Annotated in this window: 56 protein-coding genes and 1 tRNA gene (1 of these 57 cut by a window edge); 24 read left to right on the forward strand and 33 right to left on the reverse strand. The window is 72.6% G+C overall.

Annotated features, from left to right (window positions below; translation table 11 throughout):
* Positions 1-139: 139 nt before the first annotated feature.
* Entirely contained in the window at positions 140-286 is a 147-nt protein-coding gene (locus tag ACIO9K_RS06260; RefSeq protein ID WP_400327385.1) for a hypothetical protein, read from the reverse strand.
* Between the two features lie 956 nt (positions 287-1,242).
* Positions 1,243-1,521 carry a transposase gene (locus ACIO9K_RS06265; protein WP_400327387.1) on the reverse strand — a complete coding sequence of 93 codons (279 nt, stop codon included), beginning with the start codon at positions 1,519-1,521 and terminating at the stop codon, positions 1,243-1,245.
* A gap of 203 nt (positions 1,522-1,724) precedes the next feature.
* Here ACIO9K_RS06265 and ACIO9K_RS06270 point away from each other — a divergent pair, with 203 nt between their 5' ends.
* The 4 genes from ACIO9K_RS06270 (at position 1,725) to ACIO9K_RS06285 (ending at position 5,313) form a co-directional block, all read left to right on the forward strand.
* The gene (locus tag ACIO9K_RS06270; RefSeq protein WP_363581494.1) at positions 1,725-2,687 is read left to right on the forward strand and encodes an ABC transporter ATP-binding protein; all 963 of its coding nucleotides are present in this window, start codon (positions 1,725-1,727) and stop codon (positions 2,685-2,687) included.
* Positions 2,671-3,573: an ABC-2 transporter permease gene (locus tag ACIO9K_RS06275; protein WP_363581492.1), complete on the forward strand. Its 903-nt coding sequence runs from the start codon at positions 2,671-2,673 to the stop codon at positions 3,571-3,573. Before ACIO9K_RS06270 ends, ACIO9K_RS06275 begins: the two co-directional genes overlap by 17 nt.
* A 26-nt stretch (positions 3,574-3,599) precedes the next feature.
* Entirely contained in the window at positions 3,600-4,517 is a 918-nt protein-coding gene (locus ACIO9K_RS06280) for an ABC transporter ATP-binding protein (protein WP_363621121.1), read from the forward strand.
* Positions 4,518-4,593: 76 nt separating this feature from the next.
* The gene (locus ACIO9K_RS06285; RefSeq protein ID WP_063348377.1) at positions 4,594-5,313 is read left to right on the forward strand and encodes an ABC transporter permease; all 720 of its coding nucleotides are present in this window, start codon (positions 4,594-4,596) and stop codon (positions 5,311-5,313) included.
* Positions 5,314-5,400: 87 nt separating this feature from the next.
* On the opposite strand, the gene ACIO9K_RS06290 is transcribed toward ACIO9K_RS06285, so the two are convergent.
* The 11 genes from ACIO9K_RS06290 to ACIO9K_RS06340 form a co-directional block, all read right to left on the reverse strand.
* Positions 5,401-6,711, reverse strand: coding sequence for a CynX/NimT family MFS transporter (locus ACIO9K_RS06290; RefSeq protein ID WP_400327390.1), 1,311 nt, complete (start codon positions 6,709-6,711; stop codon positions 5,401-5,403).
* 66 nt (positions 6,712-6,777) lie between these two features.
* Positions 6,778-7,509, reverse strand: a complete 732-nt coding sequence (locus tag ACIO9K_RS06295; protein WP_063351236.1) for a FadR/GntR family transcriptional regulator — start codon at positions 7,507-7,509, stop codon at positions 6,778-6,780.
* Positions 7,510-7,649: 140 nt separating this feature from the next.
* A complete protein-coding gene (locus tag ACIO9K_RS06300) occupies positions 7,650-8,525 on the reverse strand; it encodes an HAD family hydrolase (RefSeq protein ID WP_363581484.1) in 876 nt (291 codons plus the stop codon).
* Positions 8,526-8,572: 47 nt separating this feature from the next.
* A complete protein-coding gene (serS, locus tag ACIO9K_RS06305; protein ID WP_400327393.1) occupies positions 8,573-9,847 on the reverse strand; it encodes a serine--tRNA ligase in 1,275 nt (424 codons plus the stop codon).
* 537 nt (positions 9,848-10,384) lie between these two features.
* Complete coding sequence (pheA, locus tag ACIO9K_RS06310) at positions 10,385-11,320, reverse strand: prephenate dehydratase (protein WP_363581480.1); 936 nt, start codon at positions 11,318-11,320, stop codon at positions 10,385-10,387.
* Positions 11,321-11,461: 141 nt separating this feature from the next.
* Positions 11,462-12,799, reverse strand: a complete 1,338-nt coding sequence (gene efeB / locus ACIO9K_RS06315; protein WP_400327395.1) for an iron uptake transporter deferrochelatase/peroxidase subunit — start codon at positions 12,797-12,799, stop codon at positions 11,462-11,464.
* 5 nt (positions 12,800-12,804) lie between these two features.
* Positions 12,805-14,838 carry a FixH family protein gene (locus ACIO9K_RS06320; RefSeq protein ID WP_400327397.1) on the reverse strand — a complete coding sequence of 678 codons (2,034 nt, stop codon included), beginning with the start codon at positions 14,836-14,838 and terminating at the stop codon, positions 12,805-12,807.
* A gap of 13 nt (positions 14,839-14,851) precedes the next feature.
* Positions 14,852-15,373 (reverse strand): copper chaperone PCu(A)C, encoded by a 522-nt coding sequence (locus tag ACIO9K_RS06325; protein ID WP_363581474.1) that lies wholly within the window; start codon positions 15,371-15,373, stop codon positions 14,852-14,854.
* Positions 15,370-16,038: an SCO family protein gene (locus ACIO9K_RS06330; RefSeq protein ID WP_363581472.1), complete on the reverse strand. Its 669-nt coding sequence runs from the start codon at positions 16,036-16,038 to the stop codon at positions 15,370-15,372. Before ACIO9K_RS06330 ends, ACIO9K_RS06325 begins: the two co-directional genes overlap by 4 nt.
* Positions 16,039-16,117: 79 nt before the next feature.
* Positions 16,118-16,873 carry a YcnI family protein gene (locus ACIO9K_RS06335; RefSeq protein ID WP_363581470.1) on the reverse strand — a complete coding sequence of 252 codons (756 nt, stop codon included), beginning with the start codon at positions 16,871-16,873 and terminating at the stop codon, positions 16,118-16,120.
* Between the two features lie 222 nt (positions 16,874-17,095).
* The gene (locus ACIO9K_RS06340; protein ID WP_400327400.1) at positions 17,096-17,926 is read right to left on the reverse strand and encodes a hypothetical protein; all 831 of its coding nucleotides are present in this window, start codon (positions 17,924-17,926) and stop codon (positions 17,096-17,098) included.
* Between the two features lie 229 nt (positions 17,927-18,155).
* On the opposite strand from ACIO9K_RS06340, the gene ACIO9K_RS06345 reads away from it, so the two are divergent.
* Complete coding sequence (locus ACIO9K_RS06345; RefSeq protein WP_363621130.1) at positions 18,156-18,794, forward strand: ATP-binding protein; 639 nt, start codon at positions 18,156-18,158, stop codon at positions 18,792-18,794.
* Between the two features lie 104 nt (positions 18,795-18,898).
* Here the strand turns inward: ACIO9K_RS06345 and ACIO9K_RS06350 are convergent, their stop codons facing one another.
* Positions 18,899-19,867, reverse strand: a complete 969-nt coding sequence (locus tag ACIO9K_RS06350) for an LAETG motif-containing sortase-dependent surface protein (RefSeq protein WP_363621175.1) — start codon at positions 19,865-19,867, stop codon at positions 18,899-18,901.
* Between the two features lie 208 nt (positions 19,868-20,075).
* Here ACIO9K_RS06350 and ACIO9K_RS06355 point away from each other — a divergent pair, with 208 nt between their 5' ends.
* Entirely contained in the window at positions 20,076-20,306 is a 231-nt protein-coding gene (locus ACIO9K_RS06355) for a hypothetical protein (protein ID WP_400327403.1), read from the forward strand.
* A 39-nt stretch (positions 20,307-20,345) separates the two neighbouring features.
* Positions 20,346-21,674: an amidase gene (locus ACIO9K_RS06360; RefSeq protein WP_363621177.1), complete on the forward strand. Its 1,329-nt coding sequence runs from the start codon at positions 20,346-20,348 to the stop codon at positions 21,672-21,674.
* Positions 21,675-21,681: 7 nt separating this feature from the next.
* On the opposite strand, the gene ACIO9K_RS06365 is transcribed toward ACIO9K_RS06360, so the two are convergent.
* Positions 21,682-22,323: a TetR/AcrR family transcriptional regulator gene (locus ACIO9K_RS06365; RefSeq protein WP_400327405.1), complete on the reverse strand. Its 642-nt coding sequence runs from the start codon at positions 22,321-22,323 to the stop codon at positions 21,682-21,684.
* A gap of 175 nt (positions 22,324-22,498) precedes the next feature.
* On the opposite strand from ACIO9K_RS06365, the gene ACIO9K_RS06370 reads away from it, so the two are divergent.
* The 3 genes from ACIO9K_RS06370 to ACIO9K_RS06380 all read left to right on the forward strand — a co-directional run bounded on the left by ACIO9K_RS06370 (position 22,499) and on the right by ACIO9K_RS06380 (position 25,160).
* Positions 22,499-23,365 (forward strand): alpha/beta hydrolase, encoded by an 867-nt coding sequence (locus ACIO9K_RS06370; protein ID WP_400327407.1) that lies wholly within the window; start codon positions 22,499-22,501, stop codon positions 23,363-23,365.
* The gene (locus ACIO9K_RS06375; protein WP_363581454.1) at positions 23,362-23,982 is read left to right on the forward strand and encodes a TIGR03086 family metal-binding protein; all 621 of its coding nucleotides are present in this window, start codon (positions 23,362-23,364) and stop codon (positions 23,980-23,982) included. Before ACIO9K_RS06370 ends, ACIO9K_RS06375 begins: the two co-directional genes overlap by 4 nt.
* A gap of 356 nt (positions 23,983-24,338) precedes the next feature.
* Positions 24,339-25,160, forward strand: coding sequence for an integrase (locus tag ACIO9K_RS06380; protein WP_363621181.1), 822 nt, complete (start codon positions 24,339-24,341; stop codon positions 25,158-25,160).
* A 104-nt stretch (positions 25,161-25,264) separates the two neighbouring features.
* Here ACIO9K_RS06380 and ACIO9K_RS06385 read toward each other — a convergent pair whose 3' ends face one another.
* Complete coding sequence (locus ACIO9K_RS06385; protein ID WP_400327410.1) at positions 25,265-26,215, reverse strand: pirin family protein; 951 nt, start codon at positions 26,213-26,215, stop codon at positions 25,265-25,267.
* 126 nt (positions 26,216-26,341) lie between these two features.
* Positions 26,342-26,845 carry an SseB family protein gene (locus ACIO9K_RS06390; protein WP_063348360.1) on the reverse strand — a complete coding sequence of 168 codons (504 nt, stop codon included), beginning with the start codon at positions 26,843-26,845 and terminating at the stop codon, positions 26,342-26,344.
* Positions 26,846-27,059: 214 nt separating this feature from the next.
* Between ACIO9K_RS06390 and ACIO9K_RS06395 the strand changes: the two genes are divergently transcribed.
* Positions 27,060-28,889 (forward strand): acyl-CoA dehydrogenase, encoded by a 1,830-nt coding sequence (locus ACIO9K_RS06395; protein WP_363621184.1) that lies wholly within the window; start codon positions 27,060-27,062, stop codon positions 28,887-28,889.
* Between the two features lie 399 nt (positions 28,890-29,288).
* On the forward strand, positions 29,289-30,599 hold the full coding sequence (locus ACIO9K_RS06400) for a M18 family aminopeptidase (protein ID WP_063348358.1): 1,311 nt from the start codon (positions 29,289-29,291) through the stop codon (positions 30,597-30,599).
* Positions 30,600-30,665: 66 nt separating this feature from the next.
* On the opposite strand, the gene ACIO9K_RS06405 is transcribed toward ACIO9K_RS06400, so the two are convergent.
* Entirely contained in the window at positions 30,666-32,495 is a 1,830-nt protein-coding gene (locus ACIO9K_RS06405) for an NHL domain-containing thioredoxin family protein (RefSeq protein ID WP_400327413.1), read from the reverse strand.
* Between the two features lie 123 nt (positions 32,496-32,618).
* Here ACIO9K_RS06405 and ACIO9K_RS06410 point away from each other — a divergent pair, with 123 nt between their 5' ends.
* Positions 32,619-32,873 (forward strand): hypothetical protein, encoded by a 255-nt coding sequence (locus ACIO9K_RS06410; RefSeq protein ID WP_363581442.1) that lies wholly within the window; start codon positions 32,619-32,621, stop codon positions 32,871-32,873.
* A 39-nt stretch (positions 32,874-32,912) separates the two neighbouring features.
* Here ACIO9K_RS06410 and ACIO9K_RS06415 read toward each other — a convergent pair whose 3' ends face one another.
* Positions 32,913-33,422: a GNAT family N-acetyltransferase gene (locus ACIO9K_RS06415; protein ID WP_363621203.1), complete on the reverse strand. Its 510-nt coding sequence runs from the start codon at positions 33,420-33,422 to the stop codon at positions 32,913-32,915.
* 91 nt (positions 33,423-33,513) lie between these two features.
* On the opposite strand from ACIO9K_RS06415, the gene ACIO9K_RS06420 reads away from it, so the two are divergent.
* The 3 genes from ACIO9K_RS06420 (at position 33,514) to ACIO9K_RS06430 (ending at position 35,254) form a co-directional block, all read left to right on the forward strand.
* A complete protein-coding gene (locus ACIO9K_RS06420) occupies positions 33,514-34,002 on the forward strand; it encodes an LURP-one-related family protein (RefSeq protein ID WP_363581438.1) in 489 nt (162 codons plus the stop codon).
* Between the two features lie 121 nt (positions 34,003-34,123).
* Positions 34,124-34,546, forward strand: coding sequence for a DUF350 domain-containing protein (locus ACIO9K_RS06425; protein ID WP_400327416.1), 423 nt, complete (start codon positions 34,124-34,126; stop codon positions 34,544-34,546).
* A 138-nt stretch (positions 34,547-34,684) separates the two neighbouring features.
* On the forward strand, positions 34,685-35,254 hold the full coding sequence (locus ACIO9K_RS06430; protein WP_363581434.1) for a GNAT family N-acetyltransferase: 570 nt from the start codon (positions 34,685-34,687) through the stop codon (positions 35,252-35,254).
* Positions 35,255-35,329: 75 nt separating this feature from the next.
* Here ACIO9K_RS06430 and ACIO9K_RS06435 read toward each other — a convergent pair whose 3' ends face one another.
* From ACIO9K_RS06435 to ACIO9K_RS06445, 3 genes are read right to left on the reverse strand one after another with little or no spacing between them, the layout of a single operon-like run.
* On the reverse strand, positions 35,330-35,734 hold the full coding sequence (locus ACIO9K_RS06435; RefSeq protein ID WP_400327418.1) for a PIN domain-containing protein: 405 nt from the start codon (positions 35,732-35,734) through the stop codon (positions 35,330-35,332).
* Positions 35,731-36,006 carry a PhdYeFM domain-containing protein gene (locus ACIO9K_RS06440; RefSeq protein WP_363621209.1) on the reverse strand — a complete coding sequence of 92 codons (276 nt, stop codon included), beginning with the start codon at positions 36,004-36,006 and terminating at the stop codon, positions 35,731-35,733. Before ACIO9K_RS06440 ends, ACIO9K_RS06435 begins: the two co-directional genes overlap by 4 nt.
* 59 nt (positions 36,007-36,065) lie before the next feature.
* Positions 36,066-37,121 (reverse strand): aldo/keto reductase, encoded by a 1,056-nt coding sequence (locus tag ACIO9K_RS06445; RefSeq protein WP_400327421.1) that lies wholly within the window; start codon positions 37,119-37,121, stop codon positions 36,066-36,068.
* Positions 37,122-37,345: 224 nt separating this feature from the next.
* Here ACIO9K_RS06445 and ACIO9K_RS06450 point away from each other — a divergent pair, with 224 nt between their 5' ends.
* Together ACIO9K_RS06450 and ACIO9K_RS06455 are read left to right on the forward strand one after the other, a co-directional pair.
* Positions 37,346-38,344 carry an NAD(P)/FAD-dependent oxidoreductase gene (locus tag ACIO9K_RS06450; protein WP_363621213.1) on the forward strand — a complete coding sequence of 333 codons (999 nt, stop codon included), beginning with the start codon at positions 37,346-37,348 and terminating at the stop codon, positions 38,342-38,344.
* Between the two features lie 129 nt (positions 38,345-38,473).
* Positions 38,474-39,382, forward strand: coding sequence for a class I SAM-dependent methyltransferase (locus tag ACIO9K_RS06455; protein ID WP_363621214.1), 909 nt, complete (start codon positions 38,474-38,476; stop codon positions 39,380-39,382).
* 59 nt (positions 39,383-39,441) lie between these two features.
* Here the strand turns inward: ACIO9K_RS06455 and ACIO9K_RS06460 are convergent, their stop codons facing one another.
* The 4 genes from ACIO9K_RS06460 to ACIO9K_RS06475 all read right to left on the reverse strand — a co-directional run bounded on the left by ACIO9K_RS06460 (position 39,442) and on the right by ACIO9K_RS06475 (position 42,905).
* On the reverse strand, positions 39,442-39,753 hold the full coding sequence (locus ACIO9K_RS06460; protein WP_063348348.1) for a helix-turn-helix transcriptional regulator: 312 nt from the start codon (positions 39,751-39,753) through the stop codon (positions 39,442-39,444).
* A gap of 183 nt (positions 39,754-39,936) precedes the next feature.
* A complete protein-coding gene (gene metG, locus ACIO9K_RS06465) occupies positions 39,937-41,670 on the reverse strand; it encodes a methionine--tRNA ligase (RefSeq protein WP_400327424.1) in 1,734 nt (577 codons plus the stop codon).
* A gap of 186 nt (positions 41,671-41,856) precedes the next feature.
* Entirely contained in the window at positions 41,857-42,057 is a 201-nt protein-coding gene (locus tag ACIO9K_RS06470; protein WP_063348346.1) for a DUF397 domain-containing protein, read from the reverse strand.
* Positions 42,054-42,905 carry a helix-turn-helix transcriptional regulator gene (locus tag ACIO9K_RS06475; protein WP_363581421.1) on the reverse strand — a complete coding sequence of 284 codons (852 nt, stop codon included), beginning with the start codon at positions 42,903-42,905 and terminating at the stop codon, positions 42,054-42,056. Before ACIO9K_RS06475 ends, ACIO9K_RS06470 begins: the two co-directional genes overlap by 4 nt.
* Positions 42,906-43,214: 309 nt before the next feature.
* Between ACIO9K_RS06475 and ACIO9K_RS06480 the strand changes: the two genes are divergently transcribed.
* A complete protein-coding gene (locus tag ACIO9K_RS06480; protein WP_350880619.1) occupies positions 43,215-43,373 on the forward strand; it encodes a hypothetical protein in 159 nt (52 codons plus the stop codon).
* 51 nt (positions 43,374-43,424) lie between these two features.
* On the opposite strand, the gene ACIO9K_RS06485 is transcribed toward ACIO9K_RS06480, so the two are convergent.
* The 3 genes from ACIO9K_RS06485 to ACIO9K_RS06495 form a co-directional block, all read right to left on the reverse strand.
* Positions 43,425-43,625 carry a DUF397 domain-containing protein gene (locus tag ACIO9K_RS06485; RefSeq protein ID WP_350880617.1) on the reverse strand — a complete coding sequence of 67 codons (201 nt, stop codon included), beginning with the start codon at positions 43,623-43,625 and terminating at the stop codon, positions 43,425-43,427.
* Between the two features lie 60 nt (positions 43,626-43,685).
* Positions 43,686-44,315 carry a GNAT family protein gene (locus ACIO9K_RS06490; protein WP_363621218.1) on the reverse strand — a complete coding sequence of 210 codons (630 nt, stop codon included), beginning with the start codon at positions 44,313-44,315 and terminating at the stop codon, positions 43,686-43,688.
* Between the two features lie 123 nt (positions 44,316-44,438).
* Positions 44,439-45,722: an adenylosuccinate synthase gene (locus tag ACIO9K_RS06495; protein WP_063348342.1), complete on the reverse strand. Its 1,284-nt coding sequence runs from the start codon at positions 45,720-45,722 to the stop codon at positions 44,439-44,441.
* 126 nt (positions 45,723-45,848) lie between these two features.
* Here ACIO9K_RS06495 and ACIO9K_RS06500 point away from each other — a divergent pair, with 126 nt between their 5' ends.
* The 3 genes from ACIO9K_RS06500 to purM all read left to right on the forward strand — a co-directional run bounded on the left by ACIO9K_RS06500 (position 45,849) and on the right by purM (position 49,694).
* The gene (locus ACIO9K_RS06500) at positions 45,849-46,703 is read left to right on the forward strand and encodes a diacylglycerol kinase (protein WP_363621220.1); all 855 of its coding nucleotides are present in this window, start codon (positions 45,849-45,851) and stop codon (positions 46,701-46,703) included.
* Positions 46,704-46,945: 242 nt separating this feature from the next.
* The gene (gene purF, locus ACIO9K_RS06505; protein WP_350880611.1) at positions 46,946-48,529 is read left to right on the forward strand and encodes an amidophosphoribosyltransferase; all 1,584 of its coding nucleotides are present in this window, start codon (positions 46,946-46,948) and stop codon (positions 48,527-48,529) included.
* Positions 48,530-48,608: 79 nt separating this feature from the next.
* Positions 48,609-49,694 carry a phosphoribosylformylglycinamidine cyclo-ligase gene (gene purM / locus ACIO9K_RS06510; protein ID WP_363581413.1) on the forward strand — a complete coding sequence of 362 codons (1,086 nt, stop codon included), beginning with the start codon at positions 48,609-48,611 and terminating at the stop codon, positions 49,692-49,694.
* Positions 49,695-49,855: 161 nt separating this feature from the next.
* Here purM and ACIO9K_RS06515 read toward each other — a convergent pair whose 3' ends face one another.
* Both ACIO9K_RS06515 and ACIO9K_RS06520 read right to left on the reverse strand, forming a co-directional pair.
* A complete protein-coding gene (locus ACIO9K_RS06515; RefSeq protein ID WP_063348338.1) occupies positions 49,856-50,113 on the reverse strand; it encodes a DUF3073 domain-containing protein in 258 nt (85 codons plus the stop codon).
* A gap of 416 nt (positions 50,114-50,529) precedes the next feature.
* On the reverse strand, positions 50,530-51,687 hold the full coding sequence (locus tag ACIO9K_RS06520) for a Glu/Leu/Phe/Val dehydrogenase dimerization domain-containing protein (RefSeq protein WP_400327429.1): 1,158 nt from the start codon (positions 51,685-51,687) through the stop codon (positions 50,530-50,532).
* A gap of 199 nt (positions 51,688-51,886) precedes the next feature.
* On the opposite strand from ACIO9K_RS06520, the gene ACIO9K_RS06525 reads away from it, so the two are divergent.
* Both ACIO9K_RS06525 and bldC read left to right on the forward strand, forming a co-directional pair.
* The gene (locus tag ACIO9K_RS06525; RefSeq protein ID WP_363621224.1) at positions 51,887-52,783 is read left to right on the forward strand and encodes a hypothetical protein; all 897 of its coding nucleotides are present in this window, start codon (positions 51,887-51,889) and stop codon (positions 52,781-52,783) included.
* 485 nt (positions 52,784-53,268) lie between these two features.
* Entirely contained in the window at positions 53,269-53,475 is a 207-nt protein-coding gene (gene bldC / locus ACIO9K_RS06530) for a developmental transcriptional regulator BldC (protein ID WP_014137253.1), read from the forward strand.
* A gap of 357 nt (positions 53,476-53,832) precedes the next feature.
* Here the strand turns inward: bldC and ACIO9K_RS06535 are convergent.
* Both ACIO9K_RS06535 and hrpA read right to left on the reverse strand, forming a co-directional pair.
* Positions 53,833-53,906, reverse strand: a tRNA-Asp gene (locus tag ACIO9K_RS06535).
* Positions 53,907-54,024: 118 nt separating this feature from the next.
* Positions 54,025-54,457 carry the final stretch of an ATP-dependent RNA helicase HrpA gene (hrpA, locus tag ACIO9K_RS06540; protein WP_363621226.1) on the reverse strand. It continues 3,554 nt past the right edge of the window, so the window shows 433 of its 3,987 coding nt (coding positions 3,555-3,987); its start codon lies off the right edge, out of view; its stop codon occupies positions 54,025-54,027.

Below are 54,457 nucleotides of genomic sequence, written 5' to 3' on the forward strand. Positions count from 1 at the left end.
CGGCGCTGCGGGCGGGCCGGGGCCCGACCACCCCCCCCCCCCCCCCCCACCCCCCCCCCCGCGCGGCCGCCCCCCCCCCCCCCCCGGGGGGCCCCCCCCGGCGGGGGGGCCCCCCCCCACGACAAGTCTCCCCCGACCACTAACAGGGGGGAACTACGCCGTTCCACCAGAGGTAGTTCTGGGCGCTGTATGCGTCACCGAAGTAGCTGCCGTCGGCCAGGTAGTGGTCCAGGTGGTTCCACTTGGGGTCGCCGTTGACGGTCTGCCCGAAGCCCCAGCACAACATGTTTGCCTTCTGGTCCGCGTAGCCGCGGCCCTTCAGGCTGCAGCTCTGCGACGCGCAGCTCCGAAGGCCCACTCCACCGTCTCGGGTGTCGTAGCCGCCCCAGACATCCGCTTGGGCCGTCCCGCTCCCGATACCGACTGCCGCGAGGCTCAACATCGCTGTGGCCACGGCGGTTGCCATCCTTCGCATGATCCCTCCCTAGTTCTCACCTTGGCTCCCGCTCATCGGCAGGGGCCCTCAAGGGCAAACATGTGCGGGCAAGCCCACTGAATAGCATGCATGTTTGCTTACGGTGAGAATGGCGCCACATCGAGATCAAGTACAGCGAGATTTTGCGCCGTGCGATGCCAACAAGCCGACGTCGAAGGGCAATTCGATGACCGTTCGATGGCAGATCGAATCGGGGTGAAGATGCCTATGGGTCGCATCGAGTGCAGACGATCGGAATCCATGCCAAACCGATCAATCGAGCTGCTCGACGCCCTGAGCGAGCGTCGGCGATCAGCTCGTGGCCCAATGGAAACGTCCCCTCCGAGTGCCTCGCGGACCATGGAAAAGTCCGGCACGGAATGGCTCATTACCGATGTGTCGGTGCTTCGAGGTGACGGCGATGGGAGATCAGGCGAGACCCCGGTCCTGGTGGGAAATGCCGGACCTGACGGCTGGGCGTGTCGGTGGAAGCGAGACGTCCGGCAGCAGCAGTGAAGGAGTAGAGACTGCATGCGGGCTGTGTCATTGCCACCCCTGGAGACGGGATTCAAGTTCGGATGACCGAAATATGATGCTTTAATGCTTGGTCGACACTTGGTTTTATGGGATCTAAGTCGGAAAGCGTCCCCAATGTGGCTTCTTCGAGTGAGCCGCAGGGTTTCCGGGACCTGCTCGCGGGTGAAGCAGCCGAATGTGCGGCGGTGCCGTCCGTCGTCGTCCTCGCGGGCACCTTGGAGCCAGCCCTGTCAGGTCATGCCTGACTGAGCAGGCTCAAGAGTTAGGGCCGACGGTGAGGAGCGGCACGTCGTAGAGGCCGGGGTTCGCGGCCGGGTCATGGTGGGTCCGGCGCCGCGGGGCACGCTTCGGGCCGCGATCGCGGCCCGAAGACGATCAGCGTCGAGGTCTCCCCGGTTCAAGGCGGCGTAGAGGGAAGCGTGCGAGCGCCGGTGCTCCGGCGCCAGGGCCAGCTCGACCAGGGCGCGGACCGGACCATCGGCGCACAGCAAGGCATCCGAGAGCTCCAACAGTCCGAAGACCGCCGCCCCGATGTCGTCGCCGCCGGATACCGCGTGGCCGGCCTCCGCACGGGCGACGAGGACGTCCTGACCCTGAGGGGGAGGTGCTCCGCCCCTTAGGGGAGATCCTCCGCGGCGTCATACCGCAGCAGCAGACGGGCTCGTCATTCCAGCTCATAGCCCTTGGCGCGTAGGCCCGTTACGTTGAGCAGGTGTCCACTGCTGTCATCAAGACGGACGGCCTCACCAAGAGGTTCCCCCGGGTCACCGCCCTCGACCAGCTCACCGTCGAGGTGCGGCCCGGGGTGGTCGGGCTGGTCGGGGCCAACGGGGCGGGCAAGTCCACCCTCATCAAGATCCTGCTCGGCCTCGCCCCGGCGACGTCCGGCCGCGGCGAGGTCCTCGGCCTGGACGTCGCCACCCGGGGCCCGGAGATCCGCGAACGGGTCGGCTACATGCCCGAACACGACTGCCTGCCCCCCGACGTGTCGGCGACGGAGTTCGTGGTGCACATGGCGCGGATGGCGGGGCTGCCGGCCACCGCCGCCCGTGAGCGCACCGCGGACACCCTGCGGCATGTCGGCCTGTACGAGGAGCGGTACCGGCCGATGGGCGGGTACTCGACCGGCATGAAGCAGCGGGTCAAGCTCGCCCAGGCGCTGGTGCACGACCCGAAGCTGGTGCTGCTGGACGAGCCGACCAACGGCCTCGACCCGGCCGGCCGGGACGAGATGCTGGGCCTGATCCGCCGGGTGCACACCGATTTCGGGATCTCGGTGCTGGTCACCACCCACCTGCTCGGCGAGCTGGAGCGCACCTGCGACCACCTGGTCGTGATCGACGGCGGCAAGCTGCTGCGCTCCTCCTCCACCGCCTCCTTCACCGAGGCGACGGCCGTCCTGGCGGTCGAGGTGACGGACCACCCGCAGGACGCCGTCCCGGAGCCGGGCGACGCCGTCCGCGAACGGCTGGCCGCCGCCGGGCTGTCCGTCCAGCCGGAGGGCTCGCACCTGCTGCTGGTCCGGCTGGCCGGCGACGACACCTACGACACCATCCGCGACACCGTCGCCGGCCTGGGTCTCGGCCTGGTCCGGCTGGAGCAGCGCCGCCACCGGGTCGCCGAACTCTTCACCGACGAGAACAGGGGAGGGACGGACGATGTCGCTGCCTCCTGACACCAGGTCCGCCGACACCGGCGTCATCCACGACATCGGCTACCGCGGCTACACCGGGCCCCGGCTCGGCCGGGCCTACGCCACCCGCTCGCTGTTCACCCAGAGCCTGCGCGCCGCGTACGGGCTCGGGCGCTCCGGCAAGTCCAAGGTGCTGCCGATGCTGGTGCTCGGCGTGGTCACGATGCCGGCCGTGGTCATGGTGGCGATCGCGCTCGCCACCAGCGCGAAGGAGCTGCCGCTGGACTACCCGCGGTACCTGTCCTCGTTCGTGCTGGTCGTGTCGATCTTCCTGGCCTCGCAGGCGCCGGTGCTGTTCTCCCGGGATCTCCGGCACCACACCGTCCCGCTGTACTTCTCCCGCCCGATCACCCGCGCCGACTACGTCCGGGCCAAGTTCGCCGCCATGGTCAGCGCCCAGTTCCTGCTGATGGCGGCGCCGTTGCTGGTCCTCTACATCGGGGCGCTGCTCGGCGGGCTGGACTTCGGGCACAACACCGGGCACTTCCTGTCCGGCCTGGTCGCCGCCCTGCTGTACTCCCTGGTGCCGACCTCGGTGGCGCTGGTGGTCGCCGCCGCGACCCCGCGCCGCGGCTTCGGGGTGGCCGGGATCATGGGCTACCTGGCGATCAGCACGGCCGTGGTGGCGATCCTGACCCGGATCGGCACCGCCACCGAGCTCACCGTCCCGGACTCCGCCCAGTGGATCGCGCTGCTGTCGCCGAACGACCTGGTGGAGAGCCTGACCAACCAGCTCTTCGACGTCGGCGGGATGGACGGCCGGATGCACGCGCCCGGCGGGCTCGGCGTGGTCGTCTTCACCGCCGCCGTCCTCGCGATGGTGTCCGGCTCGTACGGGCTGCTGCTGCGCCGCTACCGCAGCGTCTGATGAACCGAGGAGTTTGAGAGGGCGTCATGGCCACCATCACCATCGACAAGGTCTCCCGCTGGTTCGGGAACGTGGTCGCCGTCAACGACATCAGTATGACGATCGGCCCAGGCATCACCGGCCTGCTCGGTCCGAACGGCGCGGGCAAGTCGACCCTCATCCACATGATGAGCGGCTTCCTCTCGCCCTCCAGCGGGGCGGTCACCCTGGACGGCGCGCCGATCTGGCGCAACCAGCAGGTGTACCGGCAGATCGGCCTGGTCCCGGAGCGGGAGTCGATGTACGACTACCTGACCGGCTGGGAGTTCGTGCTCGCCAACGCCGAACTGCACGGTCTCGCCGACCCGGGCGCCGCCGCCCGGCGCGCCCTGGACCTGGTGGAGATGGCCTACGCCAAGGACCGCCGCACCGGGACGTACTCCAAGGGCATGAAGCAGCGGGTCAAGATGGCCTCCGCGCTGGTCCACGACCCGGCCGTGCTGCTGCTCGACGAGCCGTTCAACGGCATGGACCCGCGCCAGCGGCTCCAGCTGATGGAGCTGCTGCGCCGGTTCGGCGCGGACGGCCGGACGGTGCTGTTCTCCTCCCACATCCTGGAGGAGGTCGAGCAACTGGCCCGGCACATCGAGGTCGTGGTGGCCGGCCGGCACGCCGCCTCGGGCGACTTCCGGAAGATCCGCCGGCTGATGACCGACCGGCCGCACCGCTACCTGGTCCGCTCCAGCGACGACCGCCGGCTGGCCGCCGCGCTGATCGCCGACGGCTCCACGACCGGTGTCGAGGTGGACGCGCGGGAACGGGCGCTGCGGATCGAGGCGGTGAACTTCCAGGGCTTCACCACCCTGCTGCCCCGGGTCGCCCGGGAGGCGGACATCCGGCTGTACACCGTCTCGCCGGCGGACGAGTCGCTGGAGAGCGTCTTCTCCTACCTGGTGTCCGCGTGAGGCCCGGCGTCCGCGTGAGGCCCGGCGTCCGAGCCACCGAACTCCCGTACCGGACCCAGGAAAGGGCCGACCGACCATGAACCCGACCGTCGCCAGGCTGACCCTGCGCGGCCTGCTGGGCCGCCGCCGCGGCCTCCTGCTGCTGGTGGTCCCCGCCCTGCTGCTGGTCATCTCGGCCGTCGCGAGCGGCACCGCCAGCGGGAACGAGCACGACCTCACCGTCAAGATCCTCGGGCAGCTCGGCCTCGGCACCCTGGTGCCGATCCTCGGCCTGGTCGTCGGCACCGGCGTGATCGCCACCGAGATCGACGACGGCTCGATCGTCTACCTGCTGGCCAAGCCGCTGCCGCGGTGGAAGATCGTCACCACCAAGCTGGTCGTCGCGATCGGCACCACCTGGGTGTTCGCCGCCCTCCCGACGCTGCTCTGCGGCCTGCTGCTGATCGGCACCAGGGACGGCATCGCGCTCGGCTACACCGTGGCCGTGCTGGTCGCCGGGGCGGCGTACAGCGCGCTGTTCCTGCTGCTCGGCGTGGTCACCCGGCACGCGGTGGTGGCCGGGCTGGGGTACGCGCTGGTCTGGGAGTCGCTGATCGGCAACTTCGTGTCGGGCGCCCGGACGCTGAGCGTCCAGCAGTGGGGCCGGTCGGTGGCCGAGGCGGTCGCCGGGGACGCCGCGATCGGCGCCGACGTCTCGCTCGGGGTGGCCGTCCCGCTGCTGCTGGCGGTCACCGTGGCGGCGACGGTGCTGGCCTCGGTGAAGCTGGCCGGACTGACCCTGGCCGCCGAGGAGTAGCCGGACGGGGCCGACCCGGGGCAGTCGGGGCCGACCGGGGGCAGTCGGGCCGACCCGAGGCAGTCGGGGTCGGCCCGAGCGGAGGTGCTAGCCGAGCGTCCGGTTGCGGCCCGCGCCCCAGCCGGCCGCGCCGACCACGGTGGCCAGCACCAGCATGAGCACCAGGGTGGCCGTCCAGCCGCCGGTGAGCTGGTGCAGCGCGCCGGCGCCGACCGGGCCCGCCGCCGCGACCAGGTAGCCGACCGCCTGCGACATCCCGCCCAGCTGGGCGGCGCCGGCCGCGCTGCCGGTGCGCAGCACGATGAAGGCCAGGCCCAGGCCCAGCGAACCGCCCTGGGCGACGCCCAGGATGGTCGCCGACACCCAGGCGCCGGACACCGGCGCGATCAGCAGCAGGGCGATGCCGAGGCCGTTCAGCCCGGCCATGGCCACCGCCAGCCCGCGCTGGCGGGTCATCCGGCCGGCCAGCAGCGGCACCAGGAAGGCGCCCGCGACCTGCACCAGGTTGGAGAAGGCGAAGACCAGACCGGCCTCGCCGCGGTCCATGCCGTGGTCGGCCAGGATGGTCGGCATCCAGGCGACCAGGGTGTACACCAGCAGCGACGAGATGCCCATGAAGAGGCTGATCTGCCAGGCCATCGGCGAGCGCCAGATGCCCTCGATCGGCTTCTCGGCCACACGACCGGCCACACGACCGGCCGCAGGACCGGCAGGGGCCGCTGCCCCGGACGCCGCTGCCCCGGACGCCGCTGCCCCGGACGCCGCCGCCCGCTCCTGCCGGGAGCGCAGCACCTGCGGCAGCCAGGCCACCGCGGCGATCAGCGCGAGCAGCGACCAGGTGCCCAGCGAGGCCTGCCAGCCGCCGCCGAGGGCGTGCTCCAGCGGCACCGACAGACCGGCCGCCAGGGTCGCGCCGACCAGCATGGTGGTCGAGTAGACGCCGGTCATCGCCGCCGCCCGGTCCGGGAACTCCCGCTTCACCAGGCCCGGCATCGACACGTTCAGCACCGCGATGGCCACGCCGATCACCACGCAGCCCGCGTACAGCGCCGCCACCGAGGGCAGCACCCGCAGCAGCACGCCCGCGCCCAGCACCAGGACCGCGCCCAGCACCACCCGTTCGGTGCCGAACCGCCGGGTCAGCCGGGGCGTGAGCGGGGCGCCGACGCCCTGGAACAGCACCGGCACGGTGGTGATCAGTCCGCTCGCGGTGGCGGAGAGTCCGAAGGTCCGCTGGATCTCGCCGACCATCGGCGACACCGCCGCCAGGCAGGCGCGCATGTTCAGCGCGACCAGCAGGATGCCGGTCAGCAGCAGCGCGGGGTGGGCCAGCCGGGTGCGGACGGGAAGCGGGAGGGACGTGGTGGCAACCGGCTGCTGGGCACGGGTGACGGCCATGGGTGTGCTGTTCTTTCGTGAATGTGCGAGAGGGCGCGGAGGACGGAAGGGAGGCGGGTGCCTACGTCACTTCCGGGCCGCGATGGCCGCGAGGAGCTGCTCGACGGCCGCGGTCGGCTCGGCGAGCAGCGCACGACACGCGGCCTCGGCACGGTCCGGGTCGCCGCTCTCGATCGCGTCGACCAGCGCCGCGTGGGTGGCCACGGCCACCTCGGGCATGTCGTGGTCGCCGAAGGCCGAGGTCATCGACTCGCGCACGGAGGCGCCGAAGTAGCGGTAGACCTCGGTGAGCGCCGGGTTGTGCGCGGCCTCGACGATGGCGGTGTGGAACTCCAGGTCGTGCTCGACGGTGGCCTCGCGGTCGGTCCGCTCGGCGTGCGAGGCGATCACCTCGGCCTCGCGGGCCAGTGCGGCCCGCATCCGCTCGACGTCCTCGCGGGTGTGCCGCAGCGCGGCCAGCCGGGCGGCCTCGGTCTCCAGTGCGGCCCGGACCTCCAGGACGTCCCGGATGCCCGAGCGCTGGACGCCGCGCAGGACGGCGGCCGGGTCGCTGGTGGAGCGGACGAACGTCCCCTCGCCCTGGCGGGAGACCAGCATGCCGGCGTGCACCAGCACCCGGATCGCCTCCCGGACGGTGTTCCGGCCGACCTGGAGCCGCTCGGCGAGTTCGTGCTCGGTGGGGATCTGCGATCCCACCGGCCAGACGCCGCCGGCCAGTTGTTCGCGCAGCTGGTCGATCGCGGTGTCCACCAGGGAGCGCCGTCCGGCCGCCTGGAGGCTGTTGCCGTCGTTGGTCATGCCGGTACTCCCTTCGTTGTCGGTCACCGCGCCGCTGGTCAACGTCGGTCATCGGTCATCCTACAACCGCTTGCCCGGTCATCCTACAACTGGAGGTGAACCCCCGCCGAACACTACGGCGAGGTCGGGAGGAGGAGGGCCTAGACGCCCGGGTAGAGCTGTTCCAGGACGACGGCGACGCCGTCCTCGTCGTTGCTCGCGGTGACCTCGTCGGCGACGGCGAGCAGTTCCTCGTGGGCGTTGGCCATCGCCACGCCGCGGGCCGCCCAGCCGAACATCGGCACGTCGTTGGGCATGTCGCCGAAGGCGATGGTGTCGGCCCCGCGGACGCCCAGGCGGCGGGCGGCGACGGCCAGCCCGGTGGCCTTGGACAGGCCCAGCGGCAGCAGCTCGACCACTCCGGCGCCGGCCATCACGACGCCGACCAGGTCCCCGGCGACGCGGCGGGCGGCCTCGGCGAGCGCGTCGTCGGTCAGGCCGGGGTGCTGGATGTAGAGCTTGCTGACCGGGGCGTCGAGCAGCTGGTCGCGGTCGACCCGGACGACCGGGAGGTCGGAGCCGATCAGCAGCTCGTAGCCGGGGCCGGCCAGCACCTGGCCGTCCAGGCCGTCCTGGTTGGCGGCGACGGCCAGCGGGCCGGTCTCGGCCTCGATCTTGGCGATGGCGAGCGCGGCGAGCCGGCGGTCCAGGGTGAGGGAGGTGAGTAGCCGGTGCGCGCCGGCGTCGTACACCTGGGCGCCCTGGCCGCAGACGGCTATCCCGGTGTAGCCGATCTCGTCGAAGACCGGGCGGGCCCAGGCGGCGGAGCGGCCGGTGACGACGATGTGCAGCGCGCCCGCGCCGGTGGCCGTGGCCAGGGCGGCGCGGGTGCGCTCGGAGACGGTTTCCGTGCTGGTCAGCAGGGTGCCGTCGAGGTCGGTGGCGACCAGCCGGTAGGGCAGGTCGCCACCGCTCGGGCGCTCACCGCTCGGGCGCTCACCGTTGGGGGAGACGGGGCTGGGGCTGGTGGTGCTCATGGGCCGTACGTCTCCCGGGAGTTGCGGGTGGTGCGGGTGGCGCGGTGCTACTTGACCGGTTCGAGGACGGTCCGCCCGCCGAGGAACGGCCGCAGTGCCTCGGGCACGACCACCGAGCCGTCGGCCTGCTGGTGGTTCTCCAGGATCGCCACGATGGTGCGCGGGACGGCGACCAGGGTGCCGTTCAGGGTGGCCAGCGGGCGGGTCTTGCCCTCCTCGCGCATCCGGATGGCGAGCCGGCGGGCCTGGTACTCGGTGGTGTTGGAGGTCGAGGTGACCTCGCGGTACTTGCCCTGGGTCGGGATCCAGGCCTCGATGTCGAACTTGCGCGCGGCCGAGGCGCCGAGGTCGCCGGAGGCGACGTCGATCACCCGGTAGGGCAGCTCCAGCGCGTTGAGGAAGTCCTTCTCCCACTGGAGCAGGCGGCGGTGCTCGTTCTCGGCGTCCTCGGGAGTGGTGTAGACGAACATCTCCACCTTCTCGAACTGGTGGACGCGGATGATGCCGCGGGTGTCCTTGCCGTAGGTGCCGGCCTCGCGACGGAAGCAGGACGAGTAGCCGGCGTAGCGCAGCGGCAGCTTCTCGGCGTCGAGGATCTCGTCCATGTGGTACGCGGCGAGCGGGACCTCGCTGGTGCCGACCAGGTACCGGTCGTCCTCGGCGAGGTGGTACACGTTCTCGGCGGCCTGGCCGAGGAAGCCGGTGCCGTCCATGGCGGCGGGCCGGACCAGGGTCGGGGTGATCATCGGGATGAAGCCGGCCGCGGTGGCCTGGGCGATGGCCATGTTGACCAGGGCGAGCTCCAGCAGCGCGCCGACGCCGGTCAGGTAGTAGGAGCGGGCGCCGGCGACCTTGGCGCCGCGCTCGGTGTCGATCGCGCCCAGGATCTGGCCGAGCTCGACGTGGTCGCGCGGCTCGAAGCCCTCGGCGGCGAAGTCGCGCGGGGTGCCGATCTCCTCCAGGGTGACGAAGTCCTCCTCGCCGCCGACCGGGGCGGCCGGGTCGATGAGGTTCGCCAGCGAGCGGAGCAGGCGATCGGCCTCCTCCTTGGCCGCGCCCTGCTCGGCGTCCGCGGCCTTGACCTCGGCGGCCAGCTCCTTGGTGCGCTGCAGCAGGGCGGCCTTCTCCTCGCCCTTGGCCTGGGCGACCTGCTTGCCGAGCATCCGCTGCTCGCTGCGCAGTTCGTCGAAGCGACTGCCCGAGGACCGGCGCCGTTCGTCGGCGGAGAGGAGGGCGTCGACCAGGTCGACGTCCTCGCCACGGACGCGCTGCGAGGCGCGCACTCGGTCAGGGTCCTCACGAAGCAGGCGAAGGTCAATCACAGGCCCAAGCGTACCGGGCGGAGGCTCATCCACCGGTACGGGTTTTCCCCTGGGGATAACCGCCCGGATCCTGTGGATAACTTCTGTGGGGAACGGGCGGGGCCGGGGTTATCCACAGGATCCGGGCGGTGCCTGTGGATTGAAGGGGAGGTTGGCCCTCCGATCACCGAAGCCAGGGAATTGAGGTTTCAAACCTCATTTGACCTTCTCGGGTGAGGGAATTGAAGCACTCATACGGGTGATTTGCTGGCACACGGGTGACTCTGGTCCGATTAGTCATCTCTACGCCGCTAACCAATGATCCGACCGAAACCTGCAGTGGCTATACCGGTTTGTCGACTCATCCCCAGGCCTGTGGATAACTTTCGGCTGTGGATAGTCCCCGCCCCTGTGGATGGCGGGTTCCGGCGCCGCGGGCCCCTGTGGACGAAGGGTGCGGTCACCCGCCCCCTTCCGTCCGGCCGGGAGGAAACGATCGGAAAAGGGCGGAAAGACAAAGGGCATCGATCAGATGTCGTCACGATGCCCTCGCGTGGATCAGATGTCGCCGCGCCCGTCGAGGCACCGGGAGAGCCAGTCGGCGGCGGCCGTGAAATCGTCGTCCGAGGTCCCCGGCCGCCGGTGCGTGGAGACCTGCCGGTCGGCGCGCGGATAGGAGCCGAGGAACCGCACCTGCGGGCTGATCCGCTTCAGCCCCATCAGGGCCTCCGCCACCCGGCGCTCGGACAGGTGCCCCTCGCAGTCGATCAGGAAGCAGTAGTTGCCGATGCCCTCGCCGGTCGGCCGCGACTCGATCCGCATCAGGTTGACCCCGCGCACCGCGAACTCCTGGAGCAGCTCCAGCAGCGCGCCCGGGTGGTCGTCCGGCAGCCAGACCACCATCGAGGTCTTGTCCGCGCCGGTCGGCGAGGAGACCCGGCCCGGGCGGCCGACCAGGACGAACCGGGTGGTCGCGGTCTGCGCGTCCGCGATGTCCTTGACCAGCGGGTCCAGGCCGTAGATCGGCGCCGCGAACTCGCCCGCGAACGCCCCGTCGTAGCGGCCCTCGGCGACCAGCCGGGCGCCGTCCGCGTTGGAGGCGGCCGACTCCCACTGCGCGTCCGGCAGGTTGGCCGCCAGCCAGCGGCGCACCTGCGCCTGGGCCACCGGGTGGCTGGTCACCGTCTTGACCCCCGCCAGGTCGGTGCCCGGCCGCACCAGCAGCGCGAAGGAGATCGGCAGCAGGACCTCACGGTAGATCATCAGCGGTGCACCGGCAGCGAGTTCGTCATTGGTCGCGGTGACGGCGCCCTCGACCGAGTTCTCGATCGGGACGAACGCCCCGGAGGCGTCCCCGCCGCGCACCGCGTCCAGCACCAGCGGTACCGAGGCCAGCGGCACCAGCTCCCGGGTCGCGGCCTCGGGCAGGGTGCGCAGCGCAGCCTCGGTGAAGGTGCCGGCCGGGCCGAGGTAGGTGTAGCGGGTGGCCGACATGACGCCTCCGTGGGAAACAGGGGGGAACCTGGGCAGGGGTGTTGCCGAAGAAGTCACCATAACGACTCCGCCCGCCGGCCAGGAAAGCGTTTCGGTGGCCGGGAGCGGAGACCGCCGGGACCGGAGACCGCCGGGGGCGTGCTACTCGAAGAGCTGCTGGCCGAGGTAGCCGCCGGCCGGGACGCCCGGCGGCACCGCGTACAGGCCGCTGGCCTCGTGCCGCAGGAAGCGGGAGAGGCCGTCCCCCCGGGCCAGCTTGCGCTGCACCGGGGTGAAGCCCTTGCGCGGGTCGGCCTGGAAGGCGAGGAAGAGCAGCCCGGCGTCCGGCGAGCCGTCGGGCAGCAGGCCGTCGTGGTACGAGAACCCGCGCCGCAGCATCGCCGCCCCGCCGTTGGCGGCAGGGGCGGCCACCCGGACGTGCGCGTCGGCGGGGATCGCCAGCGCGCCGTCCGGGCCCTGCGCGGCCAGGTCGACGGGGGTGCGCTCGCCGGCCCCGGCGGGTGCGCCGAGCGGCGCGCCGTCCGACTTGCGCCGCCCGATCACCCGCTCCTGCCGGTCGGTCGGCAGCGCCTCCCAGTTGTCCAGCAGCATCCGGATCCGCCGGAACACCAGGTACGAGCCGCCGGCGAGCCAGGCCGGCTGGTCCGGCCCGGCGGTGCAGAACACCTTGGCGGCGAAGCCGTCCTCGCCCGGCCGGGGGTTGTTGGTGCCGTCGATCTGGCCCATCAGGTTGCGGCCGGTCATCGGGCGCGCGGTGGCACCCGGCGTACGGGCGAAGCCGGCCGACTGCCAGCGCAGCGCCGCCGTGCCGGCCGCCTGGCGTTGCAGCACCCGCAGCGCGTGCACGGCCACCAGGGCGTCGTCGGCGCCGATCTGGACGAACAGGTCGCCGTCGCCGCGTGCGGGGTCGAGCGCGTCGGCGGGGAAGGGCGGCAGCGGTTCGAGCGCCTGCGGGCGGCGGTCGGCCAGCCCGGCCTTGTCGAACAGGGCGGCGCCGAAGCCGACGGTGAGGGTGAGCGAGCAGGGGCCGGCGTCCAGCGCCACCTGGTTGTCGGCGTCCTCGGCCGGCTCCCCGGCGGTCAGCCGCTCGGCGGTCTTCGTCCAGCGCTGGAGCAGGGCGCGCAGCCCGTCCCGGCCGGCGCCCTCGGCCAGGTCGAAGGCGGCCAGCTGGACCCGGGCCTGCTGGGGTTCGAGGATGCCGGCCTGGTGCTCGCCGTGGAACGGCACCCGGGCCGCGCCGAGCGCGCCGCCCGGCCCGGCGGCGGGCGCCGCGCCGGGGTGGCGGTCCAGGGCGACCGCCCCGGCGACGCCGGCTCCGGCGCCGGCCAGCAGCCCGGCGCCGGCGGTGCCGAGCAGGGCCCGCCGGGTGAAGCCGGCGCGGCCGGGCGCCTGAGCACCCTGTGCTGCGGGCCTCGGCACCGTGGCCCGGTCCGCCGTGGTGCGGTCCGCCGTGGTGCGGTCCGTCGAGGTGTGCTCCATCGCGGTCAGCCGATCTTGAACTGCTGGGTCGGGGTGGTCTGGTCGATGTCGGAGGAGCGGATCTGCACCGACACCACCCAGGTGCCGGCCAGCGGCAGCTGCGCGGTGCCGCTCCAGCGGCCGGTGCCCTCCGGGGTGAGCGCCACCGGCAGCGGGCCGAGGTCGCGGTCCGGCAGGGTGAAGGCGAGCTGCACCTCGGGGACGTCCACCGGCTGCCCGTCCGCGCCGGTCAGCGCGAGGTGCACCTCGTTCGGACCGGTCCGGGCCGGGTTGAGGGCGACGGTCGCCGTCCCCTTGGCGTTCGGGGTGCGGCCCTTGGTGTCGTACGGGAGCTTGAGCTCCACGGTGCGGCCCGGCTCGGTCTGCGGGGCGGGCGCGCCCCCGGCGGCCGGTCCGGCGGCGGGTGCGGCGGCACCGGCCTTGACCTCGCTCGCCACCCGCCCGGGCGGGGAGTTGGTGAGCATCGTGGTGACCACCAGCACCGCCACCGCGACCAGTGCCTCGACCAGCACCGAGCGGCGCAGCCCGGCCCGGGTCGGGGTCAGTCCGCGCTCGCGCCCGGCGCTCTCCCGGGCCGCCTGCTGGCGGGCCAGCTGGGCCTGCCGGAGCGGGTCCTCGGAGTGCGCGGCGGTGACGCCGACCGGCTCCGGCACAGCGGCCGGCTCGACCTCCGCCGCCTCGGCCGGGGCCGCGCGCAGCCGGGCAAGCCAGGTGCGGGAGAACCAGGCGGCGCCGAGCATCACGGCCACGCAGCCGGTCTTCACCAGCAGCAGCCGCCCGTACTCGGTGCCGGTCAGCGCGCCCCAGCTGCCGAGGCCGCGCCAGGACTGGTAGACGCCGGTGGCGGCCAGCACCGCGACCGAGCCGAAGGCGACCTTCGAGAACCGGTCGACGACCTGCGCGCCGACACCCTCGCGCAGCGCGACCAGCAACGCGGCCAGGCCGCCCAGCCAGAGCGCCATCGCGATCAGGTGCAGCATGCCGAGCGGCAGCGACAGCCAGACCTGGATGCCGACCGAGGCGTGGTCGGCGCCGACCCAGGTCGCCGCCAGGGCGATCGAGAGCACCAGCCCGGCGACGCCGAGGCCCAGCCGGGCCTCGCGCTGCGGCCGCTCGGCGGCGCGCTGCTCCAGCTCCCGCAGCTCGGCCTCCTCGGCCTCCTCGTCGCCCGCGCCTCCGGCGCTCCCCGTGCTCCCGGCGCTCCCCGTGCTCCCGGCGCCGCCGGGCCGCACCGCCGGCCGGGCCGGCTGCCCCAACTGGCCGACCAGCAGCGACAGGAACACCCCGCTCGCCGCGAGCAGCAGCAGCCGGGCGGCCAGCGCGGTGCCGATCCGCTCGTCCAGGGTGGCGCGCACCAGCGACAGGTCGAGGGCCTTGCCGATCCCCGAACCGCGCTCGTACGGGCCGCGCAGCATCAGCACCGCGACGGTGGAGGCCAGCAGCGCCGCCCAGCCGGTCATCAGCAGCCGCTGCATCCGGCGCCGGGCGGCGCCCTCCGGCCAGCAGATCAGCACGAACGCGGCGACGCCGGCGAGCAGCGCGAACGCCGCGTACGCGACGGTGCGCCCGGTGCCGTAGAGAGCGGAGACCAGGCCGTCGGCCTTGGCGCCCTGGAGCGCGGTGGCGGACACCGAGGTGTCCGAGGGCGCGCCGATGGAGAAGGTGAACGCGCCGCCGATCGGGTGCGAGTCCTCCGAGACGGCCCGCCAGGCGACGGTGTACGTGCCGTTGGCGAGCCCGCTGTTCAGTCCGACCCGGGCGGTGTCCGCCTTGCCGTCGGCGTGCCCGGGGTTGCCGGTGTCCACCGCCTTGCCGGCCGGGTCGAGCACCCGCACCGAGTCGCTGGACAGCGACACGGACTCGCTGAAGGTCAGCGTGACCGCCTGCGGGGCGGTGGCGACCACCGAGTTCTGGTGCGGGTCGGTGGACTCCAGGGTGGCGTGCGCGGCGGCCGGTCCGGCGCCGGCGAGCATCAGCGCGAGCAGCGCGCCGAGCGTCCCGAGCAGTCCGGCGATGCGGCGGTGGGCGGCCTTCTCCATGCTGGCGGTCCCCTTAACTCTGGCCGGGGCGGTAGGTGAGCTCCTTGACCGGCACCTTGACCGACAGGGTGCCGGACTTGGCGAAGGTCAGGTCGAGCTCCAGCTCGTCGCCGAGGGCGGGGGCCTTCTGCCATCCCATGATCATCAGGTGGGTACCGCCGCGGGCGAACTCCAACGCGCCGTGCGCGGGCACGTCCAGGCTCGGGACCTGCTCCATGCTCGACGGGGTCGAGCGGTGCATGGTGACGGACTCGGCGCCCGGGCTGCTCACCTTGACCAGCTGGTCCTGCCCGCCGTCGTTGCGGACGGTCAGGTAACCGGCGGCCATCCCGCCGGCCGGGGGCAGCGGGATGTAGGAGTCGGCGACGCTCAGCTTCGCCGCCCCGCCGCCGGCACCGCCCTGCCCGCCTGCCCCGCAGGCGACCAGGATGGCGCCGCCGCCCAGTGCCGTCGCCAGTACCGCGCCCGTGAGCGCCGTCCGCCGGAAGCCGAGGGTCGCGCGGCCGGCCGGGGCGTGGCCGGTCGAGGCCTTCATGCCGCGACCCCCTTGGCGAGCAGCGGCAGGTCGTGCTCGTAGGTCTTCTCCTCGGTGCCGCTCAGGTAGAGCACGTGCGCCTTGTCGTCCGAGGGGAGGAAGGCCAGCACCTGCGCGCCGTGGGTCGAGGTGACGGTGCCGTCCGCGTTGACCACCGGGTCCTCGATCATGATGCCGAGCGACCTGGCGGCCGTCTTCACCTTGGCCAGGTCGCCGGTCAGGCCTATGAAGTCGCTGCCCATCGAGTCCAGCCAGGTGCGCAGCACCTTGGGGGTGTCGCGCTGCGGGTCGGTGGAGACGAAGACGACGTTGACCTTCTGCCGCTCCTCGGCCGGGAGCGCCTTCATCGCGACGCCGATGTCGCCCATGGTGGTCGGGCAGACGTCCGGGCAGCTGGTGTAGCCGAAGAACAGCAGCGTGGTCTTGCCGTTGGTCTGCTGCCGCAGGTCGTACGGCTGGCCGGAGGTGTCGGTCAGCTGGAGGTCGGGCTTCTCGAAGTTCTTGGTGAGCACCGTGCCCTGGTACGGCGAGTCGGACTTCTGCTGGACGACCTTGGCGGCGGTCGAGCCGCCCCCGGAGGAGCCGCAGGCGGTCAGCGTCAGGGCGGCGGCGAGCGCGACGGCGGCCGCGCCGGCCAGGCGGGTGGTGCGGGTGGTGCGGAGCATGGGAGATCCGATCGTGCGGGGTGGGACCGCCGGCGGGACCGTACCCGGGGCGTGGGTACGGCCCCGCCGGCGGGGTGGGTCAGGAGGCGGAGCCGCTGCTCCGGCGGCGCAGGCCGAGCACGCCGACGGCGGTGCCGATCACGCCGACCACGATGCCGACCACGCCGAGCACCCGGGCGGTGGAGTCGCTGGACTTGGCGCCGGCCGGGGCCGCGGCGTGGTCGGAGCTGTCGCCGTGGGCGCCCGCGGAGGGGGAGGCGGTGACGCCGCCGTGGGCGTCCTCACCGGCGGCGGCCTTGGTGAGCTTCAGGACGGGGGCCGGGTGGGCCGGCTCGGGCTGGCCGTCCTTGGACTCGTCGATCCAGCGGACGATGTCGCCGTTGTCGTAGGTCTGCAGGGTCTTGAAGACCATGCTGTCGGCGTCGGACGGCAGCGGGCCGATCGAGACCCGGAACTCCTGGAACTGACCGGGGGCGATCTTGGTGCCGGCGTCGGCGGTCCAGGTGATCTTGGAGACGGCCTCGTTGACGTCGCTGCCGTGCACCTTGATCGGCTTGTCGAGCTTCGCCTTCTCGACGGTCGCGGTCCAGCCCGGCAGCGGCAGGGTGCGGACGGAGGCCAGCGGGTGGTCCAGCGGGAGGTTGACCTCCAGCTTCACCGTGCCGGCGGCGTCGCTCTCGTTCGGCACCCGGAAGTCGACGGCCGTGTAGCCGCCCTGGGCGGCCGCACCCGGGTTCACGGTGACGTGCGCGAACGCGGGACCGGCCAGCGCCACCACGGAGGCGGCGGCGGTGAGGGCGACGGCGGCGAGACGGCGGGTGGGAAGGGAACGCATGATGCGGTGTCTCCGATCGGAGCTCGGCGGACCGGCCCGCGTCCGGGCGACGGGAAGACCGTGCCTCGGCGGGGCCGCGCGTGGGGACGTGCTGGGGACGTGTGGGGGCGGAACGGGGCCGTCGGCGTGTCGGGGACACACGGGATGTCGGGGACACGCGGGACCGGCCCGGGACGCTGCGCACGACCGGGGCCCGACACGAACGGGGCGCCAGGAGCCGGATCAGTACGCGAAGGCCCCGAGCGGCGGACCGCGCCGCACCACGCTGTGCCGCAGCGCGGCACCCGCCGGAAGCGGACTCTCCCCGCCCCGGACGCCGAACCGGCGGGCCGGACCGGCCGCGCCGAACAGGCCGCGCAGCAACGCCGCCACCAGCACCAGCGCCGACCGCAGCGGTGCCGCCCAGTGCTCCCGGGCCGCCGACGCGGTCACCCGCACCAGCCGCCACAGCGCCGCCTCACCGCGCCGCAGCCACCAGCCCGCGACCAGCGCGGCGGCCAGGTGCCCGGCCAGCATCGACGGCGTCATCCCGAACACGCCGCCCTGCCACCACGGGGCGACGGCGTACGCGTTCGGGTCCAGGCCCGCCGAGGAGACCAGCTGCTCGGCGGTCGGGCTCCCCAGCAGGCCGGCCAGCGTGCCGGGGCGCGCCTCGTTGCAGATCAGCCGGCCCGCCACGGTCGGCAGGGTCAGCGAACCGGAGCCGCCGTGGTGCATGCCGGCCATGCCGCCGATCGCGGCATGGCCGTTGAAGCTGTGGAACAGGCAGTGCAGCCCGAGTTGCCCCGCGCCCAGCGCACCGGCGATGGCCGTCAGCGAACGCTCCCGCCCACCGCAGGCCACCGCGAGCACCAGCACCGCGGCGAAGCCCGTCGCCAACGCGGCCGGCGGCACGTTCCCGCCACCCGCCAGGGCGTGCCCGGCGGCCGCTATCAACGTGCACACCAGGGCGAACGGGACGGCCCGGGCAAGCCGCAGGTCCCAGGCGGCGGCCCCCACCGGGGCATCCGGTGCGAGGGCGCCCGGGAGCGGGGCGGCGGGGAGGGCAGTCATGGCCGAGACATCATCTCACCGCCTACCTCGCCCGCGTGGGCAGGGTGGGAAATCCCTACGAATGCCCCGTTCGGCAGCGGCGTGCAGGCCGGATAGTGCGCCACTCGGCACAATCCACGGCCTCAGTCCATCCGCCGAACGGGCGGCAGCGGGCCCCGGGCACGGTTCACCGCCGAATCGCCCGGAGATACCTAGTTGTATGTGGAGCCGCAGCCAGGAGGGACCTCCCGTGGACATCTGGTGGACTCTGCACCTCAAGCGCGACCCGGCCAGCGTCCCGCTGGCCCGGCGCATCCTGCTCGGTGCCATGGCGACGGCGGGCGTCGACCCGCAGATCGCCCACGACCTCGGCGTCGCCCTCAGCGAGGCCTGCGCCAACGCCGTCGAGCACGGCGCCTGCGGGCGGCCCGACGGCGGCTTCCAGGTCACCGCCTCGATCAGCGGCGACCGCCTGCGGATCGAGGTCACCGACTCCGGCCCCGGCCTGCCCGGCCCCGTCGGCACCCCCGCCCCGGCGCTGCGCCGCCGCCCCGTCCCCCCGCCGCCGCCCCGCCCGGCCGCGCACCGCCGCCCCCGCCGCGGCCGCGCCACCGTCCCGGCCCGCGTCCTCACCGGCCACCAGCCCCGGCGCGACGGCCACCCCTACGACACCCACGTCCTCCCCGCCCGCCCCACGGCGCCCACGCTGCGGCCCGTGGACCTCGACACCCTCCCGGACCTCACCGCCGAATCCGGCCGGGGCCTCTTCCTCATCCACGCCCTCACCGACCACGTCCAGCTCCGCAACCACCCGCTCCGGGGCGCCATCGTGAGCTTCGACAAGATCCTCAAGTGGCAGGACGGCGCCTTGTTGCGGGCAGCGTCCTGACACGGCGAACCGATGACGACGAACCGATGACGACGAACTGATACGACGAACGCCGGGGGCGCGGACCGCGGTCCGCGCCCCCGGCGTTCACCCGGGTGCAGGGGTCAGCTGTGCGCGCCGGCCTTGCGGCGGCGCAGGACGAACACGGTGCCGGCGCCGGCCGCCAGGACGGCGGCGCCGCCGAGGGCGATCGGCAGGGTGTTGGAGTCGGCACCGGTCTCGGCCAGGTGCGGGCCCGCCGACGGCGAGGCGGAGGCCGAACCGTGGCCGGCGGCCGCGGGGGTGCTGCTGGCGCCACCGGCCTCGGCGACCCGGAACTTGCCCTCGAAGGGGTTGTAGAACTGGGTGCAGGCGTTCGGCTTGTCGTTGGCCGGGGTGGGCACCTTGTCGTTGTCGAACGCGTCGGAGCCGGCGTCGTAGTTGGCGCCGTAGTTCCCGACCGGGGCCTTGGCGGTGGCGGCGATCCGGACCTGGTAGGTGATCTTCTCGCCCTTGGCCAGCTTGATGTCCGGCGACTGGAGGTCGCGGTCGTCGAGCTTTGCGGGCTTCCAGCCGGAGCCGGTGTTCAGCTGCACGTCGAAGAACTCGGTGCTCCACTGGACGGGGTAGTCCCCGTCGAACTCGTCGGTGACGTAGAGCGAGTTGTGGACGACGGGCAGATCGACGCCGCTGTTGTTCTGCCAGGTCACGCTCAGCTCGGCGGCCGGTCCGCCCTTGACCAGGGTGGTGCCGTACAGGCCGGAGCCGGTGACCTTGAGCAGCGGGCTCTGGTAGACGCCGCCGTGGCATCGCATGCTGTTGGTCGGGGTCGGCATCGGCAGGGTGGACGGCCGGTTGGTGGGGGTGGCCGTCGCGGTGTGGCTGGGGGTGGTGCTCGGAGTCGCCGTGGCGGGGGCGCTCGGGGTGGTGCTCGGGGCCGGGGTGCTCGGCGCGGGGGCGCTCGGGGTGGCCGTGGTGGAGGTGGGGGGCGGGGAGGAGGGGACTCCGACCGCGCTCGCGCTGACGGCGCCGACCGTGGTGCCGAAGGAGAGCGCCATCAGCGCGGACGCGGCCAGAAGGCGAGAAGAGCGCACGTTGAGAAGCTCCAGATTGGGGTAAATGGGGTTGATTTCGGGCGACTTGAGGCCTCCGGCAGGGCCGTCGGCGCTGGTCGCGCCCGCGAACCCTACCGGTTGCGGATGGCTGGTTTCGATCGGATTTGGCGCTAAGTGATCGATGCTGCCCAGCACGCCTGTTCGGCCACCGGTTGCCGGGGTGGCCGGAGGGCCGGACGATGGCCGCATGAAGCACCAGATGCGAGCCGAGTACGGGGCCGGGGGTGCGACCAACGGGGTGCGGTTGTGGCACATGGTCCGGGGGGTGGAGAGCGTGGCGATGTGCGGCCGGGAGCTCGACCCGGGCGCGCAGGTGCGGGAGCCGGTGGACTGGGGCAAGACACCGGAGCTGTGCTGCCACACCTGCGGGGCGTACTACCTGCGCGAGACGCCGTACCTGTCGGCCGAACACCAGTAGTGCGGCTAGTGCGTCAACGGGTGGTCTACCGTGATCGGCATGGAGCAACCCCTCGCCCGGCCACGGTCGTTGACCCGTGAGGCCGCCGGGCTGCGGTCCGGCGCACCGGGCCTGTCCGAGCACGTCGACCGGTTCTGCGGGCTGGTCGAGCGGGTGGATCCGCTGATCCACGCGTTCGTCCCGGAGCCGGGGCGGCACGAGCGGCTGCGCGCGCAGGCGCGGGCGCTGGCCGCGCGGTACCCCGAGCCGGCCGGGCGGCCGCCGCTGTACGGGGTGACGGTGGGGGTCAAGGACATCGTGCACGTGGACGGGCTGCCCACGCACGGCGGTTCGGCGCTGCCGCCTGGAGTCCTGGCGGGGCCGCAGGCCGTGGTGGTGGACCGGCTGCGGGCGGCCGGGGCGCTGGTCGCCGGCAAGACGGTGACCGCCGAGTTCGCGGCGAGCGCGCCGGGACCGACCCGCAACCCGCACCATCCCGGGCACACCCCGGGCGGCTCCAGCAGCGGGTCGGCGGCGGCGGTCGCGGCGGGGCTGGTGCCGCTGGCGGTCGGCACCCAGACGGTGGGATCGGTGATCCGGCCCGCCGCGTACTGCGGGGTGGTGGGCTTCCGACCCACGTACGGGCGGATCCCGACGGCCGGGGTGATCCCGAACGCGCCGAGCTTCGACACCCTGGGGGTGTTCACGGCCGACCTGGCCGGGGCGGCCCTGGCGGCCGCACTGCTCTGCGACGACTGGCGGGGCGACGACTGGCGGGGCGGGCCGGCGGCCGGGGGCCGGCCGGTGCTCGGGGTCCCGGACGGCGCGTACCTGGAGCGGGCCGAGCCGGCGGCGCTGCGCGCCTTCGAGGAGAGCCTGGAGCGCCTGGCGCAGGCCGGCCTGACGGTGCGCCGGGTGCCGCTGTTCCCGGACTTCGCCGGGATCACCCGGCAGTTGCAGACGATCAACCGCTTCGAGCTGGCCCGCGGCCACGCCGACTGGTTCGCCCGGTTCGGCGGCCTGTACCGGCCGGAGACGGCGGCGAGCATCCGGGTCGGCCAGGGCGTCGCGGCAGAGGACCGGGCGGCCGCGCTCCAGGCCCGGGAGCGGTTGCGCGAGCGGGTCGCCCGGGCGACCGCCGAGGCCGGAGTGGACCTGTGGCTGGCGCCGTCGGCGACCGGCGGGGCGCCGGAGGGCCTGCACACCACCGGGGACCCGGTGATGTCGCTGCCGTGGAGCTACCTGGGCCTGCCCGCGTTGAGCCTGCCGGCCGGGCGGACGGCGGAGGGGTTGCCGCTGGGCCTCCAGGTGGTCGGCGCGGCGGGCGGCGACGAGCGGCTGCTGGCCCAGGCGGCTTTCCTGGAAGGGGCGCTGGGCGGAAAAGCCTAGGAGCCTGCTAGGTGAGCGCCGGGTCGGCCGGGTCGGTGGCCTCGGCGCGCAGCAGGCGTAGCAGGAGGCGGCCGGCCCGCTGGTAGGGGGTGTCCTCGTCGTGCAGCACGGCCTGGGAGTTGGCCGTCTCCAGGAGGGCGATCAGGGCGAAGGCGAGGTCGTCGAGGTCGGTGCCGGGCCGCAGGCCGCCGGTGGCGCGGGCCTCGGCGAGGGCGTCGGCGATCACCTGGCGCCACTCGCGGGCGCAGTCGGCGAGGGCGTCCCGGACGGCGCCGGGGCGGGCGTCGAACTCGGCGGTGACCTCGTAGAAGAAGCAGCCGCCGGGGAAGACCCGGGCCCGGGAGTAGGCGAGCCAGCTCTCGCAGAGGGCGCGGGCCCGGGCGAGGCCGGGCGGGGTGTCGGCGACCGGGGCGACGACGGCGTCGGCGAAGATGCGGCGGGCGGCGCGGACGGTGGCGAGCTGGAGCTCCTCCTTGGAGCCGAAGCCGGCGAACACGCCGCTCTTGCTGAGCCCGAGGTCGGTGGCGAGGCGACCGATGGAGAGCGCGCCGAGGCCTTCGACGGAGGCGATCGCGACGGCGCGGTGCAGCACCGCCCGGCGGGTCTCCTCACCGCGCAGGACCCGTCCGTCCGTGGTCGATCCGGCCATCGGCCACCTCAGTTCTCGTCGTCGCCGTCGCCGTCGCGGTGCGTGCCGCCAGGGTAGCCCGGGGGTGGGCGGCGGACTCCTCGCCCATAAAACTGCACGAACGGTCGTGCTAATATCCGAGCCCAGCACGGCCCCCGCACCCCGGCACGCCCGTCCGCACCGACAGGGAGACCGCATGGACCCGGCCCTCGCACTGGTTCGCACCGCCCTCAACACCACCTCGCACCTGGCGCCCCGGCTGGCCGGCCGCGCCGCGTACGAGCTGTTCCAGCGTCCGCTGCGGCGCAGCGCCGTCCGCCCCGCCGAGCGGGAGACCCACCGGCAGGCCACCGTCGAGCGGATCACCGTGAACGGCAAGGACGTCGTCGTCTACCGCTGGGGCGACGGCACCCGGCCGGTGCTGCTGATGCACGGCTGGCGCTCCCGCGCCTCGCGCTTCGCCCCCTACGTGCCCCGGCTGCGCGCGCTCGGGCTGAGCCCGGTCGCCTTCGACGCGCCGGGCCACGGCGACTCCGGCGGCCGGGCCACCACGGTGCTGGAGTACCGTGCCATCGCCGGGCAACTCCAGGACAGCTACGGCGGGTTCGAGGCGATCGTGGCGCACTCGCTCGGCGTGGCCGGGGCGTTCCTGGCGCTGCGCGAGGGAGTCCGGGCCGGGCGGCTGGTCGCGCTCGCCGGGGTCAGCGAATTCGCCTACCTGCCGGGCGCGTTCTGCGCCGGGCTCGGCCTCGGCCCGGTGATCGAGCGGGACCTGCGGCACCGGATCGAGCACGAGCTGTTCGCCGGCACCGAGGACCCGTGGCGGCGCTTCGACGCCGCGCACCGGCCCGAGGAGGTGTCGCCGCCGATCCTGGTGGCGCACGACGAGGGCGACGACGTGGTCGGAATATCGCACGCGCGGCGCCTGAAAGCCGCGTACGGTGACCGGCTGGAACTACTGGTCACCCGAGGGCTCGGCCACCGCCGGATCGTCGCCGAGCCCACCGTCATCGACAACGCGATCGGCTTCCTGTCGGCCGGTCAGGAGGTCAGCGCCGCATGAGCCGTGCCGGAGAGCTCGTCGAACTGCACGCCCGGTCCCTGGAGTTGGCCGCCGAAGTGGTGGACGGCCTGCGGTCGGACCAGCTGGAGCTGCCGAGCCCGTGCGCGGGCTGGACGCTGCGCCGGCTGATGGAGCACATCGTCGGCCAGCACCAGGGCTTCGCCGCGGCCGCCCGCGGCGCCGGGCCCGACCTCGCGCTCTGGGCCGACGCCCCGGTCGGCGACGACCCGGCGGGCGCCTTCCGCCGCACGGGCGCCGAGCTCACCGAGGCGTTCCGCGAGGCCGTGGCGGCCGGGCGCGAGGTCTGGCTGCCGGAGATCCAGCACGGCGGCCCCTTCCCGCTGGCGCACGCGGTCGGCTTCCACCTGCTCGACACCCTGGTGCACGGCTGGGACGTCGCGGCCGCGCTCGGTGTCCAGGCCCCGTTCACCGCCGTCGTGGACGGAGACGAGGCGCTGGCGGCGACCCTGCTGGCGGTCGCCGGGGCCGTCCCGGCCGCGCCGGAGAACCGGGTGCCGGGCAAGGCGTTCGCGCCGCGCCTCGAACCGGGTGCGGCGGGCGGCCGGTTCGACCGCGCGCTGGCCCTGCTCGGGCGGGACCCGGCCTGGAAGGCCTGAAGCTTTCGGGTGCGGGCGGGCGCCGGCCTGGCGTCAGGCGTGCCGGCCGCCGCGCTGTTCGTCGGGGAAGCGCGGCCCGCCGATCAGGAAGAGCAGCGCGGCGGTCGGAAAGCCGGTCGAGGCGGCCACTAGCACGATGAACTCCCAGAACATCTCCTGCTCCTCGTCAGTCCCGGGCCGCCCGGACACCCGAAGGTGATCCCAAACCTGACAGGCCCTGATTGGCCGAATTGTCCGGTCGCTATTCGACGGTATAACCGGATTGCCCCGGCTGCCACCGGGCGGCGGGGACCGGCCCGCGCCACACCGGCGCAGGGGTCTGGGCGCGGGCCGGGGGCGGCGGCCACACTGTCGGGATGCAGCTACAGCTCGCAGGGGAAGCACGGCGGCCGGACCGCGAGAGCGAGGACTTCGCGGCGGCCTCGCCGGAGGCGCTGGTACTGCTGGACGGTGCGAGTTCGCCGGCCGGCCTGGAGTCCGGGTGCCGGCACGGAACCGCCTGGTACGTCCGCCGGTTGGGCGTGCACCTGCTCGCCCGGCTCACCGACCGGGTGGACCGCTCGATCGCCGAGTGCCTGGCCGACGCCATCGTGGAGACGGCCGCGCTGCACGGCGGCCGCTGCGACCTGGGCCACCCCAACACCCCCGCGGCCATGGTGGTGGCGGCCCGCCGGCACGGCGAGTCGCTGGAGTACCTGGTGCTCGGCGACTCGCTGCTGGTGCTGGAGTACAAGGACGGCCCGCCGAAGGTGATCGGGGACAACCAGCGCTTCCCCGCTGGGGAGGAACTGCGCCGGCAGGTCTGGGCGACCGTCCCCGGCTCGGCCGAGCGGGCCGCGCTGCACCTGGAGTACGCGCTGGCCGTCCGGTCCGCCCGCAACCGGGGCAACGGTCCGTGGATCGCCGCGGCCAGCCCGAAGGCGGCCGGGCACGCGGAGACCGGCTTCGTCCGGCTGGAGCGGCTGCACGCGCTGGCCGCGCTCACCGACGGCGCCTCGCGCTTCACCGAGCGCTTCGGGCTGGGGAGTTGGGCGGACGTGCTGCGGCTGCTCGCCGAGTCCGGTCCGGGCGAACTGATCGCGCAGGTCCGCGAGGTCGAGCGGGCGGACGCCGCCTGCGAGCGCTGGCCGCGAGGCAAGGCGCACGACGACGCCTCTGCCGTCTACGCGCTGCTGTAGCGCGTAGACGGCAGAGGCGTCGGGGGCGGTGCGGTCACCGAGCTGGTGCCGTCACCGAGCTGGTGCCGTCACCGAGGGCGGTGCGGCCGCCCGGGATGGTGCCGTCAGTCGATCGGGTGGCCGAACCGGCCGGACTGGAAGTCCCGCATGGCCTGCTCCAGTTCGCGGTGGCTGTTCATCACGAACGGCCCGTACCAGGCGACCGGTTCGCGGATCGGCTGCCCGCCGAGCAGGATCACGTCCAGGTTGGGGTGGCGGGAGTCCTGCTTGGGGTCGGCGGTGATGGTGATGGTGTCGCCCTCGCCGAACACGGCCGCCTGCCCGGTGTGGACCGGGCGGCCCTCGGCGCCGACGGTGCCGTCGCCGTTGAGGACGTAGGCGAGCGCGTTGAAGTCCGGCCGCCACGGCAGGGTGACCTGCGCGCCCGGGGTGATGCTGGCGTGCAGCAGGGTTATCGGCGTGTGGGTGACGCCCGGGCCCCGGTGGCCGTCCAGCTCGCCCGCGATCAGCCGCAGGACCGCGCCGCCGTCCGGGGTGGAGAGCAGCTTGACGTGGCCGCCGTGGATGTCCTGGTAGCGCGGGGCGGCCATCTTGTCGGAGGCCGGGAGGTTGACCCACAGCTGGATGCCGTGGAACAGGCCGCCGGTGGCCACCAGCGACTCCGGCGGGGTCTCGATGTGCAGGATGCCCGAGCCGGCCGTCATCCACTGGGTGTCGCCGCCGCCGAGGTGGCCGCCGCCGCCGTGCGAGTCCTTGTGGATGAACTCGCCGTCGATCAGGTAGGTGACCGTCTCGAAGCCGCGGTGCGGGTGCCAGGGCGTGCCCTTGGGCTCGCCGGCGGCGTACTCCACCTCGCCCATCTGGTCCATCATGATGAACGGGTCGAGGTACTTGGTGTTGATCTTGGCGAAGGCGCGGCGGACCGGGAAGCCCTCGCCTTCGAAGCCCTCGGGTGCGGTCGCGACGGTGAGGACCGGCCGGGCGCTGGTGGCGGCGGGGTCAGGGGTGGCGACGCGCGGCAGGGTCAGCGGGTTGTCGACGGTCACGGCGGGCATGTCGGCCTCCTTCGGGGGGTTCCTCTGGCCTACGTCCACGAGGTTAGTTCAATTCTCAACAACAAGCAAGTTGAAAGTTGAACCATATGGTGACGAAGGAGCGCGGGGCTCCTCCTCCAGGATGGGTCAGCCGTACATGCGGCGCATGGTGAAGTCGACCATCTGCTCGACCGCCTTGGCGTCGAACACCATCCGGTGCTCGCCTTCCATGTCCAGCGCGAAGCCGTAGCCGGTCGGCAGCAGGTCCAGGACCTCGGCGCCGGTGACGGTGAAGTGCTTGGAGTCCTTGCCGGCGTAGCGGCGCAGCTCCTTCAGCGAGCTGAACATCGGGATCACCGGCGTCGGCGTGTTGTGCAGCGCCAGGAAGCCGGGCCGCTCGCCGCGCGGGCAGTGCACCTTCGAGGTGATGAAGATGGCCTGGAAGTCCTCGACCGCCATCGAGCCCGTGGTGAACGCCCGGACGGCGTCCGCCAGCGACGGCGGCGAGGGCTCGGGGTAGAGGGACTGCTGGGACGCCTGCGACTGCGCGCCGTAGGCGTCGGGGCCGGGCATGCCGTTCATGCCCGGCTGCGGACCCGCCTGCTGCTGGTAGGGGTCGCCCGGGTATGCGTTCTGGTCATATCCGTACACACGGACAGGCTATCGGGAGCGCACCCGCCCGTGCGGGCGTCGATCCTGACAAGGACTGGTCGTCCCGACTTGTGGGACGTGACCACGTTCATAGCGGATTCACCGCCAGGGGCTTGCCCAAGTTACCGCTGGGTAGCATCATGATGCGTACTGGTGGGTACGGGGCGCCCGAACGCGGCGGTCTCCCGGAAGCGACGAACCGGAGAAAACGGCCATGGGTCACTACAAGTCCAACCTGCGGGACGTGGAGTTCAACCTCTTCGAGGTGTTCGGTCGCGAGCAGGTCTACGGCTCCGGACCGTTCGCGGACATGGACGTCGAGACCGCGAAGAACATCCTGAGCGAGATCTCGCGCCTCGCCGAGAACGACCTCGCCGCGTCCTTCACCGACACCGACCGCAACCCGCCGGTCTTCGACCCCGAGACCAACACCGCGCCGGTCCCGGCCGCCTTCAGGAAGAGCTACCAGACCTACATGGACGCCGAGTGGTGGCGTCTGGGCATCCCGGAGGCGATCGGCGGCCAGGTCACCCCGTCCTCCCTGATCTGGGCCTACGCCGAGCAGGTCCTGGGCTCCAACCCGGCCATCTGGATGTACTCCTCCGGCCCCGCCTTCGCGGGCGTCGTCCACGACGAGGGCACCGAGGAGCAGAAGAAGGTCGCCCAGCGGATGACCGACCGCCTCTGGGGCGCCACCATGGTCCTCACCGAGCCCGACGCGGGCTCGGACGTGGGCGCCGGCCGCACCAAGGCGATCAAGCAGGAGGACGGCTCCTGGCACATCGAGGGTGTGAAGCGCTTCATCACCTCGGGCGAGCACGACATGTCCGAGAACATCATCCACCTGGTGCTGGCCCGCCCCGAGGGCGGCAAGCCCGGCACCAAGGGCCTGGGCCTGTACATCGTCCCCAAGTTCGACTTCGACTGGGAGACGGGCGAGCTGGGCGAGCGCAACGGCGCCTACGCCACCAACGTCGAGCACAAGATGGGCCTCAAGGCCTCGAACACCTGCGAGATGACCTTCGGCGCCAAGCACCCGGCCAAGGGCTGGCTGCTCGGCGAGAAGGTCGACGGCATCCGCCAGATGTTCAAGATCATCGAGTTCGCCCGGATGATGGTCGGCACGAAGGCCATCGCCACCCTCTCCACCGGCTACCTGAACGCCCTGGAGTACGCCAAGGAGCGCGTGCAGGGCGCCGACATCTCGCAGTTCCTGGACAAGACCGCCCCGCGCGTCACCATCACCCACCACCCGGACGTGCGCCGCTCGCTGCTCACCCAGAAGGCCTACGCCGAGGGCATGCGCGCGCTGGTCCTGTTCACCGCGTCCGTCCAGGACGACATGGTGGCCGCCGGCCTGCGCGGCGAGCGCGACGAGGCCGCCGAGCGCCTCAACGACCTGCTGCTGCCGATCGTCAAGGGCTACGGCTCCGAGAAGTCCTACGAGCAGCTCGCCCAGTCCCTGCAGACCTTCGGTGGCTCCGGCTACCTGCAGGAGTACCCGATCGAGCAGTACATCCGGGACGCCAAGATCGACACCCTCTACGAGGGCACCACCGCGATCCAGGGCCAGGACTTCTTCTTCCGCAAGATCGTCAAGGACGGCGGCCAGGCGCTCACCGCGCTGTCCGAGCAGATCCAGAAGTTCCTCGGCGCGGCCGAGGGCGGCGACGCCCTGGCCGCCGAGCGCGAGCTGCTCGCCAAGGCCGTCGGCGACCTGGACGCCATCGTGGGCAAGCTGCTGGCCGACCTCACCTCGGTCGAGCAGGACGTCAAGAACATGTACAAGGTGGGCCTCAACACCACCCGCCTGCTGCTCGTCTCCGGCGACGTCGTCGTCGGCTGGCTGCTGCTGCGTCAGGCCGCGGTGGCGCTGGCCAAGCTGGAGGCCGGCGCCTCGGAGAAGGACGTCCCGTTCTACCAGGGCAAGGTCGCGGCGGCCCGCTTCTTCGCCAAGAACGTCCTGCCGACCGTCGCCCCGCAGCGGTTGATCGCCGAGGGCATCGACAACGAGATCATGGACCTGGCGGAGGAGGCCTTCTGAGGCCCTCGCCCCACCCGTCACCCGCCGCGGTGCCCCCAGGGGCGCCGCGAGGGGCGTGACACCTCTCCGACCGCCTGACAGCACCCTCACGTCGAAGGGCCCGGCTCCCGCCGGGCCCTTCGGCGTTGCGGCCCGTCCGCACCGCACCCGTCGCCGAGTTCGCCCGTTTCGCACCCGTTGTTCGGGGGCCTCAGGCGCCGGGCCGGGCATGGCGATGACCGTCCGCGACCGGCGCGGATCTCTGGGTGTACGGAGTTCGGCACGGCGTCACTTCACGGTTGTGTCCTCGTTCTGCATCCGTTGGGAGGTTCCGAATTCCCTGTCCGTGTACGGGCATATGCTCAAGGTGCGAAGCCGACTCCCCATCCGGCTTCAGCCCTCCCTCGACTCAGGAGCAGTATGTCGACCGCCGCCGCCCGCCAGGCATTCTTCGACCGGACGCACAGCGACGATCTGATCGCGTTCCTCGGCACCTCGCCGTCCCCGTACCACGCGGTCGCGAGCGCCGCCGAGCGGCTGGAGAAGGCAGGCTTCCGGCAGGTCGCCGAGACCGACGTCTGGGACGGCGCCGCCGGCGGCCGTTACCTGATCCGGGGCGGCGCCCTGATCGCCTGGTACCTGCCGGAGAGCGCCCGCCCCGAGACCCCGTTCCGGGTGGTCGGTACCCACACCGACTCGCCGAACCTGCGGGTCAAGCCGGTGCCGGACACCGGCTCGGCCGGCTGGCGCCAGGTCGCCGTGGAGATCTACGGCGGTGTCCCGCTGAACACCTGGCTGGACCGTGACCTCGGGCTCTCCGGCCGCCTCGCGCTGAAGGACGGCAGCTCGCGGCTCGTCCAGCTGGACGAGCCGCTGCTGCGGGTGCCGCAGCTCGCGATCCACCTGGACCGCCAGGTCAACGACGGCATGAAGCTCGACAAGCAGCGCCACCTCACCCCGATCTGGGGCCTCGGCCCGGTCGACGAGGGCTCGCTGATCTCGTACGTCGCCGAGCGTGCGGGCGTGGACGCCGCCGACGTGGCCGGCTGGGACCTGATGACGCACGACGTCCAGCCGGCCGCCTACCTGGGCCGCGACCGCGAGCTGCTGGCCGGCCCGCGCCTGGACAACCTGCTGTCCGTCCACGCCGCCACCGCCGCGCTGGCCGCCGTCGCCTCTGCCGAGGGCGCCGCCGACCTGCCGTACATCCCGGTGCTGGCCGCCTTCGACCACGAGGAGACCGGCAGCGAGTCGGACACCGGCGCGCAGAGCCCGCTGCTCGGCAACGTCCTCGACCGCACCGTCCACGCGCGCGGCGGCACCCCGGAGGACCGCGCCCGGGCGCTGGCCGGGACGATCTGCCTCTCCTCGGACATGGGCCACGCCGTCCACCCGAACTACGCCGAGCGGCACGAGCCGGGCCACCACCCGCTGCCGAACGGCGGGCCGATCCTCAAGGTCAACGTCAACAACCGCTACGCGACCGACGGCGTCGGCCGGGCGGTGTTCGCGGCCGCCTGCGAGAAGGCCGGCGTGCCGTGGCAGTCCTTCGTGTCCAACAACGCGATGCCCTGCGGCACCACCATCGGCCCGATCACCGCGGCGCGCCTCGGCATCAAGACGGTGGACTGCGGCATCGCGGCGCTGTCCATGCACTCGGCGCGCGAACTGTGCGGCGCCGAGGACCCGTACCTGCTGGCCAGCGCGATCAAGGCGTTCCTGGAGGGCTGATCCCCCCTCAACGGCGAAGGGGCCCGGCGGAGTACGCTCCGCCGGGCCCCTTCCGCGCCGGACGGGCTACTCCAGGCCGGCGAGCACCAGCGGCAGCCGGCGCGCGCCGTCGGCGACCAGCTTCACCGGCACGCCCCAGTCCTGCTGGTGCACGTGGCAGGCCGGGAACTCGATCTCCGGATCGTCGTCGCAGGACGCGGCCATCGCCGAGACGTGCAGCACGCCCTCGGCGACCTCCTCGGAGAGGACCAGCTCGCGCGACAGGTCGCTGTCCGCGCCCGCTCCGGAGACCAGCAGCTCGGGCGGGGTCGCGCTGACCAGCAGCCGGGTGGACGGGCCGTACCGCTCGTCCAGCTTCTGGCCGCTCGGCGCCGAGAACACCACGTCCAGCCGGAGCGCGCCCGGCGCGACCTCGGTGGCCGCCCGCCGGGTGCGGTGCGCGACCGACTCGACCCGCACCGCCTCCTCCGGCAGCCGCAGCCTGGTCAGCCGGTGCCGGGCCGACTCGACGACCACGATGTCCCCGTCCACCAGGACCGCGCCGGACGGCTCGCGCAGGTCGGTGGCCAGCGTGGTGACCTCGCCGCTCGCCGGGTCGAAGCGGCGCAGCGCGTGGTTGTAGGTGTCGCTGATCGCCACCGAGCCGTCCGGCAGCACGGTGACGCCCAGCGGGTGCTGGAGCAGCGCCTGAGCGGCCGGGCCGTCCCGGTGGCCGAAGTCGAAGAGGCCGGTGCCGACGGCGGTGTGGACCGTCCCGGTTCCACGTGCCCCCTCCGATCGGCTGAGCCAACGGATCGAGGAGGTCTCCGAGTCGGCCACCCACAGCCGCTCGCCGTCCGCCGAGACCGCCAGACCGGACGGCTGGGCGAACCAGGCCTCGCCGACGGGCCCGTCCACCAGGCCCTCGTTGGTGGTGCCGGCCGCGACGCCGACCGTGCCGGCGGCCGGGTCGTACGCCCACAGCTGGTGCACGCCGGCCATCGCGATCCACACCCGGCCGTCGAACCAGGCGACGTCCCAGGGCGAGGAGAGGTCCACCTCGCGGGCCGGGCCCTCGGTCGCCGAACCCTGCCACCACTGGCGGCCGGTGCCCGCCAGCGTGGTCACGGAGCCGTCCGCCAGCCGCACCCCGCGCAGCGCGTGGTTGACGGTGTCGGCCACGATCACGTCGTAGTCCGAGCCCGCCGGCAGCAGCGCCAGCCCCTGCGGCTCGCTGAACCGGGGGCTGGTGCCGTCCACCAGGCCGCGCTGCCCGTCGCCGATCCGGCGGACCACCGTCTCGCCGTCCTCGGCCAGCTCCACCAGCGAGTGGTGGCCGGAGTCGGCGACCAGGAAGTGCCCGTCGGGCAGCCGGACCGCCTTGCCCGGGAACTTGAGGTCCCCCGCGGTCGGCTCCGGCGCCACGTACGGGCCGTCGCCGCGGCGCAGCGTGCCCTTCGCCGCGTGCTCGGCCTCCAACTCCTCCACCAGCCGCGCGATCGCGTGCGCGTGGCCCTCGCCCGCGTGCTGGGCGACCACGTACCCCTCCGGGTCGATCACCACCAGCGTCGGCCAGGCCCGCACGGCGTACTGCTTCCACGTCGCCAGCGCCGGATCGTCCAGCACCGGGTGGTGCACCTCGTACCGGGCGACCGCGTCCACCACGGCCTGGTGGTCCGCCTCGTGCACGAACTTCGGCGAGTGCACCCCGACGATCACCACGGTGTCCCGGTGCTTCTCCTCCAACTCCCGCAGCTCGTCCAGGACGTGCAGACAGTTGATGCAGCAGAACGTCCAGAAGTCCAGGACGGTGATCTTGCCCCGGAAGTCGGCGAGCGTCAGCTCCTTGCCACCGGTGTTCAGCCAACCGCCTGCCCCGACCAGCTCGGGGGCGCGTACACGTGCACGAGATGCCATGCCTGTATCCAACCGCATCGTGGTCGGGCGGCATTCCGGGGCGGCGGTCGTGGTGGGGGCGCGGTCGGGGGTGGTGGGCGTGTCGGCGGGGTGGGGGCCGGGGGTCGTGCTGTCGTTGGCCGCATGATCACCTCACCCCTGCTCCGGTCGGCCCTGACGGTCGCGACCGCTGTCCTGCTCGCCACCGGTGCCGGCGCCGCTTCGGCGGCGGCCGCCCGGCCCGGTCCGCGTGACGTCACCGCGGAGCAGTGCCAGGACGCCGGGGGGTGGGTGGAGGGCTCCGGGTACTGCGTGGGGGCCGAGGGCGACGACGACTGGGGGCAGCCGATCGACGGGCAGGCCATCAACCCGCATCCGGCGCCGGGCGAGGAGGACTGAGGGCGTCAGGGCCGGGTCCGGGTCCGGGTCAGGGCCGGGTCAGGGCCGGGGGAGCTCCGCCTGCCAGCGGGTCTCGCCGTCCTGCTGCTCGCCGGTGGGGGTGAGGCCGAGGGCCCGGGCGACGGCGGCGGAGGCGTGGTGGTCGGGGTGGATGTGGGCGGTGACGGTGCTGACGCCGGTGGCGGCGAGGTGGGAGAGCAGGGCGCGGGCGGCCTCGGTGGCCAGGCCGCGGCCCTGCCAGGGGGTGCCGACCACCCAGGCGAGCTCGGCGGCCCCGGGGCGGACGGTGGTCTGGACGTAGCCGGTGAGGCGGCCGTCGGCGCGCAGCCGCAGCGCCCAGTTGCCCCAGGTCTCGGCGGGGTCGGGGGAGCCGGCGGCGAGCCGGGCGTAGCGGACGCGCAGGTCGTCGGCGGTGGCCGGGGAGCCGCCGGTGAAGGCGTGCAGGGCGGGGTCGGCGAGGGCGGCGGCCAGCTCCTCGGCGTGCTCGGGGCCGATCGGGAGGAGGTCGAGGCGCTCGCTGTGCAGCGGGGCGGCGGGGTCGGGACGCATGCCGCCATTGAACGCCCGTGTGTGGCGGTGCTTCCCGGCGGGTGGGGGGATCGGGTCGAATGGGGGTCACGTCGACACGGAGGAGGCCGCTGTGCGGTACCTGGTCAGGGAGAAGCTGTTCGCGGTCGGAGACGACTACTGGATCGAGGACGACCGGGGTCACAAGGCGTACCTGGTGGACGGCAAGGTGTTGCGGCTGCGGCACACCTTCGAGCTGAAGGACGCGCACGGGCGGGTGGTCGCGGTGGTGAAGGAGAAGGCGTTCACCGTCCGCGACGCGATGAAGATCGAGGACGCCGACGGCGAGGTGATCGCGACCGTCCGGGAGAAGCTGTTCACCCCGTTCCGCGACAAGTACCTGGTGGAGCTGGCGTCCGGCGGCGAGCTGAAGATCCACGGCAACCTGATCGACAAGGACTACCGGATCGAGAACCACCACGGCGACGACCTCGCCCGGATCTCCCGCAAGTGGTTCCGGATCCGGGACACCTACGGCGTGGAGATCGCCGACGGCGCCGACACCGGCCTGCTGCTCGCGATCGCCGCCTGCGTCGACCACCTGGTGCACGAGGAGCACTGATCCCCCACTGACGTCAGGGGTCCTGCTTCCCCGGTCCGCCGCCCGCCCCGGTGGGGTATCTTTGCCAACCCTTGACCAGGCCGGTCGGGGATCGGCGAGCGGACCGGGGGCTGGGACCACGATGGACGACATCCTGCACGGGCTCGGCGCGGCAGCGGCCTACGGAGCCCTCGGGGTGGTGCTGCTGCTCCTCGGCGTCGGCCTGGTGGACCTGTTGACGCCCGGCAGGCTCGGCCACCAGATCTGGGTCGAGCGCAACCGCAACGCCGCCGTGCTGCTCAGCTCCGCGCTGCTCGGCATCGGCGGCATCGTCTTCACCGCGATCATGTACACCTACGCGGACTTCGCCAAGGGCCTGGTCTCGACCGCCTGCTACGGCCTGCTCGGGCTGGTGCTGATGGCCGTCGCCTTCTGGGCGGTGGACCTGCTGACGCCCGGCAGGCTCGGCGCGATCCTGGTCGAGCCGGAGCCGCACCCGGCGGTCTGGGTCTCGGCCAGCTGCAACATCGCGGTCGCGGCGGTGGTGTCGGCCGCGATCGCCTGACGGCCCGCCCGAGCGCCTGGGCGCGCCCGGCCGCGTTCGGCTGATGGAGCGTCGGCCGACGGCCGGCGGTGGCGGCGAGGATCCGGCCGGGGTCGCCGACCTGCTGCGGCGGTGGGGCCCGGCCGGTAACGTACCGGCATGGCTGACCTTGAAGAACGCGCCAACGTCGTCGCGTCCGGCTCGCGGCAGGCCGGGGCAGGGGTGTCCGTCCGACGGCGCCGCGTCACCGACCTCGCCGACTGCGTCCGGGTGCTCGGCGACGTCCACGCCACCGACGGCTACCCCGCCGACTGGCCCGACCGCCCCGCCGCCTGGCTCACCCCCGGGGGCCTGCTCGCCGCCTGGGTCGCCGAACTGGACGGCCGCCCGGCCGGCCACGTGGGCCTCTCCCGCAGTGCCCCCGGCGACGTCGCCCCCGGTCTGTGGAGCCGCCGCACCGGCGGCCGCCCGGAACTCACCGCCGTGATCGGCCGGCTCTACGTCGCCCCCACGGCACGCGGCCACCGGATCGGCGCACAGCTGGTGGCGTCCGCCGTGGCGCACGCGCGGGCGCTCGGCCTCCACCCCGTCCTCGACGTCCTCGCCACCGCGGCCCCGGCGAACGCCTGCTACCGCCGCCTCGGCTGGACCTGGCTCGGCAGCGGCGAACAGCAGTGGGCCGCCGACCGCACGGTCGTGGTCCACTGCTTCGCCGCCCCGAGGGAGTAGCCGGCTCCCCGCGGGCGGCCGGTGGCGGCGACCCGTCCGGAAGTGGCGGCGGCACCACTGGAGCGGGGCCGTTCGTCACACGGGGATGACGTCGACGCCCTGCTCCAGGCCGACGAAGTCGCCCGCGTTCCGCGTGTAGAGCGGCAGGCCGTGGGCGGCCGCGGTCGCCGCGATCATCAGGTCCATGCGGCGGGGGCGGGGGTCCCGCCTGGCCTGGATCGTGAGGGCGACCAGGGTGCCGAACCGCCGAGCTGCCTCGCGGTCGAAGGGGAGGGCGGCGAACTCCGCCTCTACGTCCGCGAGTCGCTGGGCCCTGGCCATCATCTGCACCGGGTCCTTGGCCAGGGCGACGCCCTGGGCGAGTTCGGCCAGCACGACGGACGACAGCGCGGCATCGGCCGGCAGGAGCTGTGGATCGATCTGCGGCAGATCGATCACGACGCAGGTGTCGAGCAGTCCGCGTCGGCGTCGCTCGGTCACTTCCGCTCCCACGGGTCGTCGCCGCCGATCCGGTCCTCATCGCCGTAGAAGGCGTCGGCTTCCGCGCGCATCTGCGTCGCGTCGACCGCCGGCGCGTTCCGCCACTTTCGCTGGAGTTCCTCGACGGGGACGAATCGGCGGCGACTGCTGATCGGCCGGACTTCGGCGATCTCGGTGCCGTTGCGAGTGATGTGGTAGATCTCGCCGGCTTCGACATCGTCGAGCACGGCCTTGGACCGCGCTGCGAGTTCGCGCTGCGTGATGGTCTTCATGGGGCAAGTGTATCGCGCCGTAATGCACCGTGTCGCACTGGCGGGGGAGACCGGTTCGGCTATCCGGCCGGGCGGTCCGCGGTGGGGCGGCGGCGGAGGGCGGGGGTGGTGACGGACGGGGGCTGCCAGACGCCGTCGGGGTGGTAGACGTCGGTGCCGGGCGGGACGATGGCGTCGATGCGGTCCAGGGTGGCGTCGTCGAGGACCAGGTCGGCGCCCTTGAGGGCGGCCTCCAACTGGTCGTGGGTGCGCGGGCCGAGGATCACCGAGGTGACGGCGGGGTGCGCCAGCGGGAAGGCCACGGCCAGTTCGGGGAGGGTGCGGCCGAGGTCCCCGGCGAGGGCGGTGAAGGCCTCGACGGCCTCCAGCTTGGCCGCGGTGGTGGGCAGCGTCGGGTCGAAGCGGCCCGGGTTGATGGTCGGGCGGCCGGTGGTCAGGTCGGCCGGGCGGTCCTTGCGGTAGCGGCCGGTGAGGAAGCCGGAGGCGAGCGGGCCCCAGGTCAGTGCGCCCATGCCGAGCCGCTGGACGACGGGCAGCACGTCGCGCTCCACGCCGCGGGCGAGCAGCGAGTACGGCGGCTGCTCGGTGCGGAAGCGCGGCAGGGCGCGGCGTTCGGCGACGTGGTGCGCGTCGACGATCTGTTCGGCGGGGAAGGTGGAGCAGCCGAAGGCGCGGATCTTGCCGGACCGGACGAGGTCGCCGAGGACGGACAGGGTCTCCTCGACGTCGGTGGTGTGGTCCGGCCGGTGGATCTGGTAGAGGTCGATCCGGTCGGTGCGCAGCCGGCGCAGGCTGTCCTCGACCGCCCGGAGGATCCAGCGCCGGGAGTTGCCGCCGCGGCTGCGGCCCTCGCCCATCGGGAAGTGCCCCTTGGTGGCGAGCACGATCTCGTCGCGGTCGCCGCGGGCGGCCAGCGTCCTGCCGACGATCTCCTCGGACTCGCCGGCCGAGTACATATCGGCGGTGTCCACGAAGTTGATGCCCCGGTCGAGCGCGGTGTTGATGATCCGGGCGCAGTCGTCGTGGTCGGGGTTGCCGACGGAGCCGAGCATCATCGTGCCGAGGCAGTAGGTGCTCACTTCGATGCCGGTGCCGCCGAGGACGCGGTAGCGCATGGTGCTGCTCCCCCTGGTGGTGGGTCGGTGGTGCGTCAGAGGCTAGGAGTTGGAGTGCACTCCATGGCAAGGGTCGGTCCGAATCCCCGTCCACCGGGGGAGTCCGGGCCCGTGGCGCGGAGCGGACGGGCGGGGGCCGGTCGGGGTGCGTTGTTTGCGGAAACGGCAACAAAGCTTGCCGATACGGCCGGTCCGGTCGCAGCCTGGCGGTGGAGGTGAGCGCCATGGGCGACACGATGAGGACGGCAGGGCCGACGGCCCCCCGGGACGACTACGACGCGGTGGTGGTCGGCGCGGGTGCGGCCGGGCTGAGCGCCGCGCTGGTGCTGGGCCGGGCCCGGCGCCGGGTGGCGGTGGTGGACGCGGGCCAGCCGCGCAACGCCCCCGCCGCCCACATGCACGGGTACCTGAGCCGGGACGGCATGCCCCCGGCGGCGCTGCTGGAGGTCGGCCGAGCGGAGGTCGCCGGCTACGGGGTCGACCTGATCGACGCCCGGGCCGACCACGTCGAGGGCGTCGCGGACGCCGAAGGCGCGGGGACGGGCTTCGCCGTCCACCTGGCGGGCGGCCCCGTGCTGCACGCGCGCCGGGTGGTCGTCGCCACGGGCCTGCGCGACGGGCTCCCGGAGCTCCCGGGCCTGCTCGAACGCTGGGGCCGCGACGTGCTGCACTGCCCGTACTGCCACGGCTACGAGGTCCGCGACCGCCCGCTCGGCGTGCTCGGCACCGGCCCGGGCGCGGTCGACCAGGCGCTGCTGCTCCGGCAGTGGTCCGCGGACGTCGTCCTGATCACGCACACCCTCACGCCGACCGGGGCCGAGCGGGAGCGGCTCGCCGCCCGCGGCGTCCGGGTCGTCGAAGGCCGGATCACCCAGCTGGTGACCGACGCCGACCGGCTGCGCGGTGTGGAACTCGCCGACGGCCGGGTGGTGCCGCGCGAGGCCGTGTTCGTCTTCCCGCAGCCGGTGCCCCGGGACGCGCTGCTGTTCGGCCTGGAATGCGCCCGGGACGAGAACGGCTGGGTCACCACCGACCGGGCCGGCCGCACCAGCGTCCCCGGCGTCTGGGCGGTCGGCAACGTCGCCGACCCGCGGGCGCAGGTCGTCGTCGCCGCCGGGATGGGCGCTGCGGCGGCGTTCGACCTCGACCACGACCTCGTCGCGGAGGAGATCGGACGGGCGGTCGCCGAACACCGCGCGTCCGGCGCCGCCGTTCCCGCCTGAACGGGGGAAACTCCCCCGGCACCTTCGTCCGGCGTCACCCGTTCGCCCGCGTCACCCGTTCGCCCGCGTCGCCCGTTCGACCGGCGTCACCCGTCCGACCTTCCGTCATCCGCGATCGGAGAACCCACGATGTCCGAACACCAGCACCAGCACCAGCACGGCCAGGGCCACCAGCACGGTCACCACCACGGCGACGTCCCCGCCGCCGACTTCGACTGGGACGCCCTCGCCGCCCACCTGGAGCGGGAGGCCGAACTGCGTGCCCCCGCCATCACCGGGGCCGCGCAGTGGCTGCGGTCCCTGCACGGCGAGACCGGCGGGGTGCGGCGGGTCCTCGACGTCGGCAGCGGGCCCGGGGTGATCGCCGGACTGCTCGCGGACGCCTTCCCCGAGGCCGAGACGGTCGCCGTCGACCAGTCGGCCGCCCTGCTGGAGCGCGCCCGGGCCCGCTCCGGCGGCCGTCTGGGCACCCAGCAGGCCGACCTGCCCGCCGAGTTCGGCAAGCTCGGCGAGGCCGACCTGATCTGGTCAGGCAACGCGATCCACCACCTCGGTGACCAGCAGGCCGCCCTGACCTCCCTCGCCGCGACGCTCCGGCCCGGCGGCCTGCTGGCCGTCGCCGAACGCGGCCTGCCGCTGCGCTACCTGCCGCGCGACTTCGGCCTCGGCCGGCCCGGTTTCCAGGCCCGGCTCGACGCCGTGCACGAGGACGGCTTCAGCACCATGCGCGCCGAACTGCCCGGCGCCACCGAGGAGGTGGAGGACTGGCCGGCCATGCTCACCCGCGCCGGCCTGACTCCCAGCGGCACCCGCACCTTCCTGATCGACCACCCGGCCCCGCTCGCCCGCCCCGCCCGCGAGCACCTCCACACCCAACTCGCCCGTCTGCGCGACCAGCTCGCCGACAACCTCGCCCCCGAGGACCGCACCACCCTCGACGCCCTCCTCGCCGAGGACACCCCCACCGGCATCCTGAACCGCCCGGACGCCTTCTTCCTCTCGGCCATGACCGTCCACACCGCCCGCAAGGCCGGCTGACGGCCGCAACCGCCCCGGCCGCAGCAGGGGCCTACCGGCAGGGGCCTACCGGCAGGGGCCTACAGGGTGTGGCCGAGAGCGGTGATGAGGGCGGCGATGCGGGCCTCGTCGCGGCGGTAGTGGGTCCACTTGCCGATGCGGGTGGCGCGGACGAGGCCGGCGCGCTGGAGTTCGGCGAGGTAGGCGGAGACGGTGGACTGGGCGAGGCCGGCCTTGGCCTGGATGTGGCTGACGCAGACGCCGACCTCGCGCGGGTCGGCGACCGCTTCCTCCAGGGGGAAGTGACGTTCGGGTTCGCGCAACCATGCCAGCAGTTGCAGGCGCGTCGGGTTGGCGATCGCCCGCAGGGCGGTGACCAGGTCAACATCCATGGCTGGAAGCGTACCGGCGTGTGACAGCAGGGCCTCGGCGAGCCGACGCCGGTCAGTGGGGCAGTGCGGTGCCGCCCGGTGGGGTGCCGACGACCTGGACGCACCATCGGTGATGATGCGTCAGATCCATCCCGGTGTCAGGCGGGTGGCGGGCGGACCGGGTCCCGGGCCGCCCGCCGGGGCTCAGCCCTCCTGGCCGCCGAAGCGGGTGGTCCAGGCGGCCAGGTCCTCGTCGGTGATCTTGGCGAACAGCACCGGCGGCACGGTGAACGCCGTCCCGGCCGGCACCAGGTCCAGTGCCCGCGCCCGCTCCGGGCCGACCCAGGACAGGCCGGCCGCCGGAGCGTCCCCGGGCAGGGCGAAGGCGCCGCGCATCGCGGCCGCCGCGGTCGGGATGAACGGCTCGGAGACCACCGCGTACAGCTGGATCAGGTTCATCGCGGTGCGCAGGGTCAGCGCCGCCGCGTCCGGGTCGGTCTTCACCTGGAGCCAGGGCGCCTTCTCGTCCAGGTACGCGTTGCCCGCGCTCCACAGCGCGCGCAGACCCTGCGCGGCCTTGCGGAAGTTGAGCCCGTCCAACTGGGCCTCGTACTCGGCCAGCAGGGTGGCGATCTGCTCGCCGAGGCGCTGCTCGGCCTCGCCGGGCGCGTGGCCGGCCGGGACGGCGTCGCCGAAGCGCTTGCGGCTGAAGGTGAGCACCCGGTTGACGAAGTTGCCGAGGGTGTCGGCGAGGTCCTTGTTGACGACGGAGGCGAAGAGGTCCCAGGTGAAGCTGGAGTCGTCCGACTCGGGGGCGTGCGCCATCAGGAAGTAGCGCCAGTAGTCGGCCGGCAGCAGTTCCAGGGCGACGTCGGTGAAGATGCCGCGCTTCTGGCTGGTGGAGAACTTCCCGCCGTAGTACGTCAGCCAGTTGAAGGCCTTGACGTAGTCGACCTTCTTCCACGGCCGACGCGAGCCGAGGATCGTGGCCGGGAACATCACGGTGTGGAACGGGACGTTGTCCTTGGCCATGAACTCGGTGTACCGGACGCTGTGGTCGGCCTCGTACCACCAGGACTTCCAGTCCCGGGCCTGCCCGGCCGGGGCCGCGTCCGCCCACTCCTTGGTGGCGCCGATGTACTCGATCGGGGCGTCGAACCAGACGTAGAACACCTTGCCCTCGGCCGCCAGCCCCGGCCAGACGTCGGCCGGCACCGGGACGCCCCACTCCAGGTCGCGGGTGATCGCGCGGTCCTGGAGGCCCTCGGTGAGCCACTTGCGGGCGATCGAGGAGGCCAGCACCGGCCAGTCGTCGCCGTGGGCGGCGATCCACTGCTCGACCTCGTCGGTCAGCTCCGACTGGAGCAGGAACAGGTGCCTGGTCTCCCGGACCTCCAGGTCGGAGCTGCCGCTGATCGCCGAACGCGGCTCCAGCAGGTCGGTCGGGTCCAGTACCCGGGTGCAGTTCTCGCACTGGTCGCCGCGCGCCTTGTCGTAGCCGCAGTGCGGGCAGGTGCCGACGATGTAGCGGTCCGGCAGGAAGCGGCCGTCGGCGTTGGAGTACACCTGCCGGATCGCGCGCTCCTCGATGAAGCCGTTGCGCTGGAGTTCGCGGGCGATCTCCTGGGTGATCTCGCGGTTCTGCGGGGAGGAGCTGCGGCCGAAGTGGTCGAAGGACAGCCCGAAGCCGTCGTACACCGCCTTCTGCGCGTCGTGCGCCTGGGCGCAGAACTCGGCGACGGGCAGCCCGGCCTCCTGCGCGGCCAGTTCGGCGGGCGTGCCGTGCTCGTCGGTCGCGCAGATGTAGAGCACCTCGTGGCCGCGCTGGCGCAGGTAGCGGGAGTAGACGTCCGCCGGGAGCATCGACCCGACCATGTTGCCCAGGTGCTTGATCCCGTTGATGTACGGAAGGGCGCTGGTGACCAGGTGCCGAGCCATCCTCGGATGCTCCGATTTCTCCCGCACGCGCACCCCACCCGGAGTGCTGTGCCAGGCGCAGGGGTCCACTGTGGGCTGCCAAGCCTACCGCCGCCGGGCCGGGAGGGCGGTGCGGTTCAGGGGGGCGGACTCAGGGGCGGGCGCGGTTCAAGGGCGGCGCTGCTCAGGGGCGGGGGCGGGTGCGGCTCAGGGCCCGACGGAGTCGCTGTACCGGTCGAACTCCCCGGCCTTCACCCCGCGGACGAACGCGGCCCACTTGCGCGGCGTGGTCCGGACGACGATCTCGGGGCGGTCCGACTCGCGGATCTCCACCAGACCGTCGGCGGCTCTGATCTCGACGCACTCGTTGCTCTCGCCGCTGGACGAGGACTTCCGCCACTCAGTCATGAGAAGTCTTTCAGTAAGGCCCGGATGAAGTCCCGGGACTCGGCCGGCCCGAGGGCGACCGCGGCGGTCTCCTCCTTGATCTGTCGGTACGTCTGCAGTTCGGTGTCGGTGTGCACGAACTTCGGCCCGTTCGAGAGGTCGATCTGCACGGTGTCGAGCTCGGGAACGGGCCCGCGGGCGAGGTAGAGGCTCTCTCCGGACCCGGGAAAGGTCTCGACGCTGAACGGGATGGTCCGGATCTCCACCCCGGGCCGCTCGGAATGCTCCAGCACGTCGAGCAGTTGGTCGCGCAGCACCACCGCCCCGCCGAACTGCATGCGCAGCGCGGATTCGTGGATGTACGCGGCGTACGGCTTCGGGCGTTCGGTGAACAGCCGCTGGCGCTGGATCCGGAATGCCGTGCGGGCGTCGGCGTCCGGCTGGGGCATCGGCGGCCGGACCCGGGCGAACACCGCGGAGGCGTACGCCGAGGTCTGCAGCAGTCCGGGGATGAAGGTGGTGTGCAGGATGGCCAGCGACTCGGCGTGGTGCTCCATCTCCGCGATGTCGATGAGCCCGCCGGGCAGCCGGCCGCGGTAGCCGTCCCACCAGTACTTGCGCCGGTCCTGCGTCATCGCGAGCAGCGCGTCGAGGTAGGGGCCGTCGGCGCAGTGGCAGGTGCGGGCCCAGAGCCGGAGCCGTTCGGCGCTGATGCCGGACTTCCCGTTCTCCATCTGCGAGATCTTGGGCAGGTCGGTGCCCAGGGTGGCGGCCAGGCTCTTGGGCGTCACGCCCACGCGTTCGCGCATCTTGCGCAGCTCGATGCCAAGGCGCTGCTGACGCACGGTCGGCGACAAGCGGGGTGGCATGACTCTCTTCTCCGGATCGCGGCTCGGGTCGATGCTTCCGGTGAAGTGTGCCGTGCTCACCCGGCCCTAGCTACTGAAATGGGGGATACCCCACGATGGAGTGAACGTTCTCCCGCTCGGTAGCAAGTCTTGCACCTCGACCCTATGGTCGTTCCCGCGTCAGTCACTGACTTGTTGTGGCCTAAACAGCCGCCAATCAGCCGTAAATACACACCAGATGCATGGTCGGCACGCTCGACATCACCGACCGGAGACTGTCATGCCGCTTCCGCTGCTTCTCACCCCCGCCCACCGCATTCCCGCCACCCGGTGAACGGCCTGCTCGTCGCCGGTTTGTCCGCCCTCCTGCTCGCCGTGCTATTCGTCGGCTGGCTGGTCTGGCTGGTCAACGCCCAACCCCGCGAACCGCGTTCCGTAAAACGCGAGTTCGTCGTCCGCCATTCCTCCGCCGCCGTCGAGAAGAAATAGCGCGCGGCAGCGGTGGCCCCCCGCCGGGAGGGGGGCCACCGGAGGGTGCGGTCAGCCGTCGCCGAAGTGGTCGAATTCGCCGCGCTTCACGCCCTCGATCCAGAGCGCGAACTTCTGCGGGGTGGTGACGATGATCGCGTCGGGGCTCTCGGATTCGCGGACCTCGATCAGCCCCCGTTCGTTGACGGACACCTCCACGGAGTCGCCGCCGTCCCGGGTGCTGCTGGTGGACTTCTGCCACTGCTGGGTCATCGGTTTCCTACTCCCATCGCGGTTCCTGCCTGGCACCCTGGACAACTCCCGGGGGGCCGTTCAGGAACGGGGGCGCACGGAGGGTTGGGCACCGCGCGAAAGGCGCTCGACGAGGCGGATCCGGGCGGCGGGCCACTCGTCGGCGAGCATCGAGAAGTAGGCGGTGTCGCGCCACACGCCGGTGGCGCGCCGCTTCTCACGGCGGTGGACGCCCTCGTACCGGGCGCCGAGGCGCAGGATCGCGTTGCGGGAGCGCTCGTTGAGCGCGTCCGTCTTCCAGTAGACCCGGCCCATGCCCAGGTCGTCGAAGGCGTGCGAGAGCAGCAGCAGCTTGGCCTCGGTGTTGACGGGCGTGCGCCAGACCGAGCGGGCGTACCAGGTGCCGCCGATCTCGACGACCTCGTCGACGGGCCTGACGTCGTAGTAGCCGGTGATGCCGACGGCCCGGCCGCTGGGGAGGTCGATCACGGCGAACTTCACCGCCGACCCGGCCGCCACCTCGGCGAGCCGGGCGTCGAGGATCGCGCCCAGTTCCTCCTCGGTCGCGGGCGGGAGGGAGGGGATCCAGCGCCAGACCTCCGGGTCGGGGCCGACGCCGGCCCACAGGTCGGGCAGGTGGTGGCGGCCGAGGGGCTCCAGGCGGACGTGGCGGCCGGTGAGGGTCACGGGCGTGGGCGGCTGTGCGGTCATGCCGGAAAGGTAGCGCCATGCTGCACTAGATGCAATGAACTTCTGCACTAGTGCAAAATCGGTGGAGCGGGCAAAGCGAAGGGCCCCGCGGGACGTCCCGCGGGGCCCTCGACCGGATCAGGCTCAGATGAACGAGTTGATCTGGATCGTCTCGTCGCGGCCCGGGCCGACGCCGATGGCGGAGATCGGCGCGCCGGACATCTCCTCCAGCGCCTTCACGTACGCCTGCGCGTTCTTCGGCAGCTCGGCGAAGGTCTTGGCCTTGCTGATGTCCTCGGTCCAGCCCGGCAGCGTCTCGTAGATCGGCTTGGCGTGGTGGAAGTCGGACTGGTTGTACGGGAGTTCCTCGACCCGCTTGCCGTCGATCTCGTACGCGACGCAGACCGGGATCTGCTCCCAGCCGGTGAGCACGTCGAGCTTGGTGAGGAAGAAGTCGGTGAGGCCGTTGACCCGGGTCGCGTAGCGCGCGATGACCGCGTCGAACCAGCCGCAGCGACGGTCACGGCCGGTGGTGACACCGCGCTCGCCGCCGATGCGGCGCAGCGCCTCGCCGTCCTCGTCCAGCAGCTCGGTCGGGAACGGGCCGGAGCCGACGCGGGTGGTGTAGGCCTTGAGGATGCCGATGACCCGGTCGATCTTGGTCGGGCCGATGCCGGCGCCGGTGCAGGCGCCGCCCGAGGTCGGGTTCGACGAGGTCACGAAGGGGTACGTGCCGTGGTCGACGTCGAGCAGGGTGCCCTGGCCGCCCTCCAGCAGGACGACCTTGTTCGCCTTGAGCGCCTGGTCCAGGACGAGGGTGGTGTCGGCGAGGAAGGGCTTGATCTTGTCCGCGTAGCCGAGGTACTCCTCGACGACCAGCTCGGCCGGGATGGCGCGGCGGTTGTACAGCTTGACCAGGATCTGGTTCTTGTCGTGCAGCGCCGCCTCGATCTTCTGGCGCAGGATCGACTCGTCGAACAGGTCCTGGACCCGGATGCCGACGCGGTTGATCTTGTCCGCGTAGGTCGGGCCGATGCCGCGGCCGGTGGTGCCGATCCGGCGCTTGCCGAGGAAGCGCTCGGTGACCTTGTCCAGGGTGCGGTGGTACGGCGTGATCAGGTGGGCGTTGCCCGAGACCAGCAGCTTGGAGGTGTCGATGCCACGGTCGTTGAGGCCGCTCAGCTCGGAGAGCAGCACGCCCGGGTCGATGACGACGCCGTTGCCGATGACCGGCGTCACGTTAGGGCTGAGGATGCCGGAGGGGAGCAGGTGCAGGGCGTACTTCTGGTCGCCGATGACCACCGTGTGACCGGCGTTGTTGCCGCCCTGGTAGCGGACGACGTAGTCGACGGAGCCGCCGAGGAGGTCGGTGGCCTTCCCCTTGCCCTCGTCCCCCCACTGAGCGCCAACGAGCACGAGTGCCGGCACAGGCGTACACCCCTTCCGGTTGGGGCATCCTGCGTAGGCCGCAGTCTGCCCCGAGATAGACGAAGCCCCTGGCGCAGTAGCGCAAGGGGCTCTTGCACCGAGAGATTACCTGAGGAAGGACCGGTCGTGTCGTCCCTGTCCACGCCCGCAACCGGCGGCCCCGAGCCGCTCCTGCTGCTCCTCGACCCGGCGGCCCGGCAGACCGACGGCGAGTCGGTGCGGATCGCGAAGGACGTGCTCTGCGGAGGCGCGGACGTCAAGGTGGTCTATCCGGAGAGCCCGTCCGAACTCGACCGGGTGCTTTCGCACCGGGGCCGTCGGCGCCCGGTCGTGATCGGTTCCGACCTGGCGTTGCAGCGGGTGCTCCAAGCCCTGTACCGCCAGCGTGAGCTGGGCGCCGATCCGGTGGGCATGGTTCCGGTCGGCCGGTCGGAGGAACTGGCCGCGGCCCGCGCGCTCGGGGTGCCGGGCGAGCCGGTCCGGGCCGCGCGGGCGGTGCTGTCGGGTGCGGCGCGCAAGCTCGACCTGCTGGTGGACGACGGCGGCGGGGTGGCGCTGGGAGGGGTGCGGATCACCGGTGCCGGGACGCGGCGTCCGGCAGGCCGTACGGGTGGTTGGCGTTCGCTATGGGCGAAACTTGCTGCGGCCGAGCAGGCGAACGCACTCGCGGCGGACGGCCGGTCCTCCGCCGAGCACAACCCCCGGGTCCGGGTCGAGGCCGACGGCCGGCTGCTCGCCGACGTGCACCGGCCGGTGCGGCTGGTCCAGCTGACCCTGCCGGGCGCCGAGGCGGACGCCGCCGGCGTGCTGGAGGTGGTGATCCGCGCACCCGGCGCCCTGGTGCGGGCCCGGGCGGAGAGCGTCTCGGTGGTCGGGCGCGGCTTCGGCTACGAGGCGGACGGCCACCCCGTCGGTCCGGTCCGCGCCCGCACCTGGACGGTCCACCCGGGCGCCTGGGGCCTGTTGCTGCCCGCCGCGTGACGCCGGGGTGAACCCCGGGTGAGCAGGCTCACTTTCGCCGTCGCCCCGACTCCCGGCCCTCCGCACACGGAACGCCCCAACAGGCGCGAACCACAAGGCCAACCGCCTCCGGCCGGAATTCCCCCCACCCGAAATCCCCACCCGGTAAGGGGTTTTGTCTACGCGCGTTACCGGCCGATCGCCAGACAATCCCGGCCGCCCGGGTTCCGGAAGCCCGTGCCCGCTGCCCTAGACTCGAAGACGTGCCACGTGGTGACGGAAGACTCAACCACGATCTTCTTCCCGGTGAGAAAGGCCCCCAGGACGCTTGCGGCGTCTTCGGTGTCTGGGCTCCCGGCGAGGAGGTCGCCAAGCTCACGTTCTTCGGCCTTTACGCCCTGCAGCACCGCGGTCAGGAATCCGCGGGCATCGCAGTGAGCAACGGCTCCCAGATTCTCGTCTTCAAGGACATGGGGCTCGTGTCCCAGGTCTTCGACGAGGCCTCCCTGGGGTCGTTGCACGGGCATATCGCCGTCGGACACGCCCGCTACTCGACCACCGGGTCCTCGGTCTGGGAGAACGCCCAGCCGACCTTCCGCGCGACCGTGCACGGTTCGCTGGCCCTCGGGCACAACGGAAACCTGGTGAACACCGCCGAACTGGCGGCGATGGTCGCCGAACTGCCCGGTGAGGAGCACGTCTCCCGCTCCGGGCGGAGCGCCGCGACCAACGACACCGACCTGGTGACCGCGCTGCTCGCCGGCCACCCGGACCTCTCCATCGAGGAGACGGCCAAGGTCGTGCTGCCCAAGGTCAAGGGCGCGTTCTCGCTCGTCTTCATGGACGAGCACACCCTCTACGCCGCCCGCGACCCGCAGGGCATCCGCCCGCTGGTGCTCGGTCGGCTGGAGCGCGGCTGGGTGGTCGCCTCCGAGACGGCGGCGCTGGACATCTGCGGCGCCTCGTTCATCCGCGAGGTCGAGCCCGGCGAGCTGATCGCCGTCGACGAGAACGGCATGCGCAGCTCCCGCTTCGCCGAGGCGAAGCCCAAGGGCTGCGTGTTCGAGTACGTCTACCTGGCCCGCCCCGACACCAGCATCGCCGGGCGCAACGTGCACCTCTCCCGCGTGGAGATGGGCCGCCGCCTGGCGAAGGAGGCGCCCGTCGAGGCCGACCTGGTGATAGCGACGCCGGAGTCCGGCACCCCCGCCGCGATCGGCTACGCCGAGGCCAGCGGCATCCCGTACGGCTCCGGCCTGGTGAAGAACGCCTACGTGGGCCGCACCTTCATCCAGCCCAGCCAGACCATCCGTCAGCTCGGCATCCGGCTCAAGCTCAACCCGCTGCGCGAGGTCATCGCGGGCAAGCGCCTGGTGGTCGTCGACGACTCGATCGTCCGCGGCAACACCCAGCGCGCGCTGGTGCGGATGCTGCGCGAGGCCGGCGCCGCCGAGGTGCACATCCGGATCTCCTCGCCGCCGGTGAAGTGGCCGTGCTTCTTCGGCATCGACTTCGCCACCCGGGCGGAGCTGATCGCCAACGGGATGACCGTCGAGGAGATCGGCCGCACGCTCGGCGCGGACTCGCTCTCCTACATCTCGATCGACGGCATGATCGAGGCCACCAAGCAGCCCAAGGACAGGCTCTGCCGGGCCTGCTTCGACGGCGAGTACCCGATGGAGCTGCCGGACCCGGCACTGCTCGGCAAGCTCCTGCTGGAGGCCGAGATCAAGGGCAGCCAGCAGCCGCCGGCCGTGCGCGGCAAGCCGACCAGCGGCAGCGACCTGGACGGCGTCCAGTCGCTGCTCGGCGGGGCGGGCGCGGCCGACGCGCTGCGCCGCCCGTAACGAATCCACGGTGGGGTCCCGCGAAACGGGGCCCCACCGCTGTTCCAGCCCCCACCAGACCCGAGAGGGCCGCACCGTAGTGACCAGCAACCAGAACGGCGCCACCTACGCCGCAGCCGGCGTCGACATCGAGGCGGGCGACCGCGCCGTCGAGCTCATGAAGCAGTGGGTGAAGAAGGCGAACCGCCCCGAGGTGGTCGGCGGTCTCGGCGGCTTCGCCGGCCTCTTCGACGCGTCCGCCTTCAAGCGCTACGAGCGGCCGCTGCTGGCTTCGGCCACCGACGGCGTGGGGACCAAGGTGGCCATCGCGGCCGCCATGGACAAGCACGACACCATCGGCCACGACCTGGTCGGCATGGTCGTCGACGACCTGGTCGTGTGCGGCGCCGAGCCGCTGTTCATGACCGACTACATCTGCGTCGGCAAGGTCGTGCCGGAGCGGGTCGCCGCGATCGTCAAGGGCATCGCCGAGGGCTGCGCGCTGGCCGGCTGCGCCCTGGTCGGCGGCGAGACCGCCGAGCACCCGGGCCTGCTCGGCCCGGACGAGTACGACGTCGCGGGCGCCGGCACCGGCGTGGTCGAGGCCGACGCGCTGCTCGGCGCCGACCGCGTGCGGGCCGGCGACGTGGTGATCGCGATGGCGGCCTCGGGCCTGCACTCCAACGGCTACTCGCTGGTGCGCCACGTGCTGCTGAACGAGGCCGGCTGGAAGCTGGACCGCAAGGTCGAGGAGTTCGGCCGCACGCTCGGCGAGGAGCTGCTGGAGCCGACCCGGATCTACTCGCTGGACTGCCTGGCGCTCACCCGCGCCACCGAGATCCACGCCTTCTCGCACGTCACCGGCGGCGGCCTGGCGGCCAACCTGGCCCGGGTCGTCCCGGAGGGCCTGCACGCCCGCCTGGACCGCGGCACCTGGACCCCGCTGCCGGTCTTCCAGACCGTCGCCCAGGTCGGCAAGGTGGCCACCCTGGAGATCGAGAAGACGCTCAACATGGGCGTCGGCATGGTCGCGGTCGTCCCGCCGTCCTCGGTGGACGCCGTGCTGGCGATCCTGGAGGACCGCGGCGTCGAGGCCTGGCTGCTCGGCGACATCGTCGAGCGCACCGGCGAGCACGAGGCCGGCGCGGCGCTCTACAACGCCTACGAGGGCTTCACCGCGGGCTGAGCCCGGCTGGACGACGAGAGGGCCCCTCCGGCGCACCGGAGGGGCCCTCTCGTCGTCCAGCCACCCGGGGCGGCGACCACCCGGTACACCATCCGGTACGCGGGAACGCCGAAGACCGGCCTGGCGCGCTGGGCGCCTGGGCCGGTCGGCGAAACTACTGGCTACGAGCGGCGAGAGGCCTGCGACGGCCCGGTGCCCGGCTCGGTGTCGTCCTCGTCGTCGAGGTCGGCATAGCGGGCGGCGTACTCGGCATACGGGTCGTCGTCCTCCTCCTCCTCGATCGGCTCCGGGTCGATCGGAGCGGTGGACGGCGATGCGCCCAGCTCGTTGGACAGACGGTTAGCGTCAAACCCGCCGCTGTTGTACTTCAGCTCGCGGGCGACCTTCGTCTGCTTGGCCTTGGCCCGGCCGCGCCCCATGGGTCGACCCCCTCAACGATGGGGCTCACGGCCCCGAGTCTGACACGTGTTCATGATCAGGACCGGCCTGCCCGAATGGGAGGACCGTCCCTTGGAGCATTAACGGTACCTGTTTCCGCCGCTGGACGGTACGTCGTCGGTGTGACGTGGCGCGCACCGGCCGCACCCGAGACCAGGTCTTCCCAGGTCAGGGGAGGTTTTGCGGCGGTTTGCGCGCTGTCCGGAGGTGTCTCAGGTCCGTCGTTCCAGGACCGATTATCCCCCCAAGGGGGACCTTGGATCACCCGATCGGGCGCAGAAGTGAGAATCCGGTTCCACATCGTGATGCGCGGGGGACGGCTGGGCCCCTCCCGCCCGGGGGCGGGTCACGGGGGTGCGGCCGCCCCCCGCGCGTCCGAGGTTCCGGGGGCGCCGGATCAGGCCCGGCGGGCGCCCGGCAGCAGGACCGTGCGCAGCGCGCTGATCTCGCGCATCCGCTTCTCGGCCAAGCGGTCGGCGGCGACCGCCGGCGGGACGCCGTCGGAGGCGGCCCGGGTGAAGATCTCCAGGGTGGTGTCGAAGATCCTGGTGGCCTTGTTCTTGGCCCGGTCGAAGTTGAAGCCCTCGATCTCGTCGGCGACCTGGATCACGCCGCCGGAGTTCACCAGGTAGTCCGGCGCGTAGAGGATGCCGCGGTCCGCGAGGTCCTTCTCGACGCCCGGGTGGGCCAGCTGGTTGTTGGCCGCGCCGCAGACGATCGTGGTGCCGGACTCGCCGAGCGCGGCCACCGTGTCGTCGGTCAGCGCGCCGCCCAGGGCGCAGGGGGCGTAGACGTCCAGCCGGGCCTGCAGCAGGGCGGCGGTGTCGGCGACGACCTCCACCTCCGGGTGGGCCGCGCGGACGCGGTTCACGGCGGTCTCGGAGACGTCGGTGATGACGACGGTGGCGCCGTCCGCGACGAGGTGGCCGACCAGGTAGTGGCCGACCTTGCCGACGCCCGCGACGCCGACCCGCTTCCCGCGCAGGGTCGGCTGGCCCCAGCGGGCCTGGGCGGTGGCGCGCATGCCCTGGAAGACGCCGAAGGCGGTCAGGATGGACGAGTCGCCGGCGCCGCCGTGCTCGGGCGAGCGGCCCGTCACGAACTGCGTCTCGCGCGCGATGACGTCCATGTCCTGCACGTAGGTGCCCACGTCGCAGGCGGTGATGTAGCGGCCGCGCAGGGACTCCACGAAGCGGCCGTAGGCGCGGAGCATCGCCTCGTTCTTGTCCTTGGCGGGGTCGCCGATGATGACGGCCTTGCCGCCGCCGAGGTCGAGCCCGGCCAGCGCGTTCTTGTAGGACATGCCGCGGGACAGGTTGAGCGCGTCCTCCAGGGCCGCCTCCTCGGAGGCGTACGGGAAGAAGCGGGTGCCGCCGAGGGCCGGGCCCAGTGCGGTGGAGTGGATGGCGATGATCGCCTTGAGCCCGGAGCTGCGGTCGTGGCAGAGGACGACCTGCTCGTGGCCGTCGCCGGGGGCGCCGTCCTGCTCGGTGCGGAAGATCCTGCTGAGCACTCCGGGTGCGGGGTGCGTGGCGGATGTCTGTACGTCGGTCACTGTGGTGACTCCAGTATCGAAGGCCCGCCTGCTGTGGTGCGGGCGCCTAGGGCGAAGCGTAGTCGCGGGAGCGTCGCCGATCCGCCCTCTTGTCCGAGCTTGTCCCCGCGGTCCGGGGAATGGGACGCCGGGGGTGCGCGGTGCGGGCGCGAAGGGGTTCGGGGGCGCGCCCTCCCGGGGCCGGTCGGCGCGTGCGACCATGCAGGACGTGACCGTCGTGCGCACCTCGGTACTGCCGCCCTACGCCGCCCACCTGCGGGTCTACGAGCCGCTGGCCGCCTACCCGGAGTCCGAGCGGGCGCGCTGGCAGGCCTACGCGGCGGAGCGCGGTCCGGACGCCGTCGAGGCGGCGCAGCCGGTGGCCGCGGCCGTCCTGGAGGAGCAGCGGGAGGCGCTGGCGGAGCTGGCCGCCCGGACGCCCCGGGCGCTGCCCGAGCGGGAGAGCGGGCGGGCCTACCTGCGGGTGGTGGACGGCGTGCTGTACGTCTGCCCGTGGGCGACCAGGCTGCGCAGCTGGCAGGCGCTGGAGGAGCTGCGGGCGGCCGCGCCGGTGGCGCTGCTGGACACCGCGGTGCCGCCGGTGGCCCGGGCGGCGGCGGAGGCGGACCGGGAGCGCTGGCGGGCCGGCCATCCGGACGCCCGGCCGTGGATCCTGACCAGCCGGTGGGAGGTGCCGGTGCGCTGGTTCCTGCCGTTCGGGGACGAGGACCGCTGTTTCGTGCCGGCGCAGGAGCGGGGCAAGCCGGGGCGGGCGGCGGCGCTGTTCTACCTGGTGCCGATGGCGCAGGCGCGCCGCCGGGTGGCCCGGGCCTTCCGGGCACTGCGTGAAGAGGTGCCGGACGGGGAACTGGTCCGGGGGGCGGAACGGATCGGGCGGTGGCTGGAGGAATTCCATCCGCGCTCGCTGGTGGAGCTGGACTACGGGGGGCTGGTGCATTTGCTGGGGCCGGAGCGGCTGTTGGCGGACCGTTCGGCGGGGGAGCTGGAGGAGGGGCTCCGCGCGCTGCGGGCGGGGGACACCGCGGAGGCGCTGCGCGCGTACGGGGAACTGACGGCGCGCTGGCGGAGGGTGCTGGCGCTGCGGTACGCGAACTGACGTCCGACCACCCGTGTATGACTGTAAGAGTCCTATGGCCCGAGCTGGATGACCAAGGTCCTGGTTCGGGTCAATAGCTGTCGAACGTGACACTACTCACCGTTGACGCGAACTTACCCCTATGTGCAAAAATGGGACAACCAGCCCAACTTCACGCGGGCATGCCCACTTTTGGGTGGTTCTGGAGTCGATGCGTGCTTTGCGGGGAAACAGGGGGTCTGGTCCCCTCGTAACCAGGCGTCACGGCCGCGTGACTGCCCGTTATGGGGTGGTCCATCGCCATCCGTCGCTCTTGAACCCGTGAGGGGTCAATTTTGGCGGTTTGGTCGATAGGGCTGGACGGATGGTGTAGTTGTAGACACCAGGACAAGCCGTTCGTCCTATAACCGACTCGGCCCGTCTATGCCATTTCGGGCATCGCGGGCCAAGGTGCAGAATTTGAAGGATAGAACCGCCCTGGTTCGGTTCTCCCGAGGAGGCCGCTCATGACCGCTCGTACCCCTGATGCTGAGCCCCTGCTGACGCCGGCAGAGGTCGCCACCATGTTCCGCGTGGACCCGAAGACGGTCACTCGTTGGGCCAAGGCGGGCAAGCTGACGTCCATTCGCACGCTCGGCGGTCACCGCCGTTACCGCGAGGCGGAGGTGCGCGCTCTGCTGGCCGGGATTCCCGCTCAGCGCACTGAGGCCTGATAGGCCGAAGGCTCTTTAAAGGGGCCGCTTACCGGACTCCGCCGGGTCCGGTAAGCGGCCCCTTTGCCATGTCCGCTCGCGGTGCCCGGGTACTCGGCACAACGTACGGAATGCTGAACTCCGGATAACGATTCGATGCGCATGATGCGGGGGGGATTTACAGTTAATGGCTGTACAATTTTACATATTAAATTAGTGAGGTCTTGGTGGGGGTGGTGCGGGGGTGTTCTCGGGAAAAGATAAGTGACGACCGTCACACCGTCTGTCACTTGTGGTCTGGACCTGGTCCGGGATAAACACCGAACGCCAAAAGCGAGAGGCCCGGAACCTGACGGTTCCGGGCCTCTCGCACTGCGGCGATCCCGACGGGACTTGAACCCGCGACCTCCACCTTGACAGGGTGGCGAGCTAACCAACTGCTCCACGGGACCAGAGTTTTCTGATCTCGTTCACTCGCTTGCCGCGCTGCGAACAAGACAGATCGTAGCCCATGGTGGGCCCCCAGGTCGAACTGGCACCTGAGGGCCCCCGAGGAGGCCGCCGCCCAGCTCAGAGCGTGGCCCTGGCGGCCTCCATCGCCTTGGTGATCCGCTTCTCCGACACCGGGCTCGGCGTGCCCAGCGACTGGGCGAAGAAGCTGACCCGCAACTCCTCGATCATCCAGCGGATCGCCAGCACCTCCGCGGACGGCTGCCGGCCGGCCGGCACCGCCGCCAGCAGCTCCCCGTACTCCCGCTGCACCTGCTGGACCTTCAGCAGCTGCTGGGCGTCCCGCTGCGGGTGGTTGGGCAGCGCCTCCAGCCGGCGGTCCACCGCCAGCAGGTAGCGCTTGAGGTCCGGCAGCCGCTGCCAGCCGGTGTCCGTGACGAAGCCCGGGTGCACCAGGGAGGCCAGGTGCAGCCGGATGTCGTTCACCGCGTTCAGCAGCACCGGGCTGCTCACCGACTTCAGCCGGGTCGAGGCCTTGTGGAAGGCGATCAGT

Origin of the sequence: Kitasatospora sp. NPDC087271 (assembly GCF_044744605.1) — a bacterium.
In the GTDB taxonomy this organism is placed as follows: domain Bacteria; phylum Actinomycetota; class Actinomycetes; order Streptomycetales; family Streptomycetaceae; genus Kitasatospora.

Bases quoted from the DNA above. Each gene is read 5' to 3' on its own strand.
- ACIO9K_RS06335 (WP_363581470.1), bottom strand. From the start codon at position 16,873: ATGCGTTCCCTTCCCACCCGCCGTCTCGCCGCCGTCGCCCTCACCGCC.
- ACIO9K_RS06430 (WP_363581434.1), top strand. From the start codon at position 34,685: ATGGCTGACCTTGAAGAACGCGCCAACGTCGTCGCGTCCGGCTCGCGG.
- ACIO9K_RS06400 (WP_063348358.1), top strand. From the start codon at position 29,289: ATGTCGACCGCCGCCGCCCGCCAGGCATTCTTCGACCGGACGCACAGC.
- ACIO9K_RS06290 (WP_400327390.1), bottom strand. From the start codon at position 6,711: ATGGCCGTCACCCGTGCCCAGCAGCCGGTTGCCACCACGTCCCTCCCG.
- ACIO9K_RS06450 (WP_363621213.1), top strand. From the start codon at position 37,346: ATGGGCGACACGATGAGGACGGCAGGGCCGACGGCCCCCCGGGACGAC.
- ACIO9K_RS06415 (WP_363621203.1), bottom strand. From the start codon at position 33,422: ATGCGTCCCGACCCCGCCGCCCCGCTGCACAGCGAGCGCCTCGACCTC.
- ACIO9K_RS06525 (WP_363621224.1), top strand. From the start codon at position 51,887: ATGCAGGACGTGACCGTCGTGCGCACCTCGGTACTGCCGCCCTACGCC.
- ACIO9K_RS06385 (WP_400327410.1), bottom strand. From the start codon at position 26,215: ATGCCCGCCGTGACCGTCGACAACCCGCTGACCCTGCCGCGCGTCGCC.
- ACIO9K_RS06295 (WP_063351236.1), bottom strand. From the start codon at position 7,509: ATGACCAACGACGGCAACAGCCTCCAGGCGGCCGGACGGCGCTCCCTG.
- ACIO9K_RS06375 (WP_363581454.1), top strand. From the start codon at position 23,362: ATGAGCCGTGCCGGAGAGCTCGTCGAACTGCACGCCCGGTCCCTGGAG.
- ACIO9K_RS06365 (WP_400327405.1), bottom strand. From the start codon at position 22,323: ATGGCCGGATCGACCACGGACGGACGGGTCCTGCGCGGTGAGGAGACC.
- ACIO9K_RS06470 (WP_063348346.1), bottom strand. From the start codon at position 42,057: ATGACTGAGTGGCGGAAGTCCTCGTCCAGCGGCGAGAGCAACGAGTGC.
- ACIO9K_RS06275 (WP_363581492.1), top strand. From the start codon at position 2,671: ATGTCGCTGCCTCCTGACACCAGGTCCGCCGACACCGGCGTCATCCAC.
- ACIO9K_RS06490 (WP_363621218.1), bottom strand. From the start codon at position 44,315: ATGACCGCACAGCCGCCCACGCCCGTGACCCTCACCGGCCGCCACGTC.
- ACIO9K_RS06485 (WP_350880617.1), bottom strand. From the start codon at position 43,625: ATGACCCAGCAGTGGCAGAAGTCCACCAGCAGCACCCGGGACGGCGGC.
- ACIO9K_RS06515 (WP_063348338.1), bottom strand. From the start codon at position 50,113: ATGGGGCGCGGCCGGGCCAAGGCCAAGCAGACGAAGGTCGCCCGCGAG.
- ACIO9K_RS06340 (WP_400327400.1), bottom strand. From the start codon at position 17,926: ATGACTGCCCTCCCCGCCGCCCCGCTCCCGGGCGCCCTCGCACCGGAT.
- ACIO9K_RS06440 (WP_363621209.1), bottom strand. From the start codon at position 36,006: ATGAAGACCATCACGCAGCGCGAACTCGCAGCGCGGTCCAAGGCCGTG.
- ACIO9K_RS06405 (WP_400327413.1), bottom strand. From the start codon at position 32,495: ATGGCATCTCGTGCACGTGTACGCGCCCCCGAGCTGGTCGGGGCAGGC.
- ACIO9K_RS06355 (WP_400327403.1), top strand. From the start codon at position 20,076: ATGAAGCACCAGATGCGAGCCGAGTACGGGGCCGGGGGTGCGACCAAC.
- ACIO9K_RS06325 (WP_363581474.1), bottom strand. From the start codon at position 15,373: ATGAAGGCCTCGACCGGCCACGCCCCGGCCGGCCGCGCGACCCTCGGC.
- ACIO9K_RS06445 (WP_400327421.1), bottom strand. From the start codon at position 37,121: ATGCGCTACCGCGTCCTCGGCGGCACCGGCATCGAAGTGAGCACCTAC.
- ACIO9K_RS06330 (WP_363581472.1), bottom strand. From the start codon at position 16,038: ATGCTCCGCACCACCCGCACCACCCGCCTGGCCGGCGCGGCCGCCGTC.
- ACIO9K_RS06380 (WP_363621181.1), top strand. From the start codon at position 24,339: ATGCAGCTACAGCTCGCAGGGGAAGCACGGCGGCCGGACCGCGAGAGC.
- ACIO9K_RS06455 (WP_363621214.1), top strand. From the start codon at position 38,474: ATGTCCGAACACCAGCACCAGCACCAGCACGGCCAGGGCCACCAGCAC.
- ACIO9K_RS06425 (WP_400327416.1), top strand. From the start codon at position 34,124: ATGGACGACATCCTGCACGGGCTCGGCGCGGCAGCGGCCTACGGAGCC.
- pheA (WP_363581480.1), bottom strand. From the start codon at position 11,320: ATGTCGGCCACCCGCTACACCTACCTCGGCCCGGCCGGCACCTTCACC.
- ACIO9K_RS06360 (WP_363621177.1), top strand. From the start codon at position 20,346: ATGGAGCAACCCCTCGCCCGGCCACGGTCGTTGACCCGTGAGGCCGCC.
- bldC (WP_014137253.1), top strand. From the start codon at position 53,269: ATGACCGCTCGTACCCCTGATGCTGAGCCCCTGCTGACGCCGGCAGAG.
- ACIO9K_RS06475 (WP_363581421.1), bottom strand. From the start codon at position 42,905: ATGCCACCCCGCTTGTCGCCGACCGTGCGTCAGCAGCGCCTTGGCATC.
- ACIO9K_RS06260 (WP_400327385.1), bottom strand. From the start codon at position 286: ATGTTGTGCTGGGGCTTCGGGCAGACCGTCAACGGCGACCCCAAGTGG.
- ACIO9K_RS06395 (WP_363621184.1), top strand. From the start codon at position 27,060: ATGGGTCACTACAAGTCCAACCTGCGGGACGTGGAGTTCAACCTCTTC.
- ACIO9K_RS06285 (WP_063348377.1), top strand. From the start codon at position 4,594: ATGAACCCGACCGTCGCCAGGCTGACCCTGCGCGGCCTGCTGGGCCGC.
- ACIO9K_RS06370 (WP_400327407.1), top strand. From the start codon at position 22,499: ATGGACCCGGCCCTCGCACTGGTTCGCACCGCCCTCAACACCACCTCG.
- ACIO9K_RS06320 (WP_400327397.1), bottom strand. From the start codon at position 14,838: ATGGAGAAGGCCGCCCACCGCCGCATCGCCGGACTGCTCGGGACGCTC.
- ACIO9K_RS06460 (WP_063348348.1), bottom strand. From the start codon at position 39,753: ATGGATGTTGACCTGGTCACCGCCCTGCGGGCGATCGCCAACCCGACG.
- ACIO9K_RS06300 (WP_363581484.1), bottom strand. From the start codon at position 8,525: ATGAGCACCACCAGCCCCAGCCCCGTCTCCCCCAACGGTGAGCGCCCG.
- ACIO9K_RS06410 (WP_363581442.1), top strand. From the start codon at position 32,619: ATGATCACCTCACCCCTGCTCCGGTCGGCCCTGACGGTCGCGACCGCT.
- efeB (WP_400327395.1), bottom strand. From the start codon at position 12,799: ATGGAGCACACCTCGACGGACCGCACCACGGCGGACCGCACCACGGCG.
- ACIO9K_RS06280 (WP_363621121.1), top strand. From the start codon at position 3,600: ATGGCCACCATCACCATCGACAAGGTCTCCCGCTGGTTCGGGAACGTG.
- metG (WP_400327424.1), bottom strand. From the start codon at position 41,670: ATGGCTCGGCACCTGGTCACCAGCGCCCTTCCGTACATCAACGGGATC.